Origin of the sequence: Fibrobacter sp. UWH4, assembly GCF_900142475.1 — a bacterium.
Taxonomy (GTDB): Bacteria; Fibrobacterota; Fibrobacteria; order Fibrobacterales; family Fibrobacteraceae; genus Fibrobacter.
In genome coordinates this window covers 115,344-157,929 of the sequence record NZ_FRAY01000007.1, presented here as the reverse complement: position 1 = coordinate 157,929, position 42,586 = coordinate 115,344, and the positions used below count along the sequence as shown (strand labels likewise).

Here is a 42,586-nt window from a genome sequence, read left to right as displayed (position 1 = left end):
TCATACCCGTTCCCTTTCCGAACACGGAAGTCAAGCCCCTCATCGCCGATGGTACCTGGCCCACGGGCCCGGGAGAGTAGGTCGCCGCTGGATTCACGCCCCCTACGAGGTAAACCTCGCAGGGGGCTTTTTTTATTTATAGACCGTTCGGCCCTTATGCTGGCAGGTAACTGTGGCCGGGCCTCACTCTCGCCATCACGACCGGTCAGTACCGGTCGCTCATGGCTCACGGCCCCCTAAGCAACAGCTTGAGGGCTCCTTTTTTTTATATACCGCCCCGCTCCGTTACGCTCCCGCGGCTGCCGCGTTAGGGATAGTCACCCGGAGGGCCGAGACTGCAGGCTCGGCGAGCGCAGCGAGGAATCTAACTCAAGAAAAAGGAAGAAGACCCTCGCAATGCGAGGGCCTTCGTGGGGTTGGTTTTTGGAGGTATTCTTAGGAGTACTAAGATTCGTTAGAGAGAGAGGTTTTACTTCACGAAGCTTGCCGGCAGAGTGAACTGCTTCAGGAACGGCCAACCGATTCTGCCGTCGCCCTGTTCATGCTGGCCTCCCTGCTTGGTGCAGAGGACGACCTTCACGCCATCGCGGCAGGTGGAGTATTCCTGGCAACCGTCGGAATTCGTTGTCGGAGCACCGGTGCAACCGTCTGCCTCTGCCCAATACTTGAAGGTGCCTTCGGCGCCGAGGAAGTTCAAACCGTCGTTGTACCCACTGTCTCCACCTTGGTATTTGCAGACCTGGTCTGCCGTGCCGCGGAAGTTGATGACAGAAATCGGGCGTGCCTTCGTGCACTTGGCGCTGTTGGTCTTGTTCAAGTCCATGGCTGCGGGTGCTACTGCGGCGAAGACATCGGACATCATGCAGGCCACATGGTTACTCATACCGCCACCCATCGAGAAGCCGGTAGCGTAGATGCGCTGCGGGTCGATGCAGGCTTTTTCTCTGACATACTTGATCATTTCGCGAGTGAACTCAAGGTCGTCGTCGTTGGAACAGCAAGGACCGACGTTCCAACCCGGACCCATCGTTTTGGTGGTGCCTTGCGGGTAGAGTGAGATGACTCCTTCGGGGTCGGTTTGCGACTTGTAGGTCGTGCCCTTCATCTGTCCTTCGCTGCTGCCACCAATCGGGTGGTAGTCAATAACGAGCGGTACGGGCTTGTCGCCCTTGTAGGCGCTCGGTACATGCATGATGAATGAGCGTTGGCCAGAGCTGCCTTGGACGGTCAATTTTACTGTCTCGTCTTTGCCGGACTGTGCAGTCTTGCCGGAGCAGTCGACTACGATAGGTTCGTCGTTGCCGGCGCTGCTGGAAGATTTCGGCGGTTCAACCTGTTGAGAACTGGAGGATTCTGCCGGCTTGACTTCGGTAGAGCTCGAGCTGGCGGGCCTTACCATTTCGATGGTCACGCCGGTCTCGGTTTCGGCCTGCATCTGGTAGACAAAATTGGCGTAGCCTTCCATGGCGAACTGGAGCATCGGCAGCAGGTCGCCTTCTTTCTTGAGAGCCGTTACGCCCTTGTCGGTCACCATAAAGGTGCTGTTACGGTTGTCTGCGGTGACGCGGATGAACTTCGCGCCTCTTGCAAGCTTGCCCAAGTCCAGGGAGACGATTCCCTGGACGTTTTCGATGTTGTTCTTCTTGAGAACCTTGCCAAGGGAGTTGATCACGGACACGCTGAGGGAACGTGCGTCCGCATTGTAGATGGTGAGCATGTTGCCTTCCATGTGGAGGGCTACATTAGAAGCCTTGGTGCCTGCGATAGCGGTGGTGCCGTCGCCACTGAGGCGGAATGTTCCGTCTTCGGCGCTGGTCGTTTCATAGCCACCGAAGTTAAAGGTACTGATTTTAACTCCGCCGAGCAAACGGCCGGAAATCTTGGACTTTACCACGCCATCAATGCTCCAGGCGAAGGCCTGGCTGCTTAAAAGACCGAGCAAAGCAATGCTGGCGATATTTGCTATTTGGGGGTTACGCATAAATACTCCTTTTTTATGATACCCTTGCACTTTTATCTCATAAATAAATTTACACATTTATTGTGAATTTGCAATATATTTTGCGTAAAGTTTGTTAAACTAAATATAAAACTTACACAATTTCGTGTAAAAAGCGTTTTGTGAGCGCTTTTTATTTGGGGAGCGTGGATTTATTGTCCAAGGAAACTTGTCTTTGACAGGGTAAAAGCCCCCTTTTGTAAGGTACTTTTGCTTATGGTGTTCACGTTTTTAAAGGATGCTGGTTATGAAAAGACTTTCCCTTTCTCTTGCTATTGCAACCATTGCAGGCTTTGCGACCGTTGCTAACGCAGCCATGGCCGATGGCGGTGCAAAATTCTTGGGCAATATTACTACGGGCGGCCAGATTCGTAGCGACTTTGCCCAATACTGGAACCAGATTACTCCCGAAAACGGCTGTAAGTGGGGCTCTATCCATTCCCTTTCTAACGGCAACAGCGGTACAAGCAAGTTCGCTTGGGACAACTTCGACAAGTGCGAAAGCGCCTACAAGTGGGCCAAGGAAAAACCGGGTGAACGCCATTTCAAGTTCCACGCTCTCGTTTGGGGCTCGCAGTACCCGAACTTCCTCTGCAAAAAGAAAAATCCGGGCATTACCGTAGAACTCACCAAAAAGTACATCACCGAATGGTTCGATGCCGTTGCGGCCAAGTTCCCTGACCTCGAATACATCGACGTGGTGAACGAGGCAATCTGGGCCGGTGACAACTACCACTCCGGTTACGGCAAGCCTGCTGCAGGTGCCGAAGGCCACAGCACCGACGATACCGAATGCGGCGGCTCCTACATTATCGAAGCCCTCGGCGGTGACCGCGTTGTAAATGGCAAGCACCAGTACGACTTTATCACCACCGCTTTCAAGATGGCCCGCGAACGCTGGCCAAAAGCCGTGCTCATCTATAACGATTACAATACGCTTTCCTGGCAGATCAACGAAGGTATCGAACTCATCCAGACCATCGTCAAGAATGGTGCTCCGGTGGATGCTTACGGCCAGCAGGCTCACGACTGTAAGGGCATGAGCAAGTCCGATTTCGAAAGCAAGATGACCCGCATCCACAACGAAACGGGCCTCCCGCTCCTGGTTTCGGAATACGATATCGGCGAAGCGGACGATACCAAACAGAAAAACGATTACGCAAACCAGATTCCGTTCATGTGGGAAACTCCGTGGGTTGCAGGCATTACCATTTGGGGCTATATCAACGGCTCTACTTGGGTTGCAAACACCGGCCTCATCGAAAAAGATGGCCGCAAGCGCGCTTCCATGAACTGGCTCGAAGAATATTTTGCGAACAACTTAAGCAAGGGTAAAAACGATGTGACCTTCACGCCCATCGAGCCTGAACCGCAGCTCCCGTTCAAGGGCGAGGCGATTTCGCTCCCGGGTAAGGTCGAAGCCGAAGATTTCGATATTCCGGGTGTGGGCGTCAACGAAGACGGTACGAGCAACCAGTCCTATAGCGATGATTCCGAAAATCACGGCGATAGCGATTACCGCAAGGACACGGGCGTTGACCTTTACAAGAAGGCGACCGGTGTAATCGTGGGCTACAACAGCGAAGGCGACTGGCTCGAATGGACAGTGAACGTGAAGGAAGCGGGTGACTACACGATGTTTGCCGCCGTGGCTGCCGCAGGTTCTACCTCTAGCTTCCAGCTTTCTCTCGATGGCAAGGCTCTTACCGAAAAGATTTCTGTCCCTGCCGCCAAGGAAGGCGAAGAAAATTACGACGACTACAACAAGGTTTCTGCAAACGTGACCTCCCGGCGGGTAAGCATGTCCTGCGTATGGACGTGACCGGCGCCTGGTTCGACGTGGACTACTTCACCTTCGTGAAGGGCAAGGACGCAACCGACCCTGAACCGATTGTCGGTGACGATGACCCGGGTACGATTTCCATTGCGAATGTCAAGTTTGACGCGGGCAAGCTCCAGGATTACTACGTGTTCGACATGCAGGGGAACCGCCTGGGCCTGATTTCGGCCTATGGATTCAATGCCGCTGCCGACCTGCTCAAGTCTTCTAGCGCCATCAGGGCTTCGGGCATTTACTATCTGCGTAGCCGTACCACCGGCCAGATGCAGACCGTGAGAGTTTCCAGGTAATTTTAAACTCAATACACCAAACAACGGGTTCCGGGGCGAATGCGCCGGAACTTGTTTCTTTTTGTTTACGACACCGTGGATATATTGTCCATGACAATCCGCCCTGATGGAGAAAAATCGGCCTTTTTTAGGAATAGATTTATAATGGTTTTTGGGATGAAACCATCAAAACAAAAAAAAGGATGTGTGGTATGAAAAAGCCTCTTTCTTCAACTACAAAGGCTTTGGTGCTTGCTCTCGCGGCGTCAACCTTCTCTTTTGCAGGCCCGGGTCTTGCCGATGGCGCTGCGAAATTCGTCGGTAATATTACTACGAATGGCCAGGTTCGTTCGGATTTTGGTACCTATTGGAACCAGATTACGGCTGAAAACGAATGTAAGTGGGCTTCTATCGAAGGCACCCGTGGGCGTTACAACTTTTCTGGTTGTAGAAATGCCTATAACTGGGCCAAGCAGAACGGAGGCCATTTCAAGTTCCACGCTCTGGTGTGGGGCTCCCAGTACCCGAACTGGCTGGGCAACTTGAGCGTTGACGAAACCAAGAAGGCCATTACCGCTTGGTTCGATGCCGTTCAGAAGGAATTCCCCGATCTCGAAATGATCGACGTGGTGAACGAGGCTATCCGTACCGGCAACAACCAGTACCATTCCGGTTACCCCAACACAAAGATTATCCAGGCTCTCGGTGGCGACAACAACGGCGACTACACCTTCGTGACCACGGCCTTCAAGATGGCCCGCGAACGTTGGCCGAAGGCAATCCTCATCTATAACGACTACAACACCGTCCAGTGGAACAAGGATCAGGGCATTCAGCTTATCCAGACCATCAAGAAAAACGGTGCTCCGGTCGATGGTTACGGCTTGCAGGCTCATGACATGATGAGCCAGGGCGGTGGCGCTGGCGGTACCGGTGGTGGTGGCTCCTGCTTGAGCATCAATACGCTCAAGAGCACCATCGAAGAAATTTGGAACAAGACCCAGATCCCGCTGTTCATTTCTGAATACGATATCGCTAGCACCGACGATAACGTTCAGAAGCAGTGCTATCAGGAACAGATTTCCTACTTCATGGAAAATGAACATGTTGCCGGTATCACCATTTGGGGTTACATCTACGGTAATACCTGGCTGGATTGTAACGGTACGGCAAGAGGCTGTTCCGGTATTATCAAGGACGGCAGGGATCGTGCCGCTATGACATGGCTCAAGGATTACCTCTCCAAGAACAAGGGCGTCAACACGACCGGCCTCGAAACAGGCGTTATTACTCCGGTTGAACCTGAACCGCAGCTCCCGTTCAAGGGCGAAGCCTTCGCTGTTCCGGGCAAGATCCAGGCCGAAGATTTCGACGTTCCGGGCAAGGGCAAGAACGAAGACGGTACGAGCAACGAATCCTATGGTGACGATTCCGAAAACCATGGCGATAGCGACTACCGTAAAGATACGGGCGTAGACCTGTACAAGAAGAGTGGCGACCGCATTGTCGTGGGCTACAACCAGACCGGTGATTGGCTGGAATACACGATCAACGTGAGCGAAGCGGGCGACTATACCTTCTTTGCGGCCGTTGCTTCTGCAAACAATACTTCTAGTTTCCAGATGTCCTTGGATGGTAAGGAACTCACCGACAAGATTTCTGTTCCGCAGGCATCTTCTGGTGAAGAAAACTACGACGATTACAACAAGGTCTCTGCCAATGTGACTCTCCCGGCTGGTAAGCACGTTCTCCGCATGGATGTAACCGGCGACTGGTTCGATATAGACTACTTCACCTTCGTGAAGGGTAAGGATGCAACTGACCCTGAACCGATTGAGAAGGATGAAGAACCGCAGTTTGTTCAGCAGAACATTAAGCTTGACAACAATGCCCGTCAGGACTTCCACGTGTTCGACCAGAACGGTGTCCACATGGGCGTGCTCAGGGCTTACGGTTTCGATGCCGCCAAGGAAATTCTCAAGACTTCCAACGACATCAAGGCGTCCGGTATTTACTACCTGCGCAGCCGTACCACGGGTAAGATGCAGGCTGTCCGCATTGCAAAGTAATAGGTCGGTGTAGGCCTGTAGCAATTCTCTCTTTTACATACTCAATACACCAAACAACGGGTCCCGGGGCGAATGCACCGGGGCTTGTTTTTTTGACGAAAAAAGAGTACTAGCCATTACGAATAAATTTATTTTTACATGCTATAACGCATATTATGGAGTATATTTATAGAGGTTTTGGGATAAAACTCAAAAAGGATGCGGATTATGAAAAAGATAATCTCTACAGCAACGAAGGTTGCTGCAGTCGCATTTGCGATGTCAACCTTCTCTTTTGCAGGCCCAGGACTAGCCGACGGAGCAGCCAAGTTCGTCGGTAACATTACAACTCATACCCAGGTTCGTAGCGACTTTACGCAGTTGTGGAACCAGATTACAGCAGAAAACGAATGTAAGTGGGCCTCTATCGAAGGTTCTCGCGGCAAATTCAATTGGGGTGGTTGTGATGCTGCCTATAACTGGGCAAAGAACAACGGCGGACACTTCAAGTTTCATGCTCTCGTGTGGGGTTCCCAGTACCCGAGCTGGCTGAATGGTCTCAGTGCTGACGAAACCAAGAAGGCCATCACCAATTGGATGGATGCCGTCAAGCAGCATTACCCCGATCTCGAAATGATCGACGTGGTGAACGAAGCTATCAAGACAAGTGATGGCAAGTACCATTCCAATTACGGCCCGCAAGGCAACAACAACATTATTGCCGCCCTCGGCGGTGATAAGGGCAACTACGAATTCGTTGCCGAAGCGTTCAGAATGGCCCGCGAACGTTGGCCGGATGCAATCCTCATTTATAACGACTACAACACGGTGCAGTGGCAGAAGAACGAAGGTATCGACCTTATTCAGAAACTGAAGAAGGCGGGGGCTCCGGTGGATGCCTACGGCCTGCAGGCTCACGACATGATGAGCCAGGGCGGTGGCCAGGGTGGTACCGGTGGTGGCGGCTCCTGCTTGAGCCTCAGCACCCTGAAGAGTACCATCGAAGACATTTGGAACAAGACCCAGATTCCGCTGTTCATCAGTGAATACGATATTTTCACAAACGATGCCAATGTCCAGAAGAAGTGTTACTCCGAACAGATTTCTTACTTCATGGAAAATGAAAATATCGCAGGCATCACCATTTGGGGTTACATCTACGGAGCAACGTGGAATGACGGTACGTCTGGTATTATCAAGGATGGCAAGGACCGTCCGGCCATGACCTGGCTCAAGGAGTACCTCGCTTCGAACAAGGGCGTCAACACCACGGGACTTCCTACGGGCGAATTGACTCCGGTCGAACCTGAACCGCAGACTCCGTTCAAGGGCAAGGCTTTTGACTTGTCAGGGAAGATTGAAGCGGAAGACTTTGATATCCCGGGTAAGGGCAAAGGCAATAATTCGTATTCAGTGTCTGGCGATTGCGACGATACCTGGAATACGGAATATAGAAAGGGCACGTCCGTAAAAATTGGCGAAAAAAATGGCGGGCTTGTTCTCGGTTGCAACCCTACGGGAAACTATTTCCAGTATACGATAAATGCTGCTGCGGGTGGAACATTTAAATTAAAAGCAGCTGTTGCTGCAGATGGCGATGGGGCGTTGGTATTCAAGGTCGGCGACAAGGTTGTATCGGATACGCTGAAATACACGGGCAGTTCCTGGACTTCCTTTGATGAAGTTTCTGGTTCCATTACGCTTGAAAAAGGGGATCAGATCCTCACCATGGAAGTTGCCAAGGGCTATATCGATGTCGACTGGTTCCAGATCGACGCGGGCAAAGTTCCGATTGCCCAGACCGTTAAATACGTCAATAACACCCGTCAGGACTACCACGTGTTCGACCAGAACGGTGTCCACATGGGCGTGCTCACGGCCTATGGTTTTGACGCGGCCAAGGAAATCCTCCAGAACTCTAGCGCGGTGAAGGCTTCGGGTATCTATTACCTGCGCAGCCGCACCACCGGCCAGATGCAGTCTGTAAGAGTGACCAGATAAGCCTAGACCGCTCGACTCAAAAAATTGCAACCACTGAAATGGGTCCCGAGGTGAACGCTTCGGGACTTTTTAAAGTCAAAAATGGGGTGGTTTGTTTATTTTTACTGATATAATTAAAATAATTGATATAATTGATAGAGTGAAAATGCCGAAAACGGCGCGGATTTTTTGAAAAATCGTAGTTTTTTACCCTTGCAAGGCCGCGTTTTTTCTTCTAAATTTAGCGCAGCATTTCACGGGGCAACTCGGCCCCGGAATAACTAATAAAGGATTTACATGAAGACCATTACGGTAAACCCGAAGAACGTCGAACACAAGTGGAAGCTTGTGGACGCCGCCGATAAGCCTATGGGTCGCGTTGCCTCTGAAGTTGCAAAGCTCCTGATGGGCAAGCACAAGGCTATCTTCTCCCCGAACGTCGACACTGGCGATTTCGTGGTTGTGATCAACGCTGAAAAAGTTGCTGTTACCGGCAACAAGGCTCTGCAGAAGCAGTACTTCCACCACACCGGTCACATTGCCGGTGAACGCTGGATCAACTTTGCCGACCTCTTGGCAAAGCACCCGACTGCACCGCTCGAAGCTGCCATCTGGGGCATGCTCCCGCACAGCGCTCTCGGTCACAAGATGATCAAGAAGCTCAAAATCTATGCCGGTGCCGAACATCCGCACGCCGCGCAGAAACCTGAAGTTGTAGAACTTTAAGAACGGAGGATACCTCTATCGCTACCGCAAAAAATAAGAAGATCTACCGTGGCACTGGCCGTCGCAAGAACGCCATCGCCGCTGTGATCCTGAAGCCGGGTTCCGGCAAGCGCACTATCAATGGTCGTGATTTCAAGGATTACTTCCATTCTGAAGTGCAGAACATGATCGCTAACCTTCCGTTCGCCATCCTCGGCAACGCGGAAGAATGGGACGTCGAAGTTACCGCTCGTGGCGGTGGCATCGCTGGCCAGATGGGCGCTGTCCGTCTCGGCATTGCCCGCGCACTGGTTGCTAACGACGCCGAAGTCAAGCCCGCCCTCAAGAAGGAAGGCCTCATGACTCGCGACTCTCGTGCCGTTGAACGTAAGAAGTTCGGCCGCAAGAAGGCTCGTAAGCACTTCCAGTTCAGCAAGCGCTAATCTGCGAAATTGCTATTACGGAAAACCCTGGCGTTTGCCAGGGTTTTTCTTATATGACCGTTCGGCTCTATCGTAAATGCAAGAATGTGATATCGCCTCACTCTCGCCTCCACGATTCGTTGATACGAATCGTTTGAGGCTCACGAAGCCTCCGCTTTTGCGGAGGCCTTTCTTTTTATAAGACCGCTCGCGCCCGTCATGCTAAGTATGTCCCCCGAGCGCTCGCTCTCGCCACCGCCCCAGCTTTGCGTTTGGGGCTTTGTGGCTCATGAACCCTGGCTCTGCCAGGTTTTTTCTTATAGGGGTCGTTTTCGAGGCGCGCTTCAGCTTTTTTTTGCGGATTTTTGCCATACGTACCTATAAGATTAAAGTTTTGCCCCTGTTTATAGGTGCGAAAACGGTCAAATGGAGACTCTCGCAAGTATTGCGTTTACCTTGGTACCTATAAGCCTGTATGGTGTTGGTACGTTTATAGGTATTTTTTTGCCTTTGCGACAGTGTAGTGAATGTTAATTTGTATGCGAAAATGAAAAATGTACCTATAAATCCTTTGCGGAAAGGGGGCTTATAGGTACGCCGTCCAAAAATGTCCTGGAAATGTACAAAAAAACGCTAGTGAAGCTTTAGAAGTTGTCCGGCCGATCGAACATGTGCGTGACGAACTCGGTCACGAGCGTCACGTAGGCGTCGTCGCTGAAGAGCGGCTTTTGCAGCAGGTCGATGGTTTCTTGCGTAAGCGAGCCGGTCTTTGCAAGTTCCGCGCCGCCGGCCTTGTACTTGTCGCGGAGCATTTTCAGGCGGCGCGGGCCTCCGCGGTGGTCGAGCGCGCGCATCTGCGGGCAGGCAATGAGTGTGTAACCCTCGTGTCCGAGGATAATGTCGAACTGCTTGCGGATCGGTTCGTAGACCACGTCGATGTCCATCCAGGCGCAGCTCGAAAGCAGGATGATTTTCTGCCCTTCCTTCTGGAATTGCAGCCCGTGCAGGTTCGAATTCAGCGCGTTCACGCCGTCTTTCAGCTTTTGGCCCATGTAGGGGTGCACCATTCCCACGATGCGGTCCATCAGGACCTTCATCTGTCCCGGCACACCGAACAGGTACAGGGGAAAGCTCCAGATGACAATGTCGGCGTTCGTGAGCTTTTCGCGCACCCAGGGCACGTCGTCATCCTTCATGAAGCAGCTGCCGTCTTCGCGCCCCCAGCAACTGAGGCATCCGCGGCATGGCTTAATGTTCAGGCGGTCGATAAAAAGGTATTCACTCTCGTAGTCGCCGTTTTCTTCGAGCCCCTCCACGAAGGCCTTTGTCGGAATCAGGGTTCCGCTGCGTTCGTTTTTCGGACTTGCGACCATTACGAGAATTTTCTTCTTATCTGCCATGCGTACAAATTTAGAAAAAAATATTTTTTCCATAAATCGTTTTACTAGTGACGGATAAAAAGCGATATATGAATGTCCGGCGCGCAAACAAGGAGGTCCGCCATGTTCACTCTCCCCTCGATGTCCCAGATAATCGCATGGTTCGGCTGGGGTAACGGCATCGGGGCCGTTGCGGCCATCAGCGTTATTCTGACTTTGGTCGTCATCGTGGCACCTGTGATTGCGGGGCTTCTCCTGTATGGGCTGGAACGCGCGCAGATAGAAATTATCGGGGCGGTGAACCGCGACTTCGCCTATTTTTTCGTGAATTTCCTGACGTTTCCCGGAACATTCGTGCACGAGATGTCGCACCTGTGCTTTGCCGTGATTACGGGGGCCGAAGTCGACGAAATCTGCATGTTCGAAAGCGACGGCGAACGCCTGGGGCATATCAGCTACTGTACACGCGGCCCGTGGTTCATGGTGGCGGTGCAGCACGCGCTTTCGGCGGTGGCGCCTACGGTGGTGGGCTTTACGCTCGGCTACCTTCTGCTCCAGTACATCTTTAGCGGCGGCCATTCCGTGCTGGAATATATCGGGCTCTGGTACCTGGTGGTTTCGCTGATTGACCATTCGACCATGAGCGATTCCGACCTGGAACACTATTTTCAGGGTGTGTGGATTTTTATTCTGCCGCTGTTCCTGCTGTTTTTCGGTTTCGGGTATTTTGGTTAAGAGCGAGGGGAGGTCCTGATGAAAAAGTTTCTGACAAAATCGTTTTTAAAGGAATGTGCCCACGTGCTCCTGTGTTTTGTCGTGGGTGCAATTATCGGATCTGTTGGTTCGCTTGCGATCAGGCTGCTGCTTGACCGTGTAGAAATCAACTGGAAACCGGAGCGGAATTATACGCACTGTTCTGCCCCGAACGTAGACAATTACTACTTCCAGAAGCTTGAAACCTTCGTGGACCCGCGCGACAGCAACGAATATACCGTGCTCAAGTTCGCCGATTACAAAGGGTGTAGCATGTCGGAACATGACTCCGGCTTTTTGGCGGGCGACACCGTGACCTTTCACCTGATGCTTGAAAATCTGCGTTACAAAACCAGGTGCAGCAAGTGCCTGGATTCTACTTGCGAACGTGGGCGCTACTACCCGTTATACGAACGCGGCCGAGTTTGCCCTGCTGGCTGGAACATCGCGAGTGCCCATCAGAATGCGGCGCTGTTCATTGCCAGTAACGCCCGAATCCAATACTGGCCGACGTTTTCCCCGATCAAGGTTGTTGATCCGGAGGATCCGAGCGGACTGAAACGTCTGCGCTCCCGCTCGCATGACGACTCCTGGGGCCTGGTCGATACCGTGGACTTGAACCTGTCCGGCTATTATAATAGCGAGAAAGGCGTCTTTGAATATGTGGATACCCTGAGCGTCGTGTGGACGAGCGATGCCTTCGCTTCGGTGATTGTGCCGAATGACACGGCCTCGCGGCATTGGGAACTCTTGAAGTCTATCGTGGAAGAGGAAAGGCTTAAACCCGAGTACCTTTACCCCGTGCGTTGCATCCGTATAGATGACCCGAAACACATCATGGACAATCCCGAATCGGAAATGATCCTGTACTACAACAATATGCGGCAACTGCCGTACCTGTACAGGTGAGGAGGTACTAATTATGGACGCGGAGTGGGCGAGGAATGAGGAAAGAAAAAGATTTTAAAGAATTTAACAAAACTTTGTGAAAAAGCGATATATTCTTAGTAGCAAAAGGAGAATGGTATGATCATAGCAGTTGGAATTTTGAGTGCAGTCCTCGGAATCGTAATCGGCATCCTCGTAATGCGTGTCAAGGGCGCGCAGCGGGATGCAGAATGCAAGCAAAGCAGTGCGGAACTTGAAACGCAAGTGGCGGTATTGCAGAGCCAGCTGAATGCGGAAACTGAAAAGCTCCATGCCGCCCGCGAAACCGCAGAAAATCAGCTCGCGGAGGTAAAGGCCGAAGCAGAAAAGCGCATCGCCGACGAAAAGGACGCTGCCGCCAAGCGCCTTGCTGCCGAAAAAGAAGAGGCGGAAAAGAGAATCGCCGAAGAACGGTCCCGGGCCGAAAAGAGGCTTGCCGACGAAAAAATGGCGGCTGAAAAGCGGCTTGAAACCGAAAGGCAGGAATTGGAACGCGTTCACCAGAATGCCTTCAATGAACAGAAGGAACGCTTCGACGACATCTCGAAGCGCCTTGTGGCCGAGGCGAAAACCGCCACCGAGGAAATGCTCAAGCAGCGTCAAAAGGACATTGCGGAATCTGGCCATGCGACCATGGAACAGTTGGTGAATCCGCTCAAGGAAACCATCGCCAAGATGGAGCAGACCATGAAGGACAGCACCCTCAAGCAGGTGGAAACGAATACCTCGCTCAAGGATGCGCTGAGCCAGGCCATCGATTCGAACGCCAAGACCAAGCAGACCGCCGACGACCTGATCCGAGCCTTCAAGCACGACAGCAAGATTCAGGGAGACTGGGGCGAATGCGTCTTGGAGGAACTCCTGGCCTCGTTAGGGCTCCAGGAGGGGACCCATTTCGAAACGCAGGCGCCGCTCCGCGACCAGAACGGCAATCTGTTGGTGTCTGAAGAAAGCGGCCGCAGCATGCGCCCCGATGTGATCGTCCATCTGGATACGAAAAAGGACGTGATTGTCGATTCCAAGGTTTCGATGGCCGCGTTCTTTGAGTACAACCGTGCCGAAGACCCTGAAGTGCGCAAGGATTGGCTGAAAAAGCATATCCAGAGCCTGGAACAGCACGTAAAGGAACTTTCCGGCAAGAAGTACGAAAACTACGTGAAGGCGCCCAGGGAAACTATCGACTTTGTGATTATGTTCGTACCCCGCGCCGATGCGCTTTGGCGGGCGCTGGCCGAAAAGCCCTCGCTCTGGCGCGAAGCCATGGAAAAGGGCGTGTATATCGCCGACGAACAGACCCTATATGCGGCCCTCCGCATTATCAAGCTGACTTGGCGCCAGGTGCAGCAGGCGCAAAACCAGCAGAAGGTCTTTGAACTTGCAAACGAAATGCTCAAGCGCGTGGGCATGTTCGTAAAGCAGATGGGCGATGTGGGCAAGGCGCTGGACAATGCCCAGAAGGCTTACCAGAACGGAATGTCAAAATTCGCCGAGAAGGGACAGAGTGTGCTTACCACCTGCCGTCAGCTGGAAAGCCTGGGCGCAAAGCAGGACAAGAACAATCCGCTCCCGACCGAAATCGAGGTGATTGAGATGCAGGGCAATCCTGCACAGAATTAAGAGTGAAAATTCATCTCCTGATGCAAAGAGGGCTCCCTGCCTAGCGGGGAACCCTTTTGTATAAATTTTGTATAAAGCGAGTTGAACGCGCTATTCCTCGGCATTGAAAAGTTCCTCTACTAAGTTAATCAATTATGCAATCCTTGACGCTCCAGAACCCCTTCTTGTCACTGCCGATGCGTACAATGAGCCCATTTGTTTTGAGCGTGCTGATGGCTCGTTTAACCGTTTTATCACTGACGCCAATTTTTTCGGCGATTTCTTTGGCGGTGATGTTGTTTTTCTTTATAATGAAATCAAGAACCTGTCGCTCCTTGTCAGATAAATTTATTTCAGGGACATTTACAGGGTCAATGACCGTGTTTATGGTATCATTTACAGGGACATTTGTGGTATCTTTTTTGCTTTTTTCTGTCCCTTTTCGTAGTAGTGTGGCCATGAAGTATCCTGAACCAGTTTGATATTGCACTGGAGTTGTTCCGGCTTCTTTGCAGATGTCTGCAATTTTTTCTTTGGCGACTTTACATGCGGATTTCCTAGAACGATATAAATATGAATCTCTTTCTTGGAGCCCTTTATGAATAAGAACGACAACATCAACGAGCGTTACGAAGCTTACGAGAAAAAGCTGGGCTCCATGAAGTGTGCCCTAGGCAATTTCAATAGGATAACCGAACAGACTTACGCGGTGTTTCGTGATGTTGTTAACGATCACCCTATTTTTACTTGGCATTTTTGTAAACTTTTGTTTTTTTTTGTTAACGTTTTTAGCTCAAAATGGAATGCCGTGCTACCGTAACACGGCAAAATTTGGCTGCAAAAGGGGCGGCCACGGCTACGCCGCCAGGGCCATGCGGCAGTCTTCGACCAGACCGTATTCGCTCAAGTGCTGAAGCAGCTGCTTGCGGTAGTTGTTCGTGGTGGCGCGGGTGCACCCCATGCGTCTGGCGGCTTCGGCGTCGGTGGGGTTCAGGCCGTCGTAGCAGATGTCCATGAGGGTGTCGAAGTAGCGGAGGAGCGTCGGGTTGCCCTTGAGGCTGCGCTTGATGGCATCGATGGCGTCCTTGAGGTAGACGTTGTTTTCCATGTCGTTGGGGGCGGCGCAGTTCTCGATGTAGTCGAGAGGCTCTTCGCGGTCGTCTCTTTTGGAATTTTCTCGCTTGTCGGTCTGGAGCTGCCATTTGACCTTGTTGGCGGCGTGTGCCATGAAGGGCACGCCGAGGGTGCTGTCGAATTCCTGGGCGGTCTTGAGGAACACCTCGAAGGTCTCTCCCATGACGGCGGCGCGGCGGTCAGCGACGCTGTAGCCGTGGTAGCCAAAATCGGAGTCCATGTTGTAGGACTGCTTGGCGGCGATTCCTACGACATTGTCGCCGAACTGCTCCCACATCTGCCCGATGGCGCTTGCGCGGGCCTCATCGGTAGGGGCGGTCTGGACGAGCGCGATGAGGTTGTTGATCTGGGTGGCGGTGGCCGGGGTGTTGTTGTGACGCATGGGCGTACTCCTTTGGGTGTTTGACGGTGTCCGTCGGCTGGCGGACGGCGAGAAAAGACGACAAAAAGCCCCTTGATAAAATTTTTATCAAAAGACGGTTATATAAAGGGAAAAGACGAAAATTATTTGGTCAAGCCGAGGGCGAGACCCTTATAGATATAATAGGAGGAAGCGCCCGTCGGGGCACCGGAAAACCAAACAGAGAAATTATCAATCACTCTCATGCTTACAAATATAGCAACACCCAGATGTCAAAAGATGACACTCGGAATTTGGGGTCAAAAAGTTTTGTAAACTTTTTAAATCTTATGCCGTTGCTTGAACACGATGAGGTGTTCCTTGGCACGCGTCGCGCCGACCATGATCAGGTGGGCATTGCTGTGCGGGAATCCCGGGCCGTTCTTGGAGGGTTCCAGGTCCGTCAGGATCACCACTTGCTTGTCCAGGCCCTTGTAGCGGTACACCGACACGATGTTTATCGCGGTCCCGTTCAGGGAATCGCTGATGTCGCTCCAGTGGAATTCGTCGTCGTCCAGGTTGGCAAGCCCCGAATTTGCGCGGCTGCGCAGCGAGACGACAAGGATGTTCTCGGGGCCGACTCCTTTTTTCTGTAGACGCCTGATTTCTTTGCGCAGCAATTCGACCTGGTCTTCTGGATTTTCATACATCCTGACATCGACGGGGCGGCCTGTCGGGGTATCGTCGTAGCAGGGGATTCTGATGTCGGTCGTGTCGTAGACCCAGTCCAGGATTTTCTTGGTGCAGCGGTACCCGCGTTTCAGCACCATTACCGGCAGGGCGCCTATAGTCTTGTTCCCGAGAACGTTGCGGTTCTTGAAGATGGTCTGGTTGCGGTCGTAGAAAAAGCGGACGATTCCTTTTTCGGGGTCTTTCAATAGCTGCAGCGCTGTATCCAGCCAGCCGTTTTCGAAGTCTTGCCCTTCGTCGATGACGATGGCGTCGAAGAACTGTTTCTTCTTTTTCTCGCGGAGCGCCTTGATGGCGGCAGGGAAACTTGCGACGACGGCCTTATAGTAATCCGTCTTTGCGGCGGGATCTTCCGGTTCGTGGCGGGGCACTCCTTCTATCTTGGCGTTGCGCACGTACTTGCAGGCCAGCTTGTGGAAGCTGGCCGCGACCACCTGGCTGTCGTCAAGGCCTTCTTTCTTGAAATTTTTCTGAAGCTGTTCTGCCAGCAGGTCGTTAAAGCAGAGTACCGCGACGCGTTTGCCTTCGGCGATAAGGCGCCGGGTCTCCCACAGCACCAAGAGCGATTTTCCGGACCCGGCGACCCCTTCGATCTGTATGCGCGGATTCCTGGTGATCGATTCCATGAGCATTTCCTGGAAAGCGGTCGGCTGCAGGCGCGCGTTCGATTCCATTTCCCAGAGTTCCGGCCAGGTCGGCTCGTCGAAGCAGCCCAAGAAACTCGTGAGGCGGTTGTAGTCCTCGTCGCTCAGAACTTCGTTCGGGAAGGGCTTTCCTCCGTGCGATTCTTCCTTGGTCTCGAGAATTTTCTTGACCTTGCGTTCGAGTGTGTTGTAGCTTTTAAGGTCTTGCTTCAGGATGATGCGCTTGGGCTGAATGGCGTTGCTGCCGATTTTGCCCATGTTTTCCATGTCGGCAAAACAGACTGCCCACTGCACGCGCACCTTGTAGTAGGTGAGTCCGCCTTCTTTGGGGAACATCTCGCTGAAGTGGTCGTGGAGCGGGTGGATGGACTGCTCGATTTGCTGGATGGGGGAGCGGTCCATGATGCGGCCCCCCTGTTTCCAGATGAATCCGTTTTCGGTACCCTGGGCTTCTTCGGTGGAAATCTGCCCGTCCTTGCATTCGATCAGGAGCATCCCGTATTTCTTGTGGTACAGAATGCAGTCCACCTCGTGGTCGATGCTTTGGGAATTCTTCCTGTCCTCGAATTTTAGCCGCGGGTTCATCCAGATGTCCCATTCGTCGTTCAGGCAGGCGGCGGTATCGAAAAGGGCTTTTTCGGAGCGGGAATTGGAATTGGCGGAAATTCTTTTGCGGATGGTAGACATTTGGGGGTCCTTTATACGGCTTTTTCGTTCAAATATACATTAGACACTGCTCCCTCTTTTTTCTACATTGGCGCCCCTGGGGCGCATATAGCTCGGCTCGGTCATGTCAATCCGCACAAGTGCGGTTGCCGCGACGCTCGCCTTTAGCTATATTTACGCGCGCTTGGGCAATTTCGCCCAGGTAAAACCAATCACCGGCTTGCGAGAGTCGCTTCGGTGGCACTGTCCTGACCCCTGGGTCCGCCCTGTGCTTCGCGGCTTAATTGCAGTCCGGGTAGTAACAACCGAAAAGGAAATACATTATGGCAAATCTGCCTTCTGTCGAAGATCTGCTTGCTGCAGGCTCCCACTTTGGTCACCAGACTCAGCGCTGGAACCCGAAAATGAAACCCTACATCTTGGCTGAAAAGAACGGCATCTACGTTCTCAACCTCTCCAAGACCCGCGAACTCCTTGAAGAAGCCGCCAAGGCCGCTGCCAAGATTTCTGAATCTGGCAAGACTGTGCTCTTCGTTGGCACCAAGCCGACCGCTCGTCAGTGCGTGCTCGATGCTGCTGCTTCTTGCAACCAGTTCTCCGTGACCAACCGCTGGCTCGGTGGTATGCTCACGAACTTCCAGACCGTCCGCAAGTCCATCAAGAAGATTGACAAGATCGACGCCATGGAAGCCGATGGTACTTTCCAGGCCCTCTCCAAGAAGGAAGTCCTCGACAAGAACCGCGAACGCGAAAAGCTCCTTTCCGTGTTCGGTGGCATCCGTGAAATGGTGAACCTCCCGGGCCTCCTCGTCGTGACCGACCTCGCTCACGAAAAGATCGCCGTGGCTGAAGCTCGCCGCCTCCACATTCCTATCATCGGTATTTGCGACACGAACGTCGACCCGACTCTCGTGGACTATCCGATTCCGGCCAACGATGACGCCGTGAAGTCCCTCACGCTCATCATCGACTACATTGCCGCGAACGTTGCAAAGCGTTCCGCCGACAAGAAGGCCGACAAGGAAGAAGTGAAGAAGTTCGACAACGGCGAGGAAGAAAAGTAATATGCAGATTACCGCTTCCCTCGTTAACGAACTCCGCCAGAAGACTGGCGTGGGCATGATGCAGTGCAAGAAGGCCCTCACCGAAACTGACGGCGACATGGACAAGGCCGTTGAACTCCTCCGCAAGCAGGGTGCTGCTGTTGCCGCCAAGCGTGCCGACAAGGCCGCCAAGGAAGGCCGCATCTACCTCATCGAAACCGCCGACAAGGCCGCTGCTTTCGAACTCTCTTGCGAAACGGAACCGGTTTCCAACAACGACGACTTCGTCGCTCTCGCTAACATGGCCGTGAAGGCTGTCGAAACTCAGGCTATCGCCTCTGTCGACGACCTCAAGAACGCCGTGGTCGATGGCAAGAAGATCAACGATGTGCTCCAGGACGTGCTCGTCAAGATCCAGGAAAACATCGACTTCCGCAAGTTCGCCGAAATCAAGAAGGTCGCTAACTCCGTGTTTGGCGTTTACAGCCACATGAAGGGCAAGATCGGCGTGATTACCGAACTCGCTTTCGAAAGCACCGCTTCTGACGAAGCTGCTCTCAAGCAGGCTGCTAAGGACATCGCTATGCAGGCCGCCGCATTTGCTCCGGTCGCTCTGAACGATGCCGCCGTCCCGGCCGAAACCATCGAAAAGGAAAAGGAAATCGCCAAGGCCCAGATCGAAGCTTCCGGCAAGGCTCCGAAGCCCGAATTCCTGCAGCGCCAGATCGACGGTCGCGTCGCCAAGGTGCTCAAGGAAATCGTTCTCGAAGACCAGGAATTCTTCATGTCCGAAAAGAACCCGAAGAAGCTCAGCGTCAAGGACTACCTCCAGGAAGTCGTCGCCAAGCAGCTCGGTCTTTCCAGCCTGAAGGTCGTGAACTTCATCCGCTTCGAACGCGGTAACTAAGAGGTTTGAGCTAGTGAGGCGTGAGGTCGTGCCTTTGGCACTCTGAGCAAATTGCTAGCAATGTCATCCTGGAGGCTTGAAAAGCCGATAGGATCCAAGCAAAACTAAATTGGTCGCTCCCTCGTGGGGCGGCTCTTTTTCTATATGCGAACAACGAAAAGAGAGAACTCCAAAAGGATTAGTCACTCGTTGTTCGCCCTTCGCTCCGACAATAGGCTAAATGCCTATTGCCTTCGCTCGGCATATTCTATATGCAAACAACGATTTTTACACGAAAACCGCGTTTTTGGGGCATTTTACAGGAATAGCGTGTAAATATGATTGCTTTTTAGTAACGATTATGTTATTTTAAGTAATAAATCACATTTTTGTTTGGTTTATGGCGATGTCTTTGAAAGAGTCTTGCAAATTACCTGAAGTCTTGAAGTGTGAATTGGAAAAGTCTGGGGTCCCGCTCGCAGTTTACCGGCATGTGGACGGCAAGGCTCGGACTGTACTTGTTTCTGACGGGCTTGTCCGTTGGCAGGCACCGGGAAAGACCCGCGAAGACCTGGTGCGCTTTCTCGATGAAGACATGTACCGGGACGTCCACCAGGAAGATGTCGTTTACGTGGCGACCAAGGCCAAGGATTTTTCGAAAATCGAGGACGGGTGTTACGATGTCGTTTACCGTCAAAAGCTTTATGGCCGGAAAGATTATCGCACGGTTCACGCCGTAGGGTACCACCGCTATCTCGAAGATGGTACGAAATGCGCCGTTGTCGTTTACGATGACGTGACCGCTGCACTGGAGTCCAACGGAGGCTCGCGAAGCGATTTCGAGGAGGGCGTCGTTGAGTTCCTGAATACGGACAAGGTGGACCCGTTTGTGATCTTCAACGCGGATACGCATGAAATCTACATGGTGAGCGCCTCGGTGGAACAGGTGTGGAAACCGGTGAGGACGTTTGATTCGGGAATCAAGTTCGAAGAATATTTCTTTACGCCCGAAGAACGCGATCGGATATCTGTTGACGATGTTATCGAAAGGGGAGAGACGATCGTCCGCAATCCGCGTACCGGCAAAGACTTGATTATGAGTGTGTCGCAGATTTCCTGGCGCGGGAGAAATTCCGTGTTCTTGCGAATATGTGAACATGCCGACCGTTATTTCGATCCGCTGACTGGTCTCCCGAATATGGAATATGGCCGCCTGTGCGGCGAAAACTACGTGGAGGACATCCGGAACGCGGGGGGATCTCCGGTTCTCATATTCTTCGACATCGTGGGGATGAAACTCTACAATAGTGCAAACGGATTTAACCAGGGTAACGAGTTCCTGATTGATTTCGCTTCCTGTATCAAGAAGCAGTTCCCCGATAACCTGATTTGCCGTTTCGCCAACGACCATTTTGCCGTCGTTGCGGATTCTAGCGGAATAGAAGACAAGCTGAATATTATCCGCAAGAGTGTCAAGGGAACCGTTTCCAAGATTTCGATGGACCTCTATGTCGGCATCTGCAATATCGAAGAATATGGCGTGTTCCTGGACGCGAGCGAAAAGGCGAAGCTGGCCTGCAACATCCAGAAGAAAAAGGGCGACAACTTTATCCGCTATTACGACAAGGATCTGCACAAAGACCTCATCTTGCAGAACTACGTGGTGAACCATATCGACGAGGCGATTGCGAACGGCTATATCAAGATCTACTACCAGCCCGTGGTGCGTACGATTACGGAAACGTTCTGCGGTATGGAGGCGCTTGCCCGTTGGATTGACCCGCAGAATGGATTCCTGAATCCGGGTGTGTTCATCGGGGCGCTCGAAGAATCGCGCCAGATCCATAAGCTCGACAGCTACATCATCGAACAGGTCTGTAGGGAACTTCGCGAGGAATTGGACCAGGGCCGCCCGATAGTGCCGGTTTCATTCAACCTTTCGCGCCTTGACTTTATCGGTTGCGATATCTTTAATGTGGTCGAATCGGCCCTGATGAAGTACCGGATTGAGCGAGACTACATCCGTGTCGAAATTACGGAAAGCATCATGGCTTCGGATTCCTACATCCAGCATGAAATCGAAAGGTTCCGCCTGGTGGGTTACGAAGTCTGGATGGACGATTTCGGCAGCGGCTACTCGTCGCTCAATACTCTCAAGGATTACAAGTTCGACGAACTCAAGATTGACATGGCGTTCCTTTCGAACTTCAACGAAGTCTCCCGCATCATCATCAGTTCGACTGTCCGCATGGCGAAAAGCCTTGGCCTGAAGACGTTGGCCGAAGGAGTGGAAACCAGGGAGCAGCTGGAATTCCTGAAACAAATCGGTTGTGAAAAAGTCCAGGGTTACTATTACGGAAAACCGCAGCCGCTGAAGGATACCATGAAGCACATGGAAACTTCAGGAATCGTGGCCGAAAACGACAACATGCGTACGGTGTATTCGAAGCTGGGTCGCCTCGACTATCAGGAAGATTCTCCTAGGGCGATTATGTCTTACGAGAACGGAACATTCAAGTTCCTGTTTGCGAATAAGTTGTACGAAGAACAGCTCCTGAGTCTCGGCTTTAAAAAATCTTGACGAGGTCGAGGCTGCGTCGAACGATCCGGAAAATCCGTTGTACTACACGCTTCATGAGGCGGAAAAGGCGGCCTATGTGTCCCCTTGCGAGGTGACTTACGTGACGCACGGAATGTACGTCTTTATGAAGGGGCGCCTGATAGCCGATAATAACGGCTGTCACATTTACGATTTGTGCTTCCGCAACACACATGTAAGCGCCTATGACAGCTCTTCCAGTAGCAAAGATTCTACGCTTCCGGCAAATACGAAGACTGTTCTGCTTGCCGAGGCCAACCCGCAGAACAGGGCGTTCCTTGACAGTATTCTCAGGTTGAATTACAACTTGTTGCTTGCTCCGGATGGTGAGCAGGCCCTCAAGCTTCTGCTAGAATATGGGGATAGGATTTCGCTTGCGTTGGTGAATGCCGTCCTTCCGAAAATGGATGGCTTCAAGATTATCCGGAAATTCCACGAGGTGAGAAGCAATCTTCAGATTCCCTTTGTCGTGATGACGGACAATTTGGATCTTGCAAAGGAAAGTATTCGTCTTGGTGCATACCAGTTTATCCACTTGCCCATTATGGACAAGAGCATGCTCAAGGCAAAAATAGATGGCGCCATCAAGAACGCCGAAATGTTGCAACAGCTAGCTTTGAACTATATGGAATATGTGCCAGGAGGTGTGGTTCTTTTAAATGCCCGCAACGGAAAGATCTTATACGTAAACGGCTGCGTGCTTGACATTTTCGAATGCAAGAGTGTTGAGGAATTGTCTGAATTTGTGGGGGATCGCTTTAAGAATGCAATTCTTCCGGAAGATTACAAGGTTGTTAATCAGGACCTGCTGGAACAGATCTCGAACAAGAACGATGTGACAAAGCAGATAACCTATCGCACCAAAACGGGTAAGGGTAAAATCAAGCGCGTCTATCACGTGGGTAAGTTCTACAAGAAAACTCCGTACGGGGATATTTTCTCTGCGTTCATTTCGGAAGATGACGTAGCGATGAAAAAGTACTTTACCCGTAAAGAGGCTTTCGCGAAATTCATGGCGTCTGGAATCGCGACAAACACGAAGTCTTACGACCCGGGCTATCGAGGATTCCTTTTCTGGAACCTGACCAAGAATTCACCGGTGCTTCGCATGGGCGGAATCTCGTACATCCCCAAGGATCTCGAAGACAAGTACACCTACGAAATCCATTACAAGTACCTGAGTTCCCTGATGCTGCAAAGTGAAACCAATGTCATGAACGCGTTGGATTACACCCGTGAAAAGCTGATTCTCGATTACATGAATAAATGCATTGTCCATTCGCTGGACATAAGCTATGACGTCGCGGGCTACAAGTTTACCATTCGTTCTAGCTTCGACATGATGATGGACCCGGATTCCGGCGACATCATTCTCAAGCTGCAAAACGAGAGCGTCAAGACAACGAAAGGGTGCTAGAACATTCGCGAGTCAACTGTTGAATATTGAAGGGGAAGGAGTCCCCCTAGCTTCAGCCCCGCCCCCACCCCTGATGTCATGCCCGACTTGGTCGGGCATCTCCTTTTAAACCCGCCCCGGCCGGGTCTTCCGCTACCCCTTCTGCGGGCTTTAAACGCCAGCCCGCAACGCCCGGCTCTTTTTTGAATGGATGGTCGACCTTTTTGTGTTTTGTGGCAAATGAAGTTATATTTAGACTATGACAGGATGCAATAAAAACAATGAACTATGTTGCAACGGTTTGCTTGAAACGGACGATGAATTCGAATATAAAATGGAAAACGGCTATGCGGATGCCATGGAGGGTAGAGGAAAATCGCTTGATGAGGTGTTTGATAATTTGGGAAAATTGCCAATTTCGTCGTAAAAAGCGATATTGTAAAGGCAGACTACTTGACTTTTGGTCTTAATTTATGTATTTTATAGAAAACAGGTCCCATTAAGGTGAAAGCGGGCTTCATGCCATGCGTTTCGATAGAAACCTAGCCTTATACGGGATCTATTTTTTTATCCAACGGATTTTTGGGTGTGTAATAATTTTTCGAAGAAGGCTTTACATCCAAAATATCGTGTACTAGGCTAATCTTTTCTTTCAAATAATTATAATATCGAAAATCGCCTTTTTCGTATGCTCGCTGGATTGTTCACAAAACATGGTCTGATGCTTGCAAAAGAGAACGTTCTTTTGACTGTTGAATGAAGATTCTGATAGAGTTGGAGTTTTCTTTGTTCCACTTCGCCTTGAATCGATCTATTGCAGAATTGATGGCGCTTTGCATCGTTTCTTTACGGACGACGTTACCAAGAGAAGAAAAGTAGCAGTCTATTTCGGAATAGAAATGTAGTCTGTTCTCCAAAAGATGCTCGACAGCGTACTTGTATATGGCTGTGTCCTTGAAGTCAAAGTGATTTCTGAAGAATGTTTCTTTTTTACGGAGTACAATGCAGTAGTAAGTGAAGTCCAATGTTTTTAAAAGGTGGAAAACTCTATCTCGGATTTCGGCACAGTCTTTTGCTGCATGGAATGCAACGCGGGTTTTCTCCATGGATGGAATTTCGGAGTAGAAGTCATCGTTGCAAATCTCGTTGTGCAAGGCGGTAATTTCTTTTGTGAGTTGCTGCGGGTTCTTCGTTTCTAGATAGCCGACCATAAATACCTTGCTGGCTAATCCGCTTTCAACAAGATTCACCCCCTTGCGCCCAAGGATTGTTGTGTCTCCCGCTTCGTCAAAGAAGTAATATGCTTTTGTTTGCTCAGTTTTCTTCATACAACGAAAGATAAACAAATGTGCAGTTGCTGTCAATGAGTTGAATTGGAAATACAAATCTCTTGCGAGTTACTGTAAATGAGTGGATATTTGCAACAACTGGACTCCCCGTTCCTCTCATTGAGGTGCCCCAGGGGAGACTTTTTATTTTTGAGTGCGTCCTTCTTTCAATATTCCGTCCACGATATTCATTACCCTACAATATGTAAAATTAGTGATTGTAGGGTAAGATTCTTTAATATACAAGAAGGGGGGAGGTTTCCCCCTGGCTTCAGCCCCGAAGGGGCTTCCGCGTACCCCCACTGCGGGTGCTCAGGCGCCGCACCCGCAACGCCCGGGCTATTAATTCCATTCTTTCTTTCTCAGAGCCTTTAAATAGTTCTGTTTTAAATCGCGCTTGTTGCCGAAGAAAATCATTTCGGATCTTGAGAAAAGATTGTTTTCAAGTTTCAGGTTCAAAAGTTCCATCGTGCAAATAAAGTCTGCGACCTGGAACAATTTATAATCAGTAGGCATCACTTTTCGGAAAATTGGGTTTGGCAGCAGCGCGTTGAATACAGACGACAAAAGCTTGCTTACTTCGACTTGTCCATTGTCGTAGTAAATTTTGACATCGTTGAAAGCAAGAAAATCATCATAATGATTTCTAATGAACGAGGATATTTGCTTTGAAAGTTTGCCTGTCGCTTCTACAGAATCTTTGATGTGCTTTTTTTCGATGGAAAAACATTTGTACTGGATACCTACTGAACGGATAAACGCCATCATTTTGTTGAAAATGCGCCTTCGCTCAGCTATTCCCATGTCTTTATAAATTTCTTCCTTGCGGATAATTGGGCCGGTGTGGATGCAAAGATTCTCAAGTCCAAGATAGGACAGCTAGGTATCAAGGCGAAGAACGTTTTCTTGAATGTCGACCTCTTGGTCATGGAACACCATTGTTATTATGTAATACGGAGAATGTGGGCTATATTCGCCAAAATCCCCCGACTCATCGATGAAAACACTTAGTTCCTTCAAGACTCTCTCCACAAAAAAAGCGAGGAACTTCCTCGCCAAAGATGGACCTGGGTCTTTCGACCAGCCCGGTTATAATATACCAATTTTTATTAGAAAAGTCAACATGTTGAGCTTCTTCCAGCTTGGAATAATCATCTGGCGGGCCTAGACGGGGCGTTTTTTGCTTAATTTTGATGGCTTACTTGTTTGTGGGCTATCCTATTGCCATGAAAAAGAGTTATATTAAATTTGAAAACTTTTATGAGGCTTTTATAAGGTAACTTAATTTTTGACATTTCTTGAGCTTTGCTCCTTGTTCTCTAACTCGAAATCAGCAAATTTCAAAGAACCTGAGAATAGGATGCGAACGCTCACGTCCAGAAATGGGCGTGGGTTGTTTGTGTTTATCAGGTTAAGGTTTTGCTGAACCTCGAGTTAGGTAAACATAGACAAGTCCCACGTCTTTTTTTGTGGTTTCGTCTTTTGATAGGAACATTGCTCTCAATGTAGGACTTTCAACAAAAGAGGTTGGATATGAAAAAATGGTCTAATTTCATCCTTATTATGTTTCTATTCATAGATGTGGGATTTGCTGCGGATACCACAAAAAATATAGACAGCTTAAAAATTGAAATGGAAAATGCGATTATAGCGCAAGAAAAAGGAGAATTCAAACAATTGGTTTGGGATATTGGTAATAGCAGTATTACTGGTCCTGGCAACGTTGCTTATGCATTTTATGAACTATACGAAAGGTGTAAGCCTCAATTGGAGCAGGTCGAGTTATTGCGCTCCCCTTGTTTAACTAGGTTGATCTCAAAAGCAAATCAATTATCTGAGGATGTTTCCATATTTTCCCCGCAATTTCAAAAACGGGTTATTCATGATGTTGAAGAAGCGAAGGAATTGGCCGATAATTACAAAAAACGAAAAAAGGAACAAAGTGAAGCAGATCGTGCAAAAGAGCGAGAATGGAAAAATGTTGGTATTAGAACTTCTGAAATTAAACTTTATGAAAATCTTGGTGTAACTGCTGATTCAGCAAAAAAATGGATTTCATTACGTCAAACAGCGATGATGATAAAAGAATGGCTTAATAACGGCATTTACTCACCCGATACAGCGGAACTTTGGCTGAAAAAAGGTGTTACGTTTGAACATATTGAAAAATGGAGCCGTGTAAGTTTAGAATCCGCCGATGAATGGCTAAAAATTGCAGATTTAAAGGTAGATGTTTCTAATTATATTTCGGCAGGTGCGAAACCGGATGAGTTGAAGGGATGGCTGGATTATCATTATACGTATGGATACGAATCTTTTGAGGGAACTCTAGAATACGATGAAATAAAAAAGTATAATGCGGTACACGTTAAGCCTTCGTTTGTCTTTGCCATGAAAAAACAAGGCCTTTCTGTAGATGATATTGTAAAACAATGGAAGAATGTAAGAAAAAATTGCAAGGAAATTCTTCCGCAAGATGAATTGTATTCTGCAAATCCTTATGCGACTAAAGGGAAATGCTATGAATATGTAGGAAGTTCAATTCAATTACTTTCAAAAAATTCCGGTCTTTATGAAGGAGATGGAGTTTCTTTTGTTTCGATATCGAATGGAATAATCCCCAAAGCCGTTATTGGCGTTGCTAAAAGTAGCGGGGCATATACCTATAGGTCTACGATGGGAGCAAAACAAACTGTAGCAAAACTTTCTCTAGTGCAATTTGCTCCTTTTCAAGATTGATAATTTCTAAAAAATTCTATGGGAGACTCGAAATATGAACTCTAAACCATTCCCGATAATGATGGCAGTTATATCTATTGCCCTGCTAGCTCTTGCGATTTATACAAGAATGGCTTTGGACTGGCCCATTACTTTATGGCTTTTATTAGGAGCTTTGGTTGGCACTTGGTACACTAGTGCGAAAAGTTGGGTTGCTGATATGAAGCAGAACAAAATGGATTTAAGTGATGGTAAAAGATTTTTCACCATTATGACAATCATTCCTATAATCTGTTTTGTGATTTACTTAATTATTCATTTGGGCTTTGCTGAATCATATAACGAGCGTAAAGCAAAAGAACATGCAATACAACAATATGCAATTGAATATGCAAAAAGCGTAATAGAAGCTGATAATTATGGTCTTGCGCTCCAAAATGATTTGAAAAATGCACAAATAGCGTATAAAGGTGATTCTTCGCTAGCTCAAATGCTTGCGGATATGTCTGAAGCTGTATTGAGAATGCATTCGGAAAAAGCCGAAAAGATGAAAAGTCTTTTTTCTCTTTACGATAATCTGGGGCTTGATTTCATTCAAGATTCTATAACTCAAACAAGTAAACTTTACGCAGAAAAATGGACTGCGATGTATAATATTATTCTCAATACGAATGTGTGGGCAAAAGTGCGATCAGAGGCGTTTTTGGATTCTATAAATCGATTTGCGAATAAATATGATGAATGCCAAAAGAAAGCGAAGGCTTCCTTAAATGGGGTGCTGAATATGGTGAAAATAGATGGGGATAGTTTGTATAGGTCTTTGGGCTATCCCAAAAAAGTAAATACCATGCCGATAGAAGCTTTGCCGATATTTGCAAAAGTGTCGAGGGCATGTCCTGCATTTGTCAGATTTAGGGACTCGTTTGATTATAAAGGAATGAGTGACTCTGATGGCATTTACTATGATGGAAAGGCTCGATATGGTTTGAAAAGTTTGAGTGTGATTATAAAAGAGGATTTGAATTATGATGTGAGAACGATAAACAATGTGTGCAATTATGTGTTGACGAAAAAAGAAGACCGAGTTCTTACAATAAAGGAAGCCTGTGGAATTTTATGTAAGGGAACATATCATTCATTAGATGGTAAAGAGGAATATCGCTTCGATGAAAAAATACCTAAAGATGCTATTACAGTTAATCGATGAACGGTAACATTCTTTTTTGATAAACAAGAAAGCCCCGACTCGTTAGAGCCGGGGCTTTCAATTTCGCGTTTCAGTAGGCGGCGTAGCCGCGATTATTCACTAATCACTGTCTACTGCCTACTGCCTACTGTCTACTGTCTACTTCCTACTTGCGGTAGCTCTCCATGCTGTCCACATCCACGCTCTTCACGAAGTTGTAGTGCTTCGCGACTTCGGCTTCGGCGAGGTTCAGGTACACCTTCATGCTCTTTTCGAACAGTTCGGGTGCCTTGGTGGCGTCGCGGAGGAGCAGCTGGCTCATCACGCAGTTGGCTGCGAGTTCGTAGAGGTGACGGCTGCAAAGGTCGGTGAACTCGTTGTTGTTTGCTGCCTTCACAACTTCGATGGCTTCGTTGAACTTCGCGTCCATGGCCTTAGCGCGGGCCTTGAGGCTCTCGTATTCGGCGGCCACTTCGCCCGCTTCCAGTTCCTCGAGCATCTGGCTGTAGGTGCCGGTGGTGATGTGCGGGAGCGCGGCCACGGTCTGCAGCTGCGTAGTGCCTTCGTAAATCGAAGTAATACGAGCGTCGCGGTAGAGGCGCTGGCAGGCGTATTCGAGCATGTAGCCGGAACCGCCATGCACCTGGATGCTGTCGTAGGCGTTCAGGTTCGCGTATTCGGAGTTCATGCCCTTCGCGAGCGGCGTGCAAGCAGAGGCGAGCTTCTGGTAGAGCTTGAGTTCAGCCTTCTCCTCGTCGGTGAGCTTACGGGTGCGCTCGATGTCCTCGAGGCCCTTGTAGATATCTACATAGCGGGCTGTCTGGTACAGGAGTGCGCGGCCTGCGTCGAGGCGAGCCTTGATGTTGGAAATCATTTCATAGACGGCCGGGAAGTTCACGATGGCCTGGCCGAACTGCTTGCGGTCCTTGGCGTAGGCGAGAGCTTCGTTGTATGCCATCTGGCTGATGCCCACGGACTGTGCGGCGATGCCCAGGCGGGCGCCGTTCATGAGGGCCATCACGTACTTGATGAGGCCGAACTTGCGGCGGCCACAGAGTTCCGCCTTTGCGTTCTTATAGACAAGTTCGCAAGTCGGGCTTCCGTGGATGCCGAGCTTGTTCTCGATGCGGCGCACGTTCACGCCACCGTCGCGCTTGTCGTAGATGAACATCGAAAGGCCGCGGCCGTCGTGGGTGCCTTCTTCGGAGCGGGCGAGCACCAGGTGGATGTCGGAGTCGCCGTTGGTGATGAAGCGCTTCACGCCGTTCAGGTACCAGCACTTGTCTTCTTCGCTGTAGGTGGCCTTGAGCATCACGCGCTGCAGGTCGGAACCGGCATCGGGTTCGGTCAGGTCCATGGACATCGTCTCGCCGGCGCACACGCGCGGGATAAAGCGGGAACGCTGGTCTTCGTCGCCGAATTCGTACAAGGTCTCGATGCAGTCCTGGAGGGACCAGATATTCTCGAAACCGGCGTCTGCAGAGGCGATCATTTCGTTGATGGCCGTGTAGGCGGTAATCGGGAAGTTGAGGCCGCCGAAGCGGCGCGGCATGGTCACGCCATTGAGGCCAGCCTTGCGGGTGGCTTCCAGGTTCTCGTAGGTCTTGCTTGCGTAGCGCACGCGGCCGTCTTCGCAGTGGGGGCCTTCGGCGTCCACGTCTTCGGAGTTCGGGAAGATGGTGTTCGCGGTGATGTCGCCAGCGACTTCGAGCACGCGGTTGTAGCTGTCTATCGCGTCGGCGTAGTCTTCCGGCGCATAGTCAAAGCTGTCCTTGTCGGCGTAGCCGTTTTCCTTGAGCTCCACGATGCGCTGCATCAAAGGAGAACTTTCAAGGTTGAACTTAATCTCTGGATGGTCTGTGTAAAAATTCGCCATAACGCCTACTTGTTGTTTGCCTTGTAATACTTGATCATCTTCGGGATGACCTCTTCGACGGTGCCGTTGATCACGTAGTCAGCGATAGCGTTGATCGGGGCGTCGGGGTCGGAGTTCACGGAGATGATGATTCCTGAATCTTGCATGCCGGCGAGGTGCTGAATCTGGCCGGAGATACCGCAGGCGATATACACCTTCGGGCGGACCGTCACGCCGGTCTGGCCAATCTGGCGGTCATGATCGGCAAAGCCCGCGTCGATAGCGGCACGGCTTGCGCCCACTTCGGCGTGGAGTTCCTTCGCCAGTTCGAACAGCATGTCGAAGTTTTCCTTGGAGCCCATGCCGTAACCACCGGCCACCACGATGGGTGCACCCTTGAGGTTGTGCTTGGCCTTTTCCACATGGCGTTCGAGCACCTTGACCACGTATTCCGTTTCCGGCACGTACTTGGCCACGTCGTGCTTGATGACTTCGCCCTTGTAGTTCGGGTCCACGATTTCCTTCTTCATCACGCCTTCGCGCACCGTCGCCATCTGCGGGCGGTGTTCTGGGTTCACGATGGTAGCAACGATGTTGCCGCCGAACGCCGGGCGAATCTGGCAGAGCTGGTTTTCGTAGAACTTCTTCACGCCACCGATGCTCATTTCGAAGCTGTCGATTTCGAGTTCGGTACAGTCGGCGGTAAGGCCGCTGTGCATGGCGCTGGAAATGCGCGGGCCGAGGTCACGGCCAATCACCGTTGCACCGAGCAGGCAAATCTGCGGCTGCTCTTCCTTGAAGAGGTTCACCACGAGAGACGCGTGCGGGTTGGTGGTGTAGGGGAAGAGCCCTTCGGCATCAAACACGTGGACCTTATCGACACCGTAGGGGAACACCTGCTTTTCAATTCCGTCGAGGCCCTTGCCTGCGCAGATGCATTCGAGCTGAACGCCGAGCGTGTTGGCGAGCTTGCGGCCCTTGGACAAAAGTTCGAGGGAAACATCGACAACGGTCGTGCCCTCAATTTCGCAATATACAAATACGTTATTCATAGGCTAGCCAATAATCTTCCCGTCTAAAAGTTCCTTGATAAGTCCTTCGACGTCGGCGTCGCTTGCGGTGAGCGTGCGGCTTTCCTTCGCCTTGAACACGATGTTCTTGACGGCCTTCACGTTCGTCGGAGAACCGGCCTTACCGATCTGGGCAGGGTCTGCGTCGATGTCGGCGGCACCCCACTGCGGAATGTTCAGGTAGGGTTTCTTCGCGATGAGGGCTTCGTACTTTTCGGCATCTTCCGGCTTGCGTTCGGCAACCACCGTCGCGTTCTTGAACTTCATGAGGCGCTTTGCGTTGCGCGGACGGCACGGGGCCGCACTTCCGTTCACGGTCACGACCAGCGGGAGCGGTGCTTCCACCGTTTCCACACCACCGTCGATGTGGCGGCGGATCACGACCTTACGGGCCTTTTCGTCGAGGGAGAGAATTTCTTCGGCGTAGGTCACCTGGGTAAGGCCGAGCTTTTCTGCAATCTGCGGACCGACCTGTGCGGTATCGCCGTCGATAGCCTGGCGGCCACCGAGGATAATGTCGTAGTCGCCAATCTTCTTGACGGCCTGGGCGAGCGTGTAGCTCGTGGCGAGAGTGTCAGCACCACCGAGCGGGCGGTCCGTCACCACGAAACCTTCATCGGCACCGCGGTACAATGCTTCGCGGACGACTTCGGCAGACTTCGGGAGACCCATCGTCAGCACGGAAATGGTGGAACCCGGGAACTGGTCCTTCAAACGAAGGGCTTGCTCCAGGGCGTTCAGGTCTTCGGGGTTGAAGACCGCGGGCAATGCGGCACGATTGATGGTTCCCTGCTCCGTCATGGCATCGGGGCCCACGTTTCGTGTATCAGGTACTTGCTTAGCAAGCACAACGATTTTAAGACTCATAATTCTCTAATTAGGTTGTACAGTTAATTGCTGAAATCTTGCGACTTTGCAAAATTTACGGGGTATAAAATAGCATTTTCTCTCGAATGTCGTTCTCGGCTTGACCTGGAATCGCCGTATTCGCCTGTAAATTATGTGTAAGAAAATCATAGTAAATTTATAAGATGTAGTTTTGCCCAATGAGGGGGACGCCTCCCCCTGCTTGCAGCCTTGCCTTGTTGTCATCCTGAGCGAAGCCTGTCATTCTGGAGCGAAGCGATAGAATCCAAGGCAAGTCTTCCAGCACCCCCTCGCCTAGGTGGTTCCACCCCCTAAAACCCCCGGATGTCACCCCGGACTTGTTCCGGGGGCACCTTTCCATCCGAGAAAACGCTTAGCAAGCAACGCTCCGGCTCAGCCTGCTCCGCACGCTCGCATGGCCTCGGGCTTCGCCCGACGAATGTTCGCTTAGCGGCCAGGCATTCGCCGTCGCTTTAGCGCAAACGCGGCTCAAGCGATTCAGTAACGTGCAAGTGAGTGTCGCGACAAAAGGATGCAAGGCGAGATAGCGCAAAAAATTTGTTTTTGCATTATCGAGCCGCAGCTACGGACGTCGTAGACGTCAAAACGCTTGCGTTTGGGCATGACCGAACGCAGCCGTAGACGCCTTTAGGCGTCCATTTTGTAGTTGTTAACGCGCTTCTTAGAATTTTTCATATTTTTCTTGTTTTTAGACATAGGTTCTCCTTAGGGCATGCCCCTCACGTCCTAATTTTATTGTTAAAAATTTTTGTGATTGGTTTTTAGTGAATCAAAGTGTTATTTGCATCCATCACGCAACGGATAGAACGAAATGTTCTTCGTGTTATTTCTGCACCTGACAAATCAGCATTATTTGAAGTAGAATAAAAAAACACGGCTTTTGCAACATTACTTTCCAAAGCAGTAGGCATCCAAAATGCAGTATATACACTTGTCTCTAATCGATCTGTCGGAATAATAGACATCCCCGAAGAATTATATCCCTTATGCTCCCACACAGCCTTAGATTTAAGTCCAGCGGATGTTTCTGTGTGCTGCCACTCGTATTGAGTCATAATATGCCAACCGTCCGGGCAAATTCCTTGCCAACGGACTACCCGAGGATCGCTAACGCTCTTGACAGCATTTGCAAAACTCTTGCACGCGTCATTACTATCCACCGCGACAGAATCACAGACCTTGGGCAAATTCATAGCCTCTGCCCATGTATATAGACCACCAAAGTGGTTGTCACAGAACCATTCGTCATCTACGTAGCATAGTTTTTCAGTCACTTTGTCGTCAAATTTTGTCGTGCCGCTAGAAATCATTTTTCCGTAATTCAAGTTTTCGGCCATCACATAGAAGGTATCCCTACCCTTACCATCTTCGGAGTGCCAAATATATTCCACATACTTGTATTTTCGGTTGTCACGCGGGTCCTCGAATTCGAAATATTCTCCGTCGTAGCCAGCAAAAAGGCTATCCATGTTCGGGTGTTCCTTGTTTTTCTCGATTGCAGCGAGGGAATCAAGGGAATCTTTACGAACAGTGTATTCGACAACCCAATTGTTATTCTCGCAAACAAAATGCATGATTTTTTTCGAACTTTCAGTTGTCAGAGTATCCCCATTTTCGCAAAGATGAAATTCCTCTTCGCTACTACTCGACTCTGCTACAGACGAACTACTATTTTTGCCACTTACAGAACTAGAAGAATTCTTCTCCGCCACCGAGGAACTGGATTTTTGGGAATCTTTCTGTGAAGACAAAGACGTGTCTTTGTCTTTACCCGTGGAACCGTTATCGTCATTGCTACTCGACGAAATTTCACCGATTGGATCGGGAGCGGAGCTACTAGATTCATCTCCACATGCTGCGAGCAAGGCTAGAAGAATGGACAGAGCAAATAACATGCGAAGCGAATGCCGCGGCAGGCTGCTTGCAGACTGACATGGCTGAGCTGATGCTGTTATGCGCTTGCGCAAAACGTTAAAAATTTTCACAGAAGACCTCCGGTTATAAAAATCCCACCAAACATTCATTTTGGTGAAATATAATAAATGTCAACTGTAGGTTGCAGAACAACATCCCTCCTCCCCCCCCCCCCTTGATTTTCCTAAACTCATTAGGTATATTATAGACACGCCGGTTTATGAGAGCGTTGCCGGGCTTTCACCTGTTTAGTGCCAGCTCCAGAGTTAATATATTCACCTTCAGAATAAGGATAAAGGGACGATTACTTCCTTGCACAAAGGAAGATGTTTTGGCTATTGTCTCTCGGGGAGTTTCATGAATAAAATAAAGCTTTTAGGTGTTAATTGCGAAGGGAGCATGCGTCTCTGGCGCGGCCCCGAAGTGAAAATCAGCGTGTTCGCGTCGCGGCATTTTGATACAGATGATTGTCGCCTTGTGCAATGGGCTACAGAAATGGGAGAACGGCATCGGTGCCTTGTAGGAACGTTCCATTCTAAGGCGGAGCAGCGAATTTTGAATGTCGCGCTAGAAAATGGGGCGTTTGCGGTTTGGCTCCGTGGATGTTCGCTTCCGAATTCCTATAGCGGTCCATTATGGAATGCGATGGCCGAAAACCGGATGCTTGTGGTTTCGTGTTTTCACATGAAGCACCACACGCGGGATACGGCACGGTATTGTACGCATTTGGCTGCGATGTGTTGTCGACGCCATACATATTTCTTGAAGGATGATGATTCGTTGCTGGCTCCGTGCTGTCGCAAGGCCATTTCGTGGAGGTATGATGTTCAGGTGTTTAACGAAGATTGTGCCTGCAAAAATGTGTAGAATGATATGAGGCGAAAAACAAAGCCGGTCTATCGCGAGGCCGGCTTGTAGTTGTATTAGAATGTAGGTGAAATTGAATGCAGGTTACAGGCTTTCGATTTCTTCTTTAGAAAAACCTGTCCTGCGGATAATAACGTCCATAGGGACGCCGTCTTCACGCAAGCCCTTTGCTATTTCGCGCTTTTCCTTGTCGGCTTTGGCACGTTCGGCTTTTTCACCTGCGGCAAACCCTTCAGCCTTACCCTCGGCGAATCCTTCGGTCTTGCCGTCAGCGTAGCCTTCAGCCTTGCCCTCGGCAAAACCGAGTTCACGGCCTTCCGCGAGTCCTTCTTCGTGTTCTGCCTGCAAGTCCGTCATATTCTTAACCTCGACATTAAAAAGCTCTTCTGCAAAGTTAATCAATTTTACGGAATCCATCAACTTCTGGAAGGTTTCGTTCTGCAGAATCTTTTCAGGCGCACTTTCTTCCTTGACAATCGCCTTGATGGCGCGGAGCCACTGGGCGGCATCGGAGTGGTCGTCCTTGGTGGTCCCGGCGTTTTCGAGCTCAAAGAACTTGTCGATTTCCACGAAGACCTTCTGGATCTTGGGGAAGAACTTCTTGCCGTGGCACATTTCGTCTACATGATGGATGTACTCGGCGGGTTCTTCCGGGAACATCTCGAAATCAAGGAGCCCGAGGAAATAGATGCGGGGGAGCTCGTACTTTTCGCTCGTGTGGACCTGGTTCTCGATAACGCGGGAGAGGTAATACTGCACGCGGTCCTTGAAGAACTTGTCCTTCTTCTGCTGGACTTCGACCAGGACCTTTTCGCCTGCGTTGGTGGTGCCGATGATGTCCAGGATGCAGTCCTTCTTGGTAAAGATGCCGGGGTATTCCTGCATTTCGAGCGAGATGCTCTTGATGGCGTCGCCGTCATGCAGGTCGAGCATGGCGTTCAAGAGCGAAATCAGGAGCGAATGCCCCTTTTCTTCGGCGAATACGATCTTGAAAACGCCGTCGCACAAGAGGTAGGCGAACTTGTAAATCTGCTGGTACTTGAGCAGGTTTCTGCTGTCGATTCTCATGGCCTCGAGCATGGCCAAATGTTGTGTACGGTTCATATTAACATTCCCGGTACGGGAATCTCCTATGGGTTGTTTAACGGTTGTAGTCTGCAAACAACCAAGAGCGGAGAGGTGCACAAGGAATGGATTATGTTTTCGCAGAGCACCATCAACAGCCTGCCCCAGAGGGCTTTGGCCATTTGCAAACCAGTTGAACGACTGATTTTTTACGTCCGCGTTTTGTGGCAGACGGTGCTCTACGTTGATAGCCAAGGGGCCGGTTCCCCTCAGGGCAACTGTCTCGATTCGCGATACTGTCAATACCGCGAAGGGTGACGACCTCAAGCAGATAGTGGAACTTCCCGCCCTGAATAGTACTGAGTCGTGGGTCGCAGTTTCAAGCTTGTATGAAACTATGACCGAGACAATGGTACGGACGCCAACGGCGTCATTTTCTCGGTGTCAGCGGGATTGACTGCTACTCTATGAATAAATATACAATAAAACCGTGCGAAAAGCAATAGGTATGACGTTCACCCCTATTTCGCCACTTCCACATAAATGCCCTTGGGCAAATCGGGCAGAGCGCCATTGGCGTTGCGTACTCCGACGGGTTTTCCGAGCACATTGAATATCTTGCTGCCGGGCTTGCCGTATTTTGCCTTGCGCAGGTTGGTGATGACGGTGGTGCCGCCTTCGATTGTTACCTTGATTTCAAAGGTGACTTGCTTACTGCCGTAAACGAGCGCTTGTCGCACGGTGAAGGTGTCTCCGGCTTTGACTTTACCTGGCATGTGACCGATTTTTGTGGTCATGGTCGTGAGGTCCACATTGGAGAACACGATGCTGGAGCCGTTCGGGTCCCAGGTGACAATTTTGCCGTCCTTGTCGAACCAATGACCGGAGCCTTCACCGGTAGTATTGCTGTCGAGTTTGCCGTTCGGTTCTACACCGTAGAATTTTACTTTGTCTTCAATTTCGGTGCGCTTGATGCCGAGGATGCTTGCGACTTCGCTGCCGTTCAGGTCGATCGTTACGGGCGCATAGCTGTCGCTTATTGGGAGCGTTGTCTCAAGTGCGATTTTCTGGATGGTGATTTCAGCGACGCTGCTGGAACTTGCCACTGTCGACGAACTGGACGAGGGTTCGGAGCAGTTCTCGCCGATGCAGAACGTGAGCGTTTCGCCGGGCGTCCCGATGTCAGTAATCTTGAGGCCTGTCTTGGAGCCGTTATACCAGCGGATAGCGGGGTAGGCGTCATCTGAAAATTCCGCATAGGTTCCGCTCTTGAAGAACGTGTTGGCTGTGCTGCCCGGGCTTGGCCACTGGTCGGCAACGTCGTCGCTTGATTTGCCTGCGGCGTTCGCGTGCACGATTCGGAGTCCCAGCTTATCCGAAGCGGAATTGCCTTCGATGGAAAAATCGTAGTGTTGCATCAAGAGGCCGCTCCCAGCGAGTACCTTGTTGCGGCCCGTGTTGCGTACGTAAGACCAAACTAAACCTTCTTGGTTTGGCCTTGCGGGGTTCTTGTAGCGGTAGCAGAACTCTCCCGGCTTCGTAACTTCGAGGCCTGTTACGTTGTCTACATCTTCGCTCGTGATGTCTACGAACGGAATCCAGCCCTGGTCCGCACGGTAGAAGTCGTTAATCGCGACGGGATTCAAGTCGTTCGCGCGGTTGCCCATGGTGCAGTAGTCGCCATACCAGTAGAGGTCCGGCCAGCCAAAGATCATGTGCCCCGATTCATGCACAAAAACATATATCGAAAACTTGCCCGGCATGTCCGTCATCTGATGGTGCGTGAGCTTTACGCCATCGCGCTTTTCGCTGGACCATCCGGAATGCGGCCACAGGCCCTGTCCCCAAGTTTGTCCGGCGCCGGCGTATACGATGTTGATGGCTTCGGTAGTGCCGTCCTTGTCGTTGTCATAGCGCGAAAAATCAACCTGAGAATCGAAATACGCGAATACTTCTTTCATGAGCGAGTCGGAACCCGAGTATCCGTTCAGGCCTTCGTACCATGACTTCGGATGCTGGGCGCGGTACCAGCCGTAGACTTCGTTCGTGAGGTCCAGTTGTCCGTTAGAAACGTCAAGGTAGTAGTCGCGTACGGAACCATTGCAGCCGTCCCTATTGAAGCCTTCCTTGTTGAGCCATTCCTCGACTTCGTCCGCTGTAACGGGGGCGGGCTTGTCCGAGAAATCGACGAGGAGCGTGAGACTGTAGATTTTGCCTTTGGGGGCGGCGTAGTGGCCTTTCGTTTGTGTTGCAACTGCTCTCGCTAAACCGGAACTGGACGCGCTTGCTTTGGATCCGGTGAATGTGGGTCGGGCTTCTTCGGGCCATTCCTGGACGCGCTTCCCCTGGTACACGATATCGGCAAAAAGTGTTGCGGGGAGCAATAACAAACCCGATAAAATACTGAACGGTAAAATTTTGTTTTTCATAAACATCCCATGGCCGAAACAAACACTAATCTAATAGTATATTCTTTTTTGGCGAAAAGTATCGTATCGCTCCAGAAATATGATTTTTACAAACTTGCTATAGCCTGTTTTTATTACATTTCCTCTGAATGAAAACATTAACCCTAGGATGTTACTAGAGATTCTTTTCATAGTCTACTTCTAACTTCCTACTTCCTACTAAAAACTATGTCAAAATTCAAGCGCATTCTTCTCAAGCTCAGTGGCGAAGCCCTCGCAGGCGAAAAGGGCCACGGTATCGACAACCAGATTCTCTCTGACATGGCGTCTGAAATTGCCTCCATCGTCAAGCAGGGCGTGCAGGTCGCGCTCGTGATTGGTGGCGGCAACCTCGTTCGCGGCATTTCCGCTTCTGCAGGTGGTATGAACCGCGCCCAGGGCGATGCCATGGGCATGCTTGGCACCGTGATGAACGGCCTCGCCATGCAAGATGCTTTGGACAAGCAGGGTGTCGACTCCGTGGTGATGTCTGCCATCCGCATGGAACCGGTCTGCGAATTCTTCGACCGCCGCAAGGCCCTCAAGCTTTTGTCCGCAGGCTCCGTGGTCATCTTCTCCGCCGGTACGGGTAACCCGTTCTTCACCACCGACAGTTGCGCCGCCCTCCGCGCTATCGAGAGCGAATGCGACGTCATCATGAAGGCTACCAAGGTCGACGGCATCTACACCGCAGACCCGGTCAAGGATCCGACTGCAACTCGCTTTGACGACATCAGCTACAAGGAAGTCATTTCCCGCGGTCTCAAGGTCATGGATACCGCAGCCGTCGCCCTCTGCATGGAAAACAACATGCCCATCTTCGTGTTCAAGATGGAAAAGGGCAACCTCTCCCGCGCGGCCATCAACGGTGACCTCGGCACGCTGGTGCACTGCTAAATTATAAATAACTTACAATTTCGCGCCCTTGCAACTGCGGGGCGTTTTTGCTTTTTTAATAGGTCGAAATTGTAATACCGGTCCGGCTTTTATGTATATTTATCCTAGAAATAACTGAAAACCATTCACTTTTATCTAGTATAGGAACTAGCCCGCAGGGCGTAACTAGGAACAGAGAAATATGTCTGAATATTCCGATAAGATGAGCAAGGCCATCGAGGCCACCGAACGTGAATTTTCCAAGATCCGCGCAGGCCAGGCTAGCCCCGCTATCCTGAACGACGTGCGTATCGACTACTACGGCACCCCGACCCCGATTTCTCAGGTGGCCAAGGTTTCTGTTCCGGAACCGCGTATGCTGCTGGTCTCTCCGTGGGAAAAGACCATGGTCGACCCGATTGAAAAGGCTATCCTCGCTGCAAACATCGGCCTTACTCCGATGAAGGACGGCAACTGCATCCGCGTGAGCCTCCCGATCCTTACCACGGAACGCCGCCAGGAACTCGCGAAGATTGCCCGCAAGCATGCCGAAGAAGGCCGCGTGGCTATCCGCAACATCCGCCGCGATGCGAACGACTCTCTCAAGAAGAACAAGGAAATGCCCGAAGACGAAGTCAAGAAGCAGCAGGACGAAATCCAGAAGGCAACCGACAAGGCTATCGCCGAAATTGACCGTCTGCTCGCCGAAAAGGAAGCGGACATCCTCAAGGTGTAGTCCGGGGTTTGCGTGGCAAATCAGCTTAGACATGTCGCCATCATTATGGACGGTAACGGGCGTTGGGCTCGTAGCCGTGGTCTCGAACGTTTCCTGGGACACCGTAAGGGTACCCAGGCGACAATCGATGCGGTCGAGGTGGGCGTAAACCTTAAGCTCGAACACATGACGCTTTACGTGTTCAGCTCCGAGAACTGGGGCCGCCCCTCCAAGGAAGTGGATTACCTGATGAACCTCCTCATCGAGATGGTCGTCAAGGAAATTCCCGACCTCATGGAAAAGAACGTGAAGCTTACGGTCATCGGCAACATGAACCGTTTGCCGGACAAGCCGCGTGCAAGTCTCCAGTCCGCAATCGACAAGACGGCGAACAACACGGGGATGCAGCTGAATCTCGCTATCTCTTATGGTGGCCGTCAGGAAATCGTGGATGCCGCCAAGGCAATCGCCGCCCAGGTGGCGGCGGGTACGCTCAAGGTCGAAGACATCGACGAGAGTTTATTTGCAAAGAATCTTTATTTAAAGGGAGCGCCCGATCCGGATCTCGTGATTCGTACGGGCGGAGAGTTCAGGCTTTCGAATTATCTGCTTTGGCAGGCCGCCTACAGCGAATTCTATGTAACGGATACGCTTTGGCCCGACTTTACCAAGGAAGAATTCTTGAAGGCCGTCGAGTTCTTCAAGACTCGAGAAAGACGTTTTGGGAAGGTGTTGCATGAGTAATCTTGCGCAGCGATTGATAACGGCGTTTATCGCCATTCCGATTGTATTTTTCTTGCTGTGGTTTAATGACTTCAGCCGCATTGGCCTGATGTGCTTTATCGCGGGCGTGGGCGCCTGGGAATGGGCGGGCATGGCCTCCAAGATGTACAAGGGGCCCGATACCCGTTACCTTTCTTTTGCAGCTTCCTTGGCTTTGACGCTCGCATGGGCGCTTTCCAAGGGCAGCTACTTTGGTATGCCAGCCGTGCCTTATGTGGTCGGCATGACCTTCCTCGTGATTTTTGCAATCTATATCGGCGTGGCCTTTGCGAAGGTGGAAATCGATCACCTTTTCCCGTGGCTTGTGATGCAGCTCGGCGCCCCGCTCTACGTGGGTCTCTGGGGTGGCATGAACGTGCTCATGATGGGTAACGGTCGGGGCTTTGAACATTGCTATCCGTTTATCCTGGTGATGACGGGCGTATGGCTTTGCGACACGGTGGCGTATTTCTTCGGAAAGTTCGCGGCGGGCAAGGGTCCTTTCGGCCGGCACCTGTTTGCGCCGAGCATTAGCCCCAAGAAAACCTGGGAAGGTTCTGTAGCGGGTTCTGTCGCGACGGTCGCGTGGATTGCCTACTGGGCAAAGTGCAGCGCCGCTCTCGGTTGCTTTAACGTGGATATCGACTGGGCGAAGGCCATTGGTCTTGGCCTGCTTGTGACTGTTGCGGGTCAGGTGGGCGATCTGTTGATGTCAGCCCTCAAGCGTTGGAGCGGTACCAAGGATTCCGGCAACCTGTTTGTCGGCCATGGTGGCGTTCTTGACCGTTGCGATTCCTTCTTCCTTGCTGCCCCCGCTCTCTACCTGCTCATGGATTTCTTCCAGAAACTGGCGTAATCCGTTGCTGTCGTACTGGATTTGAATGGCTTGCCCCGGACTAGGTCTGGGGCGTTTATTCTGAAAACAGATTGTTTAGCTTCGTTTACATTCGTTGTTTTTGCTTACAACGGATAGTCCATCACTCTTATTGAGTATTGTTACCCCCCTATATATATTTATAGGTGTAAAACAACACGAGGATTGCGTGAGTATGGATTATAAAAAATTTTCTATCGCGGCTCTGATTGCCATGGGCTCTTCCATGGTTTTTGCTCAGAATGCAGAAATTGCCACCTGGTCGGGTTTCCGCAAGGCAGCGGTTTCCTTCACTTTTGACGATGGCCCGCAAAGCGATGTCGATGTCGCTCTTCCCATGTTCGAAAAGTACGGTTATAAGGCGACTTTCAATATCGTCACTAATTGGGCCAATGGCGGTGGCAACAATGGAATGCTCAACTGGAGTGGTGTTCAGAAATTGTCCGATGCTGGTCACGAAATCGCAAGCCATAGCGACAGTCACCCCAATGGAAAGCCGATGCCCGCTAATGAAATTTCTTCGTCCAAGGGGACAATCAGCCAAAAGATTCAGCAGAAATATGGTGTCGTCACTCTCGCTTACCCGAACTGCGATACTCCGGGTGACGCCCAGGTTCTTCAGAATTACGTTGTCGGAAGAATTTG

Annotated in this window: 36 protein-coding genes and 1 rRNA gene (1 of these 37 running past the window's edge); 24 read left to right on the top strand and 13 right to left on the bottom strand. The window is 50.7% G+C overall.

Features of this window, described 5'->3' with window-relative positions:
• Nucleotides 1–93 (top strand): 5S ribosomal RNA (gene rrf / locus BUA93_RS12880); the annotation flags it as partial.
• Between the two features lie 376 nt (nucleotides 94–469).
• Here the strand turns inward: rrf and BUA93_RS12875 are convergent.
• Nucleotides 470–1,981, bottom strand: a complete 1,512-nt coding sequence (locus BUA93_RS12875; RefSeq protein WP_072980032.1) for a prolyl oligopeptidase family serine peptidase — start codon at nucleotides 1,979–1,981, stop codon at nucleotides 470–472.
• A gap of 265 nt (nucleotides 1,982–2,246) precedes the next feature.
• On the opposite strand from BUA93_RS12875, the gene BUA93_RS12870 reads away from it, so the two are divergent.
• From BUA93_RS12870 to rpsI, 6 genes are all read left to right on the top strand, one after another.
• Complete coding sequence (locus BUA93_RS12870; RefSeq protein ID WP_254793987.1) at nucleotides 2,247–3,821, top strand: cellulase family glycosylhydrolase; 1,575 nt, start codon at nucleotides 2,247–2,249, stop codon at nucleotides 3,819–3,821.
• Nucleotides 3,812–4,129 (top strand): hypothetical protein, encoded by a 318-nt coding sequence (locus tag BUA93_RS16610; protein WP_254793986.1) that lies wholly within the window; start codon nucleotides 3,812–3,814, stop codon nucleotides 4,127–4,129. Before BUA93_RS12870 ends, BUA93_RS16610 begins: the two co-directional genes overlap by 10 nt.
• Nucleotides 4,130–4,320: 191 nt before the next feature.
• On the top strand, nucleotides 4,321–6,177 hold the full coding sequence (locus BUA93_RS12865; RefSeq protein WP_072980030.1) for an endo-1,4-beta-xylanase: 1,857 nt from the start codon (nucleotides 4,321–4,323) through the stop codon (nucleotides 6,175–6,177).
• Nucleotides 6,178–6,384: 207 nt separating this feature from the next.
• Complete coding sequence (locus BUA93_RS12860) at nucleotides 6,385–8,157, top strand: endo-1,4-beta-xylanase (RefSeq protein ID WP_175547446.1); 1,773 nt, start codon at nucleotides 6,385–6,387, stop codon at nucleotides 8,155–8,157.
• Between the two features lie 276 nt (nucleotides 8,158–8,433).
• Nucleotides 8,434–8,862 carry a 50S ribosomal protein L13 gene (gene rplM / locus BUA93_RS12855; protein ID WP_072980026.1) on the top strand — a complete coding sequence of 143 codons (429 nt, stop codon included), beginning with the start codon at nucleotides 8,434–8,436 and terminating at the stop codon, nucleotides 8,860–8,862.
• A 17-nt stretch (nucleotides 8,863–8,879) separates the two neighbouring features.
• On the top strand, nucleotides 8,880–9,284 hold the full coding sequence (rpsI, locus tag BUA93_RS12850) for a 30S ribosomal protein S9 (RefSeq protein WP_072980024.1): 405 nt from the start codon (nucleotides 8,880–8,882) through the stop codon (nucleotides 9,282–9,284).
• A 623-nt stretch (nucleotides 9,285–9,907) separates the two neighbouring features.
• Here the strand turns inward: rpsI and BUA93_RS12845 are convergent.
• Nucleotides 9,908–10,663, bottom strand: a complete 756-nt coding sequence (locus tag BUA93_RS12845) for a flavodoxin family protein (RefSeq protein ID WP_072980022.1) — start codon at nucleotides 10,661–10,663, stop codon at nucleotides 9,908–9,910.
• Between the two features lie 102 nt (nucleotides 10,664–10,765).
• Here BUA93_RS12845 and BUA93_RS12840 point away from each other — a divergent pair, with 102 nt between their 5' ends.
• The 3 genes from BUA93_RS12840 to rmuC all read left to right on the top strand — a co-directional run bounded on the left by BUA93_RS12840 (nucleotide 10,766) and on the right by rmuC (nucleotide 13,939).
• On the top strand, nucleotides 10,766–11,377 hold the full coding sequence (locus BUA93_RS12840) for a hypothetical protein (protein ID WP_072980020.1): 612 nt from the start codon (nucleotides 10,766–10,768) through the stop codon (nucleotides 11,375–11,377).
• 18 nt (nucleotides 11,378–11,395) lie between these two features.
• Nucleotides 11,396–12,304 carry a fibrobacter succinogenes major paralogous domain-containing protein gene (locus BUA93_RS12835; protein WP_072980018.1) on the top strand — a complete coding sequence of 303 codons (909 nt, stop codon included), beginning with the start codon at nucleotides 11,396–11,398 and terminating at the stop codon, nucleotides 12,302–12,304.
• A gap of 117 nt (nucleotides 12,305–12,421) precedes the next feature.
• The gene (rmuC, locus tag BUA93_RS12830; protein ID WP_072980016.1) at nucleotides 12,422–13,939 is read left to right on the top strand and encodes a DNA recombination protein RmuC; all 1,518 of its coding nucleotides are present in this window, start codon (nucleotides 12,422–12,424) and stop codon (nucleotides 13,937–13,939) included.
• Between the two features lie 124 nt (nucleotides 13,940–14,063).
• On the opposite strand, the gene BUA93_RS12825 is transcribed toward rmuC, so the two are convergent.
• Nucleotides 14,064–14,378: a helix-turn-helix transcriptional regulator gene (locus tag BUA93_RS12825; RefSeq protein WP_072980014.1), complete on the bottom strand. Its 315-nt coding sequence runs from the start codon at nucleotides 14,376–14,378 to the stop codon at nucleotides 14,064–14,066.
• Nucleotides 14,379–14,516: 138 nt separating this feature from the next.
• Here BUA93_RS12825 and BUA93_RS12820 point away from each other — a divergent pair, with 138 nt between their 5' ends.
• Nucleotides 14,517–14,738: a hypothetical protein gene (locus tag BUA93_RS12820; protein ID WP_139258073.1), complete on the top strand. Its 222-nt coding sequence runs from the start codon at nucleotides 14,517–14,519 to the stop codon at nucleotides 14,736–14,738.
• 36 nt (nucleotides 14,739–14,774) lie between these two features.
• On the opposite strand, the gene BUA93_RS12815 is transcribed toward BUA93_RS12820, so the two are convergent.
• Both BUA93_RS12815 and BUA93_RS12810 read right to left on the bottom strand, forming a co-directional pair.
• Nucleotides 14,775–15,434, bottom strand: a complete 660-nt coding sequence (locus tag BUA93_RS12815; RefSeq protein ID WP_072980010.1) for a hypothetical protein — start codon at nucleotides 15,432–15,434, stop codon at nucleotides 14,775–14,777.
• 299 nt (nucleotides 15,435–15,733) lie between these two features.
• Nucleotides 15,734–17,473, bottom strand: a complete 1,740-nt coding sequence (locus tag BUA93_RS12810; RefSeq protein WP_072980008.1) for a nuclease-related domain-containing DEAD/DEAH box helicase — start codon at nucleotides 17,471–17,473, stop codon at nucleotides 15,734–15,736.
• Between the two features lie 302 nt (nucleotides 17,474–17,775).
• Between BUA93_RS12810 and rpsB the strand changes: the two genes are divergently transcribed.
• From rpsB to BUA93_RS16350, 5 genes are all read left to right on the top strand, one after another.
• Nucleotides 17,776–18,516 carry a 30S ribosomal protein S2 gene (gene rpsB, locus BUA93_RS12805; protein ID WP_072980006.1) on the top strand — a complete coding sequence of 247 codons (741 nt, stop codon included), beginning with the start codon at nucleotides 17,776–17,778 and terminating at the stop codon, nucleotides 18,514–18,516.
• 1 nt (nucleotide 18,517) lies between these two features.
• A complete protein-coding gene (gene tsf / locus BUA93_RS12800; protein ID WP_072980004.1) occupies nucleotides 18,518–19,402 on the top strand; it encodes a translation elongation factor Ts in 885 nt (294 codons plus the stop codon).
• Between the two features lie 433 nt (nucleotides 19,403–19,835).
• Nucleotides 19,836–21,962 (top strand): GGDEF domain-containing phosphodiesterase, encoded by a 2,127-nt coding sequence (locus tag BUA93_RS16605; RefSeq protein WP_254793985.1) that lies wholly within the window; start codon nucleotides 19,836–19,838, stop codon nucleotides 21,960–21,962.
• Nucleotides 21,963–21,999: 37 nt separating this feature from the next.
• Nucleotides 22,000–23,397, top strand: coding sequence for a response regulator (locus BUA93_RS16600; protein ID WP_072980000.1), 1,398 nt, complete (start codon nucleotides 22,000–22,002; stop codon nucleotides 23,395–23,397).
• 238 nt (nucleotides 23,398–23,635) lie between these two features.
• Nucleotides 23,636–23,803 (top strand): hypothetical protein, encoded by a 168-nt coding sequence (locus BUA93_RS16350; protein WP_175547445.1) that lies wholly within the window; start codon nucleotides 23,636–23,638, stop codon nucleotides 23,801–23,803.
• A gap of 277 nt (nucleotides 23,804–24,080) precedes the next feature.
• On the opposite strand, the gene BUA93_RS12785 is transcribed toward BUA93_RS16350, so the two are convergent.
• Complete coding sequence (locus tag BUA93_RS12785; RefSeq protein WP_139258071.1) at nucleotides 24,081–24,704, bottom strand: DUF3800 domain-containing protein; 624 nt, start codon at nucleotides 24,702–24,704, stop codon at nucleotides 24,081–24,083.
• 342 nt (nucleotides 24,705–25,046) lie between these two features.
• Nucleotides 25,047–25,472 carry a hypothetical protein gene (locus tag BUA93_RS12780; RefSeq protein ID WP_139258069.1) on the bottom strand — a complete coding sequence of 142 codons (426 nt, stop codon included), beginning with the start codon at nucleotides 25,470–25,472 and terminating at the stop codon, nucleotides 25,047–25,049.
• A 765-nt stretch (nucleotides 25,473–26,237) separates the two neighbouring features.
• On the opposite strand from BUA93_RS12780, the gene BUA93_RS12770 reads away from it, so the two are divergent.
• Nucleotides 26,238–27,443, top strand: a complete 1,206-nt coding sequence (locus tag BUA93_RS12770; RefSeq protein ID WP_139258067.1) for a hypothetical protein — start codon at nucleotides 26,238–26,240, stop codon at nucleotides 27,441–27,443.
• Between the two features lie 58 nt (nucleotides 27,444–27,501).
• On the top strand, nucleotides 27,502–28,629 hold the full coding sequence (locus tag BUA93_RS12765; protein ID WP_139258065.1) for a hypothetical protein: 1,128 nt from the start codon (nucleotides 27,502–27,504) through the stop codon (nucleotides 28,627–28,629).
• Between the two features lie 145 nt (nucleotides 28,630–28,774).
• Here BUA93_RS12765 and BUA93_RS12760 read toward each other — a convergent pair whose 3' ends face one another.
• The 4 genes from BUA93_RS12760 to BUA93_RS15775 all read right to left on the bottom strand — a co-directional run bounded on the left by BUA93_RS12760 (nucleotide 28,775) and on the right by BUA93_RS15775 (nucleotide 34,406).
• Entirely contained in the window at nucleotides 28,775–30,484 is a 1,710-nt protein-coding gene (locus tag BUA93_RS12760; protein WP_072979988.1) for an acyl-CoA dehydrogenase family protein, read from the bottom strand.
• Between the two features lie 5 nt (nucleotides 30,485–30,489).
• On the bottom strand, nucleotides 30,490–31,515 hold the full coding sequence (locus tag BUA93_RS12755) for an electron transfer flavoprotein subunit alpha/FixB family protein (protein ID WP_072807905.1): 1,026 nt from the start codon (nucleotides 31,513–31,515) through the stop codon (nucleotides 30,490–30,492).
• 3 nt (nucleotides 31,516–31,518) lie between these two features.
• Nucleotides 31,519–32,400: an electron transfer flavoprotein subunit beta/FixA family protein gene (locus BUA93_RS12750; protein WP_072807907.1), complete on the bottom strand. Its 882-nt coding sequence runs from the start codon at nucleotides 32,398–32,400 to the stop codon at nucleotides 31,519–31,521.
• A gap of 782 nt (nucleotides 32,401–33,182) precedes the next feature.
• On the bottom strand, nucleotides 33,183–34,406 hold the full coding sequence (locus BUA93_RS15775) for an FISUMP domain-containing protein (RefSeq protein WP_175547444.1): 1,224 nt from the start codon (nucleotides 34,404–34,406) through the stop codon (nucleotides 33,183–33,185).
• Between the two features lie 286 nt (nucleotides 34,407–34,692).
• Here BUA93_RS15775 and BUA93_RS16020 point away from each other — a divergent pair, with 286 nt between their 5' ends.
• On the top strand, nucleotides 34,693–35,202 hold the full coding sequence (locus tag BUA93_RS16020; RefSeq protein ID WP_139258063.1) for a hypothetical protein: 510 nt from the start codon (nucleotides 34,693–34,695) through the stop codon (nucleotides 35,200–35,202).
• Between the two features lie 84 nt (nucleotides 35,203–35,286).
• Here BUA93_RS16020 and BUA93_RS12740 read toward each other — a convergent pair whose 3' ends face one another.
• Together BUA93_RS12740 and BUA93_RS12735 are read right to left on the bottom strand one after the other, a co-directional pair.
• Nucleotides 35,287–36,306, bottom strand: coding sequence for an Rpn family recombination-promoting nuclease/putative transposase (locus BUA93_RS12740; protein ID WP_072979984.1), 1,020 nt, complete (start codon nucleotides 36,304–36,306; stop codon nucleotides 35,287–35,289).
• 482 nt (nucleotides 36,307–36,788) lie between these two features.
• Entirely contained in the window at nucleotides 36,789–38,696 is a 1,908-nt protein-coding gene (locus tag BUA93_RS12735; RefSeq protein ID WP_072980048.1) for a M6 family metalloprotease domain-containing protein, read from the bottom strand.
• A 207-nt stretch (nucleotides 38,697–38,903) separates the two neighbouring features.
• Between BUA93_RS12735 and pyrH the strand changes: the two genes are divergently transcribed.
• The 5 genes from pyrH to BUA93_RS12710 form a co-directional block, all read left to right on the top strand.
• Nucleotides 38,904–39,611 (top strand): UMP kinase, encoded by a 708-nt coding sequence (gene pyrH, locus BUA93_RS12730; protein ID WP_072979982.1) that lies wholly within the window; start codon nucleotides 38,904–38,906, stop codon nucleotides 39,609–39,611.
• A 181-nt stretch (nucleotides 39,612–39,792) separates the two neighbouring features.
• Nucleotides 39,793–40,326 (top strand): ribosome recycling factor, encoded by a 534-nt coding sequence (frr, locus tag BUA93_RS12725; RefSeq protein WP_072979980.1) that lies wholly within the window; start codon nucleotides 39,793–39,795, stop codon nucleotides 40,324–40,326.
• A gap of 12 nt (nucleotides 40,327–40,338) precedes the next feature.
• The gene (locus tag BUA93_RS12720; protein WP_072979978.1) at nucleotides 40,339–41,049 is read left to right on the top strand and encodes an isoprenyl transferase; all 711 of its coding nucleotides are present in this window, start codon (nucleotides 40,339–40,341) and stop codon (nucleotides 41,047–41,049) included.
• Nucleotides 41,042–41,923: a phosphatidate cytidylyltransferase gene (locus BUA93_RS12715; protein WP_072979976.1), complete on the top strand. Its 882-nt coding sequence runs from the start codon at nucleotides 41,042–41,044 to the stop codon at nucleotides 41,921–41,923. Before BUA93_RS12720 ends, BUA93_RS12715 begins: the two co-directional genes overlap by 8 nt.
• 193 nt (nucleotides 41,924–42,116) lie before the next feature.
• Nucleotides 42,117–42,586: the 5' portion of a polysaccharide deacetylase family protein gene (locus tag BUA93_RS12710; protein ID WP_072979974.1), read on the top strand. Its footprint extends 847 nt past the window's final position; 470 of the gene's 1,317 nt are visible here — the first part of the coding sequence; it begins with the start codon at nucleotides 42,117–42,119; the stop codon falls past the right edge of the window.

Bases quoted from the DNA above. Each gene is read 5' to 3' on its own strand.
- BUA93_RS12875 (WP_072980032.1), bottom strand. From the start codon at position 1,981: ATGCGTAACCCCCAAATAGCAAATATCGCCAGCATTGCTTTGCTCGGT.
- BUA93_RS12870 (WP_254793987.1), top strand. From the start codon at position 2,247: ATGAAAAGACTTTCCCTTTCTCTTGCTATTGCAACCATTGCAGGCTTT.
- BUA93_RS16610 (WP_254793986.1), top strand. From the start codon at position 3,812: ATGGACGTGACCGGCGCCTGGTTCGACGTGGACTACTTCACCTTCGTG.
- BUA93_RS12865 (WP_072980030.1), top strand. From the start codon at position 4,321: ATGAAAAAGCCTCTTTCTTCAACTACAAAGGCTTTGGTGCTTGCTCTC.
- BUA93_RS12860 (WP_175547446.1), top strand. From the start codon at position 6,385: ATGAAAAAGATAATCTCTACAGCAACGAAGGTTGCTGCAGTCGCATTT.
- rplM (WP_072980026.1), top strand. From the start codon at position 8,434: ATGAAGACCATTACGGTAAACCCGAAGAACGTCGAACACAAGTGGAAG.
- BUA93_RS12845 (WP_072980022.1), bottom strand. From the start codon at position 10,663: ATGGCAGATAAGAAGAAAATTCTCGTAATGGTCGCAAGTCCGAAAAAC.
- BUA93_RS12840 (WP_072980020.1), top strand. From the start codon at position 10,766: ATGTTCACTCTCCCCTCGATGTCCCAGATAATCGCATGGTTCGGCTGG.
- BUA93_RS12835 (WP_072980018.1), top strand. From the start codon at position 11,396: ATGAAAAAGTTTCTGACAAAATCGTTTTTAAAGGAATGTGCCCACGTG.
- rmuC (WP_072980016.1), top strand. From the start codon at position 12,422: ATGATCATAGCAGTTGGAATTTTGAGTGCAGTCCTCGGAATCGTAATC.
- BUA93_RS12825 (WP_072980014.1), bottom strand. From the start codon at position 14,378: ATGGCCACACTACTACGAAAAGGGACAGAAAAAAGCAAAAAAGATACC.
- BUA93_RS12820 (WP_139258073.1), top strand. From the start codon at position 14,517: ATGAATAAGAACGACAACATCAACGAGCGTTACGAAGCTTACGAGAAA.
- BUA93_RS12815 (WP_072980010.1), bottom strand. From the start codon at position 15,434: ATGCGTCACAACAACACCCCGGCCACCGCCACCCAGATCAACAACCTC.
- BUA93_RS12810 (WP_072980008.1), bottom strand. From the start codon at position 17,473: ATGTCTACCATCCGCAAAAGAATTTCCGCCAATTCCAATTCCCGCTCC.
- rpsB (WP_072980006.1), top strand. From the start codon at position 17,776: ATGGCAAATCTGCCTTCTGTCGAAGATCTGCTTGCTGCAGGCTCCCAC.
- tsf (WP_072980004.1), top strand. From the start codon at position 18,518: ATGCAGATTACCGCTTCCCTCGTTAACGAACTCCGCCAGAAGACTGGC.
- BUA93_RS16350 (WP_175547445.1), top strand. From the start codon at position 23,636: ATGACAGGATGCAATAAAAACAATGAACTATGTTGCAACGGTTTGCTT.
- BUA93_RS12785 (WP_139258071.1), bottom strand. From the start codon at position 24,704: ATGAAGAAAACTGAGCAAACAAAAGCATATTACTTCTTTGACGAAGCG.
- BUA93_RS12780 (WP_139258069.1), bottom strand. From the start codon at position 25,472: ATGATGGCGTTTATCCGTTCAGTAGGTATCCAGTACAAATGTTTTTCC.
- BUA93_RS12770 (WP_139258067.1), top strand. From the start codon at position 26,238: ATGAAAAAATGGTCTAATTTCATCCTTATTATGTTTCTATTCATAGAT.
- BUA93_RS12765 (WP_139258065.1), top strand. From the start codon at position 27,502: ATGATGGCAGTTATATCTATTGCCCTGCTAGCTCTTGCGATTTATACA.
- BUA93_RS12760 (WP_072979988.1), bottom strand. From the start codon at position 30,484: ATGGCGAATTTTTACACAGACCATCCAGAGATTAAGTTCAACCTTGAA.
- BUA93_RS12755 (WP_072807905.1), bottom strand. From the start codon at position 31,515: ATGAATAACGTATTTGTATATTGCGAAATTGAGGGCACGACCGTTGTC.
- BUA93_RS12750 (WP_072807907.1), bottom strand. From the start codon at position 32,400: ATGAGTCTTAAAATCGTTGTGCTTGCTAAGCAAGTACCTGATACACGA.
- BUA93_RS16020 (WP_139258063.1), top strand. From the start codon at position 34,693: ATGAATAAAATAAAGCTTTTAGGTGTTAATTGCGAAGGGAGCATGCGT.
- BUA93_RS12740 (WP_072979984.1), bottom strand. From the start codon at position 36,306: ATGAACCGTACACAACATTTGGCCATGCTCGAGGCCATGAGAATCGAC.
- BUA93_RS12735 (WP_072980048.1), bottom strand. From the start codon at position 38,696: ATGAAAAACAAAATTTTACCGTTCAGTATTTTATCGGGTTTGTTATTG.
- pyrH (WP_072979982.1), top strand. From the start codon at position 38,904: ATGTCAAAATTCAAGCGCATTCTTCTCAAGCTCAGTGGCGAAGCCCTC.
- frr (WP_072979980.1), top strand. From the start codon at position 39,793: ATGTCTGAATATTCCGATAAGATGAGCAAGGCCATCGAGGCCACCGAA.
- BUA93_RS12715 (WP_072979976.1), top strand. From the start codon at position 41,042: ATGAGTAATCTTGCGCAGCGATTGATAACGGCGTTTATCGCCATTCCG.